General features: G+C 67.1%; 51 protein-coding genes, 1 tRNA gene, 1 other RNA gene and 1 pseudogene (2 of these 54 running past the window's edge). 16 read left to right on the top strand and 38 right to left on the bottom strand.

Annotated elements, in window-relative coordinates; translation table 11 throughout:
* The 6 genes from napA to ffs form a co-directional block, all read right to left on the bottom strand.
* Positions 1-71, bottom strand: partial view of a nitrate reductase catalytic subunit NapA gene (gene napA / locus ACZIYR_RS06170; RefSeq protein ID WP_483528579.1) — the beginning only. 2,434 nt of this gene lie to the left of the window's left edge; 71 of the gene's 2,505 nt are visible here — the first part of the coding sequence; the start codon lies at positions 69-71; the stop codon falls past the left edge of the window.
* Positions 68-349, bottom strand: coding sequence for a chaperone NapD (locus ACZIYR_RS06165; protein WP_483528578.1), 282 nt, complete (start codon positions 347-349; stop codon positions 68-70). The genes napA and ACZIYR_RS06165 overlap by 4 nt, the downstream gene beginning before the upstream one ends.
* Complete coding sequence (gene napF / locus ACZIYR_RS06160; protein ID WP_483528577.1) at positions 339-836, bottom strand: ferredoxin-type protein NapF; 498 nt, start codon at positions 834-836, stop codon at positions 339-341. The genes ACZIYR_RS06165 and napF overlap by 11 nt, the downstream gene beginning before the upstream one ends.
* Positions 837-862: 26 nt before the next feature.
* Entirely contained in the window at positions 863-1,036 is a 174-nt protein-coding gene (gene napE, locus ACZIYR_RS06155) for a periplasmic nitrate reductase, NapE protein (protein WP_346299630.1), read from the bottom strand.
* Positions 1,037-1,194: 158 nt separating this feature from the next.
* Positions 1,195-1,644 carry a type II 3-dehydroquinate dehydratase gene (gene aroQ / locus ACZIYR_RS06150; RefSeq protein ID WP_473032880.1) on the bottom strand — a complete coding sequence of 150 codons (450 nt, stop codon included), beginning with the start codon at positions 1,642-1,644 and terminating at the stop codon, positions 1,195-1,197.
* A gap of 104 nt (positions 1,645-1,748) precedes the next feature.
* Positions 1,749-1,845, bottom strand: an RNA gene (gene ffs / locus ACZIYR_RS06145) — signal recognition particle sRNA small type.
* Positions 1,846-2,114: 269 nt separating this feature from the next.
* On the opposite strand from ffs, the gene ACZIYR_RS06140 reads away from it, so the two are divergent.
* Entirely contained in the window at positions 2,115-3,338 is a 1,224-nt protein-coding gene (locus tag ACZIYR_RS06140; protein WP_473032879.1) for an ATP-grasp domain-containing protein, read from the top strand.
* A gap of 52 nt (positions 3,339-3,390) precedes the next feature.
* Positions 3,391-5,418, top strand: a complete 2,028-nt coding sequence (locus ACZIYR_RS06135) for a hypothetical protein (RefSeq protein ID WP_483529051.1) — start codon at positions 3,391-3,393, stop codon at positions 5,416-5,418.
* A 29-nt stretch (positions 5,419-5,447) separates the two neighbouring features.
* Here the strand turns inward: ACZIYR_RS06135 and ACZIYR_RS06130 are convergent.
* Positions 5,448-6,468, bottom strand: a pseudogene (locus ACZIYR_RS06130) (AbrB family transcriptional regulator).
* Between the two features lie 128 nt (positions 6,469-6,596).
* On the opposite strand from ACZIYR_RS06130, the gene ACZIYR_RS06125 reads away from it, so the two are divergent.
* Positions 6,597-7,373, top strand: a complete 777-nt coding sequence (locus tag ACZIYR_RS06125) for a TlyA family RNA methyltransferase (RefSeq protein ID WP_483528576.1) — start codon at positions 6,597-6,599, stop codon at positions 7,371-7,373.
* Positions 7,374-7,387: 14 nt separating this feature from the next.
* Here ACZIYR_RS06125 and mscK read toward each other — a convergent pair whose 3' ends face one another.
* Entirely contained in the window at positions 7,388-10,801 is a 3,414-nt protein-coding gene (mscK, locus tag ACZIYR_RS06120; protein ID WP_483528575.1) for a mechanosensitive channel MscK, read from the bottom strand.
* A 155-nt stretch (positions 10,802-10,956) separates the two neighbouring features.
* Here mscK and ACZIYR_RS06115 point away from each other — a divergent pair, with 155 nt between their 5' ends.
* The 4 genes from ACZIYR_RS06115 (at position 10,957) to ACZIYR_RS06100 (ending at position 13,227) form a co-directional block, all read left to right on the top strand.
* A complete protein-coding gene (locus tag ACZIYR_RS06115) occupies positions 10,957-11,985 on the top strand; it encodes a phospholipase A (RefSeq protein ID WP_483528574.1) in 1,029 nt (342 codons plus the stop codon).
* Positions 11,986-12,171: 186 nt separating this feature from the next.
* A complete protein-coding gene (locus tag ACZIYR_RS06110) occupies positions 12,172-12,504 on the top strand; it encodes an ElaB/YgaM/YqjD family protein (RefSeq protein WP_473032874.1) in 333 nt (110 codons plus the stop codon).
* Complete coding sequence (locus ACZIYR_RS06105; RefSeq protein WP_483528573.1) at positions 12,504-12,923, top strand: phage holin family protein; 420 nt, start codon at positions 12,504-12,506, stop codon at positions 12,921-12,923. The genes ACZIYR_RS06110 and ACZIYR_RS06105 overlap by 1 nt, the downstream gene beginning before the upstream one ends.
* On the top strand, positions 12,904-13,227 hold the full coding sequence (locus ACZIYR_RS06100) for a YqjK-like family protein (RefSeq protein ID WP_483528572.1): 324 nt from the start codon (positions 12,904-12,906) through the stop codon (positions 13,225-13,227). Before ACZIYR_RS06105 ends, ACZIYR_RS06100 begins: the two co-directional genes overlap by 20 nt.
* Before the next feature lie 46 nt (positions 13,228-13,273).
* Here ACZIYR_RS06100 and ACZIYR_RS06095 read toward each other — a convergent pair whose 3' ends face one another.
* Both ACZIYR_RS06095 and ACZIYR_RS06090 read right to left on the bottom strand, forming a co-directional pair.
* Complete coding sequence (locus ACZIYR_RS06095; RefSeq protein WP_483528571.1) at positions 13,274-13,927, bottom strand: hypothetical protein; 654 nt, start codon at positions 13,925-13,927, stop codon at positions 13,274-13,276.
* Positions 13,928-14,163: 236 nt separating this feature from the next.
* Positions 14,164-15,354: a BaiN/RdsA family NAD(P)/FAD-dependent oxidoreductase gene (locus tag ACZIYR_RS06090; RefSeq protein ID WP_483528570.1), complete on the bottom strand. Its 1,191-nt coding sequence runs from the start codon at positions 15,352-15,354 to the stop codon at positions 14,164-14,166.
* A 453-nt stretch (positions 15,355-15,807) separates the two neighbouring features.
* On the opposite strand from ACZIYR_RS06090, the gene ACZIYR_RS06085 reads away from it, so the two are divergent.
* A complete protein-coding gene (locus ACZIYR_RS06085; RefSeq protein ID WP_483528569.1) occupies positions 15,808-16,734 on the top strand; it encodes a helix-turn-helix transcriptional regulator in 927 nt (308 codons plus the stop codon).
* Positions 16,735-16,849: 115 nt separating this feature from the next.
* Here ACZIYR_RS06085 and ACZIYR_RS06080 read toward each other — a convergent pair whose 3' ends face one another.
* From ACZIYR_RS06080 to ACZIYR_RS06020, 13 genes are all read right to left on the bottom strand, one after another.
* Complete coding sequence (locus ACZIYR_RS06080; RefSeq protein ID WP_483528568.1) at positions 16,850-18,127, bottom strand: TadG family pilus assembly protein; 1,278 nt, start codon at positions 18,125-18,127, stop codon at positions 16,850-16,852.
* Positions 18,128-18,129: 2 nt separating this feature from the next.
* On the bottom strand, positions 18,130-18,573 hold the full coding sequence (locus ACZIYR_RS06075; RefSeq protein ID WP_483528567.1) for a TadE/TadG family type IV pilus assembly protein: 444 nt from the start codon (positions 18,571-18,573) through the stop codon (positions 18,130-18,132).
* Positions 18,574-18,596: 23 nt separating this feature from the next.
* Complete coding sequence (locus tag ACZIYR_RS06070) at positions 18,597-19,550, bottom strand: tetratricopeptide repeat protein (RefSeq protein ID WP_483528566.1); 954 nt, start codon at positions 19,548-19,550, stop codon at positions 18,597-18,599.
* 51 nt (positions 19,551-19,601) lie between these two features.
* On the bottom strand, positions 19,602-20,576 hold the full coding sequence (locus ACZIYR_RS06065; protein ID WP_483528565.1) for a type II secretion system F family protein: 975 nt from the start codon (positions 20,574-20,576) through the stop codon (positions 19,602-19,604).
* Positions 20,577-20,588: 12 nt separating this feature from the next.
* Positions 20,589-21,584, bottom strand: a complete 996-nt coding sequence (locus ACZIYR_RS06060) for a type II secretion system F family protein (protein WP_483528564.1) — start codon at positions 21,582-21,584, stop codon at positions 20,589-20,591.
* Positions 21,575-22,939 carry a TadA family conjugal transfer-associated ATPase gene (locus ACZIYR_RS06055; protein ID WP_483528563.1) on the bottom strand — a complete coding sequence of 455 codons (1,365 nt, stop codon included), beginning with the start codon at positions 22,937-22,939 and terminating at the stop codon, positions 21,575-21,577. The genes ACZIYR_RS06060 and ACZIYR_RS06055 overlap by 10 nt, the downstream gene beginning before the upstream one ends.
* A 176-nt stretch (positions 22,940-23,115) precedes the next feature.
* A complete protein-coding gene (locus ACZIYR_RS06050) occupies positions 23,116-24,303 on the bottom strand; it encodes a CpaE/TadZ family protein (protein ID WP_483528562.1) in 1,188 nt (395 codons plus the stop codon).
* Positions 24,304-24,372: 69 nt separating this feature from the next.
* Positions 24,373-24,663 carry a hypothetical protein gene (locus ACZIYR_RS06045; protein ID WP_483528561.1) on the bottom strand — a complete coding sequence of 97 codons (291 nt, stop codon included), beginning with the start codon at positions 24,661-24,663 and terminating at the stop codon, positions 24,373-24,375.
* A 41-nt stretch (positions 24,664-24,704) separates the two neighbouring features.
* Entirely contained in the window at positions 24,705-26,297 is a 1,593-nt protein-coding gene (locus tag ACZIYR_RS06040) for a type II and III secretion system protein family protein (protein WP_483528560.1), read from the bottom strand.
* Between the two features lie 213 nt (positions 26,298-26,510).
* Complete coding sequence (cpaB, locus tag ACZIYR_RS06035; RefSeq protein WP_483528559.1) at positions 26,511-27,335, bottom strand: Flp pilus assembly protein CpaB; 825 nt, start codon at positions 27,333-27,335, stop codon at positions 26,511-26,513.
* Positions 27,332-28,699, bottom strand: coding sequence for an AAA family ATPase (locus ACZIYR_RS06030; RefSeq protein ID WP_483528558.1), 1,368 nt, complete (start codon positions 28,697-28,699; stop codon positions 27,332-27,334). Before ACZIYR_RS06030 ends, cpaB begins: the two co-directional genes overlap by 4 nt.
* A gap of 342 nt (positions 28,700-29,041) precedes the next feature.
* Positions 29,042-29,578 (bottom strand): A24 family peptidase, encoded by a 537-nt coding sequence (locus ACZIYR_RS06025; protein WP_483528557.1) that lies wholly within the window; start codon positions 29,576-29,578, stop codon positions 29,042-29,044.
* 77 nt (positions 29,579-29,655) lie between these two features.
* Positions 29,656-29,853 (bottom strand): Flp family type IVb pilin, encoded by a 198-nt coding sequence (locus tag ACZIYR_RS06020; RefSeq protein ID WP_483528556.1) that lies wholly within the window; start codon positions 29,851-29,853, stop codon positions 29,656-29,658.
* A 640-nt stretch (positions 29,854-30,493) separates the two neighbouring features.
* On the opposite strand from ACZIYR_RS06020, the gene ACZIYR_RS06015 reads away from it, so the two are divergent.
* The 3 genes from ACZIYR_RS06015 (at position 30,494) to ACZIYR_RS06005 (ending at position 35,329) form a co-directional block, all read left to right on the top strand.
* Positions 30,494-31,576 carry an efflux RND transporter periplasmic adaptor subunit gene (locus ACZIYR_RS06015; protein ID WP_483528555.1) on the top strand — a complete coding sequence of 361 codons (1,083 nt, stop codon included), beginning with the start codon at positions 30,494-30,496 and terminating at the stop codon, positions 31,574-31,576.
* Positions 31,576-34,689 (top strand): efflux RND transporter permease subunit, encoded by a 3,114-nt coding sequence (locus tag ACZIYR_RS06010; protein ID WP_483528554.1) that lies wholly within the window; start codon positions 31,576-31,578, stop codon positions 34,687-34,689. Before ACZIYR_RS06015 ends, ACZIYR_RS06010 begins: the two co-directional genes overlap by 1 nt.
* Positions 34,690-34,849: 160 nt before the next feature.
* The gene (locus ACZIYR_RS06005; RefSeq protein WP_483528553.1) at positions 34,850-35,329 is read left to right on the top strand and encodes a group I truncated hemoglobin; all 480 of its coding nucleotides are present in this window, start codon (positions 34,850-34,852) and stop codon (positions 35,327-35,329) included.
* A 339-nt stretch (positions 35,330-35,668) separates the two neighbouring features.
* Here the strand turns inward: ACZIYR_RS06005 and ACZIYR_RS06000 are convergent, their stop codons facing one another.
* The 7 genes from ACZIYR_RS06000 to ACZIYR_RS05970 all read right to left on the bottom strand — a co-directional run bounded on the left by ACZIYR_RS06000 (position 35,669) and on the right by ACZIYR_RS05970 (position 44,947).
* Complete coding sequence (locus ACZIYR_RS06000) at positions 35,669-36,094, bottom strand: DUF3617 domain-containing protein (protein ID WP_483528552.1); 426 nt, start codon at positions 36,092-36,094, stop codon at positions 35,669-35,671.
* A 101-nt stretch (positions 36,095-36,195) separates the two neighbouring features.
* Positions 36,196-38,775: an EAL domain-containing protein gene (locus ACZIYR_RS05995; protein ID WP_483528551.1), complete on the bottom strand. Its 2,580-nt coding sequence runs from the start codon at positions 38,773-38,775 to the stop codon at positions 36,196-36,198.
* 99 nt (positions 38,776-38,874) lie between these two features.
* Positions 38,875-39,267, bottom strand: a complete 393-nt coding sequence (locus tag ACZIYR_RS05990) for a hypothetical protein (RefSeq protein WP_483528550.1) — start codon at positions 39,265-39,267, stop codon at positions 38,875-38,877.
* Positions 39,268-39,290: 23 nt separating this feature from the next.
* On the bottom strand, positions 39,291-40,841 hold the full coding sequence (locus tag ACZIYR_RS05985; protein ID WP_483528549.1) for a c-type cytochrome: 1,551 nt from the start codon (positions 40,839-40,841) through the stop codon (positions 39,291-39,293).
* A 7-nt stretch (positions 40,842-40,848) separates the two neighbouring features.
* Entirely contained in the window at positions 40,849-42,204 is a 1,356-nt protein-coding gene (locus ACZIYR_RS05980) for an NADH:flavin oxidoreductase (protein WP_483528548.1), read from the bottom strand.
* Positions 42,201-43,109: a hypothetical protein gene (locus ACZIYR_RS05975; RefSeq protein WP_483528547.1), complete on the bottom strand. Its 909-nt coding sequence runs from the start codon at positions 43,107-43,109 to the stop codon at positions 42,201-42,203. The genes ACZIYR_RS05980 and ACZIYR_RS05975 overlap by 4 nt, the downstream gene beginning before the upstream one ends.
* 29 nt (positions 43,110-43,138) lie before the next feature.
* Positions 43,139-44,947 (bottom strand): peroxidase family protein, encoded by a 1,809-nt coding sequence (locus ACZIYR_RS05970; RefSeq protein ID WP_473032851.1) that lies wholly within the window; start codon positions 44,945-44,947, stop codon positions 43,139-43,141.
* 144 nt (positions 44,948-45,091) lie between these two features.
* Here ACZIYR_RS05970 and ACZIYR_RS05965 point away from each other — a divergent pair, with 144 nt between their 5' ends.
* From ACZIYR_RS05965 to ACZIYR_RS05950, 4 genes are read left to right on the top strand one after another with little or no spacing between them, the layout of a single operon-like run.
* Positions 45,092-45,502 carry a hypothetical protein gene (locus ACZIYR_RS05965; RefSeq protein ID WP_483528546.1) on the top strand — a complete coding sequence of 137 codons (411 nt, stop codon included), beginning with the start codon at positions 45,092-45,094 and terminating at the stop codon, positions 45,500-45,502.
* A gap of 21 nt (positions 45,503-45,523) precedes the next feature.
* The gene (locus ACZIYR_RS05960) at positions 45,524-46,993 is read left to right on the top strand and encodes a c-type cytochrome (RefSeq protein WP_483528545.1); all 1,470 of its coding nucleotides are present in this window, start codon (positions 45,524-45,526) and stop codon (positions 46,991-46,993) included.
* Positions 46,994-47,015: 22 nt separating this feature from the next.
* Positions 47,016-47,243, top strand: a complete 228-nt coding sequence (locus tag ACZIYR_RS05955; RefSeq protein WP_483528544.1) for a hypothetical protein — start codon at positions 47,016-47,018, stop codon at positions 47,241-47,243.
* Complete coding sequence (locus ACZIYR_RS05950; protein WP_483528543.1) at positions 47,240-48,649, top strand: patatin-like phospholipase family protein; 1,410 nt, start codon at positions 47,240-47,242, stop codon at positions 48,647-48,649. Before ACZIYR_RS05955 ends, ACZIYR_RS05950 begins: the two co-directional genes overlap by 4 nt.
* 15 nt (positions 48,650-48,664) lie before the next feature.
* Here the strand turns inward: ACZIYR_RS05950 and ACZIYR_RS05945 are convergent, their stop codons facing one another.
* Both ACZIYR_RS05945 and ACZIYR_RS05940 read right to left on the bottom strand, forming a co-directional pair.
* A complete protein-coding gene (locus ACZIYR_RS05945; protein ID WP_483528542.1) occupies positions 48,665-50,071 on the bottom strand; it encodes an esterase/lipase family protein in 1,407 nt (468 codons plus the stop codon).
* 25 nt (positions 50,072-50,096) lie between these two features.
* A complete protein-coding gene (locus tag ACZIYR_RS05940; protein ID WP_473032840.1) occupies positions 50,097-50,930 on the bottom strand; it encodes a hypothetical protein in 834 nt (277 codons plus the stop codon).
* Positions 50,931-51,155: 225 nt separating this feature from the next.
* Between ACZIYR_RS05940 and ACZIYR_RS05935 the strand changes: the two genes are divergently transcribed.
* Positions 51,156-51,812 (top strand): L,D-transpeptidase family protein, encoded by a 657-nt coding sequence (locus ACZIYR_RS05935; protein ID WP_473032839.1) that lies wholly within the window; start codon positions 51,156-51,158, stop codon positions 51,810-51,812.
* Positions 51,813-52,054: 242 nt separating this feature from the next.
* On the opposite strand, the gene ACZIYR_RS05930 is transcribed toward ACZIYR_RS05935, so the two are convergent.
* From ACZIYR_RS05930 to ACZIYR_RS05905, 6 genes are all read right to left on the bottom strand, one after another.
* Positions 52,055-52,142: transfer RNA gene (locus tag ACZIYR_RS05930), tRNA-Ser, on the bottom strand.
* Between the two features lie 102 nt (positions 52,143-52,244).
* The gene (locus ACZIYR_RS05925) at positions 52,245-52,748 is read right to left on the bottom strand and encodes a YiiD C-terminal domain-containing protein (RefSeq protein ID WP_473032838.1); all 504 of its coding nucleotides are present in this window, start codon (positions 52,746-52,748) and stop codon (positions 52,245-52,247) included.
* Positions 52,749-52,761: 13 nt separating this feature from the next.
* Positions 52,762-53,322 (bottom strand): nitroreductase family protein, encoded by a 561-nt coding sequence (locus ACZIYR_RS05920; protein ID WP_483528541.1) that lies wholly within the window; start codon positions 53,320-53,322, stop codon positions 52,762-52,764.
* Between the two features lie 85 nt (positions 53,323-53,407).
* Positions 53,408-54,244, bottom strand: a complete 837-nt coding sequence (queF, locus tag ACZIYR_RS05915) for an NADPH-dependent 7-cyano-7-deazaguanine reductase QueF (RefSeq protein WP_483528540.1) — start codon at positions 54,242-54,244, stop codon at positions 53,408-53,410.
* 3 nt (positions 54,245-54,247) lie between these two features.
* Positions 54,248-55,021, bottom strand: coding sequence for an ABC transporter permease (locus tag ACZIYR_RS05910; RefSeq protein ID WP_473032837.1), 774 nt, complete (start codon positions 55,019-55,021; stop codon positions 54,248-54,250).
* A protein-coding gene (locus tag ACZIYR_RS05905; protein ID WP_483528539.1) for an ABC transporter ATP-binding protein crosses the window boundary here: on the bottom strand, positions 55,018-55,759 show its 3' portion. It continues 221 nt past the right edge of the window; only the last 742 of its 963 coding nucleotides appear in the window; its start codon lies beyond the right edge, outside the window; its stop codon occupies positions 55,018-55,020. Before ACZIYR_RS05905 ends, ACZIYR_RS05910 begins: the two co-directional genes overlap by 4 nt.

Genomic DNA, 55,759 nt, shown 5'->3' with positions numbered 1-55,759 from the left:
GCCATGCCGGCGGTGGCAGCCGCCACGGCCGCCGCGTTGGCCTTGGCGAATTCACGACGGGTCATCTTCATGACAGGGCCCCCTCTGGCTCATCGGCGGTGACGGGATCGAGTATCTGGTGGTAGACCAGCGCCGCCCCCAGCACCCCCGGCAGCACCTGGAGCGCATCGACCAGCGCGAAGATGCGCCTCTCGTGCTGGCTCTCCACCACCACTACCAGCTTGCCGGCAGCATCCTCGGCGCCTATCTCGGTGTCGGCCTGGCCTTCCACCCAGCGGGCAACCGAGCGGGCTTGGCCCGGCTGCACGTGGACCAGGAGGCTGGCGATATGCAGGGCATCAGTCGACATGGGCCCTCTCCTCGCTTGTCATTGTGATGGCGTGATTGGGGCACTGGGCCTGGCAGGCGCCGCAGCCGGTACAGGCAGCGGTGTCCAGCCGCGGGGTCGGGGCATGGCCCAGCTGTGGAACGAAGCGGATGGCGCGCCACTCGCAGGCGTCCTGGCAGCTCTGGCAGTGCACGTTGGCCAGGGCCAGGCAGTTCGACTCGATGCGGGCTCGCCAGGGAAAGGCTGGCCGACCGGTATCGAAGACCGGCGCGTCACAGACGTCCACGCAGGCACGGCACAGCGTGCAGCCGCCGTCGGTGAAGCGCAGCTCCGGATAGCCACCTCCGCCGATAAACAGCACGCCCTCCGGGCAGGCATCCACGCATGCCCGGCAGCGCACACAGCGGTCGGTAAAGTCGTCAGCGGTCCAGGGAGGTCGTCTTATCGGGCCTTGGCCGCCCAGCGAGCGGAAGAATTGACGACGCTTGTTATTATCGGGCTGTGGCATGGTACCTCGTTGTCCAGCACCTCGTGTCAGGAAGGTGGGCCCGGGGGCCCAGCAAACATCTGGTAGATCCAGACGGCGAAGCCGAAGCCCCCGACCACGGCGATGGCCAGGATCGGGAACAGCAGCACGGCAATGAACAGGAACAGCTTGAGCTCCTGCTTCTTGCGCGTTTCCGGGGCCATGGTCTCCGGTTTCTCCATTGGGATATCCCCTCATCCAGATAAAGCACGACTATTGATGACGCTGCCTACCAAGGTAGCCAATATGCCGATCCTGTCAGCCCGGGTGACAAAGGCGCACAGCGCAGCGGGCCCGCCATTGCTGGCGGGCCCGCAGGGAAAGGCGTTGAAAAAACGTATCAGCCGGACGCAGCGGCCTTGATTACGGCGTCCAGGGCGGCATGGTAGCCCTGGCTCCCCAGCCCGGCGATAACGCCGTCGGCACGCAGCGAGACGTAGGAGTGATGGCGGAAGCTTTCGCGCTTGTGCACGTTGGAGAGATGCACCTCAATCACCTGGCCATCGAAGGCGTTGAGGGCGTCGAGGATCGCCACCGAGGTGTGGGTGAAGGCGGCAGGATTGATGATGATCGCCTGAGTCCCGTCCAGGCGGGCGGCCTGAATGGCGTCGATCAGCTCGCCTTCATGATTGCTCTGCCGACAGCGGATATCCCAGCCGGCCAGGATCGCCGTCTCGCGCAGGGCGTTGTCGATATCATCGAGGGTCTCGTGCCCGTAAATCTCCGGCTGGCGAGTCCCCAGCAGATTGAGATTGGGGCCATGCAGGACCAGCACCTTGCCTTGGCTCATGGCAACGTCTCCAGCAGGGGCGCACTCGAGGGGGCGGGCGACAGCTTGCACCGTACTTTCGGCGAACACGCGCCTTGCGCTTCGCAGTGCACAAATGGAGGCGGCCCCGACAGCCACATCCCGGCACACGCGACCACCGCTACCGTTGCTCCCTTCCGGGCCTGGCGGGGTTTGCGGTTTAGCGTTGCGGGAGGACCGACGAGGCCACCACAGCGCGATGACGGCTTGGAAACAGCAGGAGCCGGCACCGAACCCGGCGCGCTATCAATGACTTGCCGAGTGATTGGCACTATACCAGTGGCTCGACGGCGCCACAAGAGCCGGGCCGCCTTCGCGCAGAATGCTGCGACGCAACAATGTCAGATGCGGCTCCCTCGTGTAAGGTGAAACCACTACGCCGGCCTTCTCGGTGGCTGCCCGACAGCCGCCCGGAAGGTCATGGCACTTCTTACGCACCAGGAGGCAACCGCATGAAAAAGGATCCCAACAAGGGCTATATCGCCCTGCTCGGCTGGAGCCTGAATGCCATCGAAGCCGCCGAGGATTTCGATCGACGCTACGTGGTGGTGGCGCCGGACTGGGCGGAGGAGTACTGCCAGAAGCACGACATCCCCTATGTGTCGTGGAACTTCGAACGCTTGAACGACCGCTCCATGGAGATCGCCGAGACCCTGCGAGACATGGGCGTCGACGTCGCCATCCCGCTGTTCGAGGAGACCGTGGAGTGGGCCGGGGCCATCAACTCGGTGCTGCTCGACAGCCCGCGGCTCTACGGCCAGTCGCTGCTGCTGCGCGACAAGGCGCTGATGAAGCGCCGCGCCCAGCTCGGCGGCATCCGCGTGGGCATCTTCGAAGAAGCCCATGACAAGGCCGACGTCATCCGCTTCCTCAAGCGGGTCAACCAGACCCTGCTCAAGCTCGACGGCGACCCCAACGACCCCATCCACCTGAAGGCCTTCGACAAGGCCGGCTGCCTGGGTCACCGGGTAATTCGCACCCCGGATGAGGTCGATACCATCCCCGACGAGGAGTTTCCGGTGCTGATGGAGTCGCACCTGGACGGCTGGGAGTTCGCCGTTGAGGCCTGGGTCCACAAGGGCAAGATCGTGTTTCTCAATATTTCCGAGTACGTGACCCTGGGCTACTCGGTGTTCGTGCCCGCCTCGCCGGAACTCGAGCAGTACCGGCCGCAGATCACCGCCCAGATCGAGAAGCTGATCAAGGCGTTCGACATCGAGTTCGGCCTGATCCACCCGGAATACTTCGTTACCAGCGACGGTGAGATGTACTTCGGTGAGGTGGCCTATCGCCCCCCGGGCTTCAAGGTCTTCGAGCTGCTCGAGCGGGTCTACGGCTTCAACGCCTACCAGGCCAGCATGCTGGTCTTCGACCCCAAGAGCACCCCGGAGGAGGTCAAGGCGTTCTTCCCCAAGGAGGTCGAGGACGCCAAGTGCTACGCCGGCTGCTTCGGCGTCTACCCGCGTCGCCGGGTGGTCAGCCGCCTGGAGATCCCGGAGGAGGTCGAGGATCACCCCTACTTCGAGTCCCACGAGCTCACCCCGCCCGTGGAGGAGACGGTCACCAAACGCACCGCTTTCGGCACCCACTGGGGGCTGATCTACTTCAAGGGCGAAGACCCGCACACCCTGCGGGATCTGCTCAAGCACCAGGAAGAGCTTGATTTCTATGTCTGATCAGGGCGTCATGGTGGCCACGCCAACCTGACGACGAGGAGTCGACGTGACGATGCAAGATGGGGCGTCCCCCGCGGGGGACGACAGACTGGGCGGCCTGGTGGAGAAACTCGACGAGGCTGTGTCCCTGTTGGCCGGCGCCCGCGCCTTTGCCAAACCGGCCAAACTTCCCCGAGTGCTCGATACCGCGCGGCGCGTCCTGCTTCAGGAGGGCGGCTGCGCGGCCATCGAGGCCCGGGTCCAGCAGCTCGAGGAGGCGGGGGTGTTCCTCGGCTCCGACTGGGAGACTCCCCAGTACCTGGTCCCGTCGCTCACCACCCAGGCGCTCAAGAGCCCGGACCCCAACACCGTGGTGATCGAGGCGCTCAGCGAGCTGCGCCTGCTGGCAGTCGCCAAGGGCGACTACCTGCACCCCGTGGTGTCCGCCGAACAGTCGCACCACTATCTCACCCAGGTCATGGCGATCAACCTGTGGCTGTTGTTCGGCGCTCCCAGCGAGGCCGAGCGCGAAACCCAGGGTCGCCTGGCCCAGATTCCCCGCCAGCTGTTTCAGCACCTGGCGCGGCGAATCGGCTACGAACACATCATCGACAAGCTGATCGAGGAGATCTGGCGCATCCTGCAGCAGCGCCCGATCCAGGTGGAGCCGGTCAAGCAGATGATCACCCAGATCGCCATCTGCCAGGCCAACCCGGAGATCGATCTCGGCATCAGCGGCCAGGGCGCGGACCGCCTGGTCAGCTCGCTGTTCGGTCCCACCCAGGCCTGTCGCGAAGACCCGGGGCTGGAGGTCTACCGCCAGCGGCTGGGCAGCATGGACCAATCCGCCCTGCAGTACGAGGCTACCGGGTTTGCCCGAGCCATGCATGACACCGGCCTGGTCTCGCCCTACCATCCGGTGCTGCTTCGCCACCTGCTCGATCACAGCGACCACCTGCTCGCCGAGGCGCTGGGGCTCTCCTCCACCGGGCGCGACTGCCTGCTCTGCTACCGGCAGCTGGTCCATGCCCTGATCCGCGGCGCCGTCTACCCTGCCACGCCCCAGGCAGCCTACGGCCTGGCGCTGATGCTCGAACGCGGCATCCTCTACCAGCCGCCGGTGGCACCGGCCATGTGGCGCCAACTGGGGCTGGCGCTGTCGGAGTGGTCGGAGGCACGTCTGACCATCGCCTATGGCGACGCCGTCTCGCCCCGTGCCCGGCTGCTGGAAGGCGTGCTCTGTATGCTCGGGCTGCCACTGGGCGTCGGCCAGGGCAATAATCCCACCTGCCAGTCGGCCCGGGCGCTCTCCATGTGGGCCTACAACGACCCGGACTATCTGCTGCAGATGGTGGCCTGGGCGGCCCGCGACGACGAGATCATCATGCACTTCGAGGGCCAGCCGATCTCGTCGATGGCCAGCCTCTCCGGCGTTGCCAAGACCCTCCCCATCGACCTCGATCCCGTTTCGCTGATCGTGGTGCCGCACCTGGATCGCATCTATGCCGAGATGGGCCGCCGCTGCGTCGGCCGCGAGGGCGATCCGCACCGCTGGGTGAACCCGGAGTTCCACGGCTGGTGGTCGGGACGGGGCTTTCGGATCAACGTCGACGTGGCCAGCGGCCAGCTACACGAGCTGGACGACTTCCTGCGCCACTTTTATGCCAGCTACCACCCCTACTACAACGGCAACCAGCCACTGATCCATCCCCAGCCCGCGGGCATCGCCGTCACCGACAGTGCGGCGCGCTTCATCGGCTGGCACGCCATCACCGTGCTGCGGGTCGCCCTGGATCCCACCGAGGTGATGCGGGTCTACTTCTACAACCCGAACAATGACAGCGGCCAGAACTGGGGCGACGACGTCAAGGTCAGCACCGCCGGCAACGGCGAACGCTTCGGCGAAGCCTCGCTGCCCTTCGAGCAGTTCGCCTCGAGGCTCTATATCTTCCACTACGATCCGCTGGAGCGCGGTGAGCTGGCCAAGATCACCCAGGAGGAGCTGGACCGGGTAGTCGGCTACATTCACCGCAGCTGGGGCGCCGACCGAGTACCGCCGACCGACCTGCAGGCCGACCAGGGCCCGGCCGGCGCGCCTTGAGATCGATCGGGGCTTTCCTGGGAGCCGGTTCACCGTCGACGCAGCAGCCAGCGTGCCCAGAAGGGGGCGAAGAGCATCAGCGCGATCATCCGCAGCAGATGGTGAAAGGCGACGAAGACCGGGTCGATCTCCAGCGCCACCGCGAGGATCGCCATCTCGCCGATGCCGCCCGGCGCCAGCGCCAGCAGCGCCACGTCCCGCGGCACGCCCAGCAGGCGGTGGAGCAGCTCGGCAAAGAGCGCCAGCACCGCCAGGGCCAGCAGGGTCGCCACGGCAGCCTGGCCCAGATAGCGGCCGAAGCGGGCCCGGGAGAGCCCCCGGAAGCGCGACCCGATGGCGCTGCCGAGCCCCCAGAGCATCAGGTTCATGCCCCAGGCGGTGAGCTCCATGCTGGCGATATCGAAGCCGGACAGCAGGGCCGCGAACAGCAGCGGCGTCAGCAGCGAGGCCGAGGGCAGCCTCAGCCTGCGCCCCAGGGGCAGCAGTAGCGGCAGGGCCAGCAGCATCCACAGGTGGGCCGCCGGGGCGGCGGTCTCCATGGCGGTGGCCGGCGCCCCCTCCCACAGCCAGAACAGCGGCGGCAGCCACAGCACCACCAGCAGAATCCTCAACGACTGGGCGATGGCGATACGCTGAGGATCGCCGCCGCACTTCTCGCCCATCAGGATCATCGCCGTCATGGCGCCGGGGGCCGAGGCGAACCAGGCACTTACCGAGTCGAAGCCGCATCGCCGATACCAGGCCGCCGCCACCGCGGTGGACACCGCCACTCCGGTCAGCAGCAGCGCCATGGAGAGCGGCCAGTCCATGACCCGGGCGGCCAGCTCCGGGGTGACCTGGCTGCCAAGCACCAGGCCCAGCCCCCCCCAGCAGCGCCTCCCGCAGCCCCTCCGGCACGCGAACGTCCATCCCCCGGGCCGCGACCACCAGGTTGGCCACCAAGGGGCCCAGCATCCAGGCCAGCGGTAGCCCCAGCAGCTGGAAGACCCCGCCCCCCAGGGCCCCGATCGCCAGCGAGCGCACCAGCGCCTGTCCGGCACTCCAATCCACCGCGGCTCCTTGTATCTATTATCCGGCTAATGAATAGGCCATTATCCCAGCCTGATTCCCGAACGCCAGCGCTGCCGCCACGCTCCCCGGCGGCTATAATGGCCTCCCCTCTCCCGGATGGAGCCGATATGCCCCGCCTCGACCAGCTGCTCGTGACCCAGGGCCTGGCCCGCTCTCGCACCCGCGCCCAGCGGCTGATCCGCAACGGCCGGGTGCGACTGGCAGAGGGCGGCCGATTGCTCGCCAAGCCCGGCGAGAAGCTCCCCGATGATGCCCAGCTGGCGGTCGAGGACGACCCCGAGGAACGCTATGTCTCCCGCGCCGGCCTCAAGCTGGAGGCGCTGATCGAAACACTCGTCCTCGACCTAAACGGTAAGCTGGTACTGGACGTGGGGCAGTCCACCGGCGGCTTCACCGACTGTGCGCTGCGCTTCGGCGCTCGCCATGTGATTGGCGTGGAGGTGGGCCACGACCAGCTCGACCCGGCGCTGCGGGACGACCCGCGGGTGAGCTGCCTGGAAGGCGTAAACGCCCGGGAGATGGCCGCCGAGCCTAGGCTGCAGGCGGCCTTTATCGCCCAGGGCGCCAGAGGACCGGACATCGTCACGATGGATGTCGCCTTCATTTCCCAGCGACTGATCCTGCCCGAGATCTCCGCCCTGCTCGCCCCCGGCGGCGAGCTGCTGTCGCTGGTCAAGCCGCAGTTCGAAGTGGGCCCGAGCGGCCTCAACGCCCGGGGCATCGTCAGCGACCCGGCCCGCTACGCCGAGGTGGAGGCGACCCTGCGCACCTGCTGCCAGGCCCAGGGGCTGGCGGTGCTGCACTGGCAGGAGAGCCCGCTGCGCGGCGGCGGCGGCAACCGTGAATTTCTGCTGCATGCCGTTCGCGAACCGGACGGTGCCTGACACGCCAGTCGGGCTCAGCGCCCGCCGGCGTCAGCTTCGCCTCCTTCACCGCTGCCACTCTCAAAGTCGCCGGGGTCCCCCGCGGCGCCGGGCGGCGGATGCCCGGGAGCCTGGCCCCCCCGGGGCCGCTCAACGCTCTCCAGCACCTTGCGGGACTCCCCCGGACGCTTGAGCCAGACCTCCAGCTGATTGAAAGCGATATCCACCTCATGTTCGGCGAACAGTTCGCCTACCCGGCAGTTGATCTCGTCGGTGGCGTAGAGCCGGTCGCCCAGGGCGTTGACGAACACCCGCAGCTCGAAGTTGAGGGTGCTCTCGCCATAGGCCATGAAGAACACCTGCGGCTCCGGGTCGGCCAGCACCCGGGGATTCTCGTCGGCGGCCCGGCGCAGCAGGCGATGCACCAGCGCCTGATCGGAGCCATAAGAGACACGATAGCTAAGCACCACCCGGGTCACGGTATCGGAGAGCGACCAGTTGATCAGCTGGTCGGTGACGAAGGTCTTGTTGGGGATGATGATCTCCTTGCGGTCGAAATCGATCACCGTGGTGGCGCGGATGCGGATGCGACTCACCGTGCCGGTGAGGTTGCCCAGGGTGATGGTGTCGCCGATCCGCGCCGGGCGCTCGAAGAGGATGATCAGCCCCGAGACGAAGTTGGCGAAGATCTCCTGCAGGCCGAAGCCCAGGCCCACGCCCAGCGCCGCCACCAGCCACTGCAGCTGGCTCCAGGCCACCCCCAGGGTAGCCAGCGCCAGCACCAGGCCGGTGCCGACGATCACATAGGAGAGCAGCGAGCTGATGGCGTAGGCGCTGCCCTGCTTGAGCTCCAGGCGGGACAGCACCATCACCTCCAGCAGCCCCGGCAGGTTGCGCGCCAGCATCCCGGTGAAGGCGAGAATCAGCAGGGCGGTGAAGACATCGGAGACCGCCAGCGCGCCGGTTACCAGCTCCACCCCCTCCTGGCGCTCGTCCACTTCCCAGACCGTCACCTGCTCCAGGTAGCCGAGCACCGCCAGCAGGTCGGCCCAGACCAGATAAAGCAACAGCGCGAAGCCCACCAGCAGGATCAGCTTGGAAAGACGCAGCGACTGCTGGTTGATCTGCTCCATGTCCAGAGGCGGTTCCTCGACCACCTCCAGGCCGCCCTCGCCGCCCTCCTGCACCTGGGCGCGTCGCCGTGCCAGGGCCCGCTTGAAGGCCAGTCGCCGAGCCGCCACCGCCAGACCGCGCACCACCGTGGCCTCCACCAGAATCCACATGCCCAGTACATAGAGGGTGACCGCAAAGCGCCCCACCAGGCTCAGGGCGGTGTACTCGTAGCCGGCCACGATCAGCCCCGCAAGTACCAGGGGCACCAGCGCCAGCAACAGCCCCAGCACCAGACGGAACAGCTTGACACCGAAAAAGGGCGTATGAGCCAGGATCAGCCGCGCCAGGATCACACTCATGGCCAGCAGCCCCACCAGCAGTAGCCCCAGCGCCAGCGGACGCGACGCCAGCGGCAGCTCGGCCCCCCGCGCCAGCGCGGCAATGCCCAGCACCGGCACCAGCGACAGCCCCAGCCAGCGCAGCAGGGCGCGCAGCCGTGCCACGTAGCCCGCCGGCCAGTAGAAGTGCTGGGTGGCCACGCCATCGCGAACCAGCAGGCGCCGCGCCCAGGCGATCACTCCCCAGGCCAGCGCCAGCTGCCACAGCGCCTGCCCCAGGTTGACCGCTACTGCATCGCCCCCCACCGCCAGGACGGTGCCCGCCGCCGCCAGCGCCAGCGGCCCCGGTATCGCCAGCAGGGCGTTGAGCGCCACCGCCTGGGGGGTATGCCCCTGGCTGTCGCTCTTGAGCCGGCCGATCTGCTCGTGCAGCTCGCTCAGGCGGGCCTTGATGCGCCGTCGCAATCCTACCAGCAGCAGCGCCGCCAGCAGCGGGGGCAGCCCCGCCAGCCCGCGGGCATCGGGGGCCTCCCAGTGGGGCGGCAGGACATGACGCCACTCCCCTTCCTGCCACTCCAGCAGCAGGTTGGCCGGCAGATGCTGCAGCCAGGCCAGCCCCAGCGGGCGGCTGTTGGCCACCCAGAACAGCTGCTCGTCGATGGTGTGGCGCAGCTCGCGGGACGTCGCCATCAGCTGCTGCTGGTTAAGCTGCAGGTCGATGGCCGCGGTCAGCAGGCTGCCGTACGCCTGCTCCAGCTGATCGACCAGCTCGCGGCGGGACTGGTAGAGCCGCAGCAGCGAATCCACCAGCGCCGGGGTTACCTCGACGTCGGCCTCCTCCAGGCGCTGGGTGGCCAACCGCTCGCTCTGGCGCAGCTGGTCGCGCTGGCGACCCAGGTCGAACTGGCGCAGCCGCAGGTCGGCGATCTCCTCCTGCAGGTCGCGCCGTGGCGCCACCTGGGGCAGCGCCTGGCGCTGCTCGCGCAGGATGCGCGACAGCAGCATGCTGCCGCGTACCGCCTCGATCTGCTCGGTCAGACTACGCTCCAGCTGGCGCACATGGTCCAGCTGACGTCGCACCTCGATGCCCTCGCGCACCAGGCTATTGGTCCGGTCGGTGGAGCGCAGCAGCTCGAGACTGAGATCGCGGTTGATCTGCTGGGCACGCAGCACCACCGGATGCCCGGCGGCAATCAGCGGGTCGTCCACCGCAGCGTCGGCGATCGCCTGCTCGGAAGCCAGGCGGCGCTGGCGATCGATAACGCTCTGCAGCGTCGCCAGCTCGGCCTCCTGGGTGGCCACCTGGCGGTTGAGCAGCTCCTGACGCTGCTGGGCCAGCTCCCGCAGCCGGGTATTGGTGCTCAACTCCAGCTGATGAAAGCGCAGCTCCGCCTCGGCCAGGCGGTGCTCCGCACGACGACGAATCAGCCGAGGGTCATCGGCGGCCAGCGCCTGCGCCTCCACTTCCTCCTGAGCGCGACGCGCCTGCTCGACGCGCTGCATGGCCTCGGCAATGGCCTGCTGAGCGCGCTCCGGCAGGGTCTGCGCCCCCAGCAGCTGGGCGTTGACCTCGGCGAGCTGATCCTGCAGCTGCTGCAGTTCGAGAATCGCCTGCTGCTGACGCGCCTCCAGCTCGGCGATAGGCAGGTCGTTCAGATCGGTGGCGCTCAGCGCCAGCGCCTGCGCCTCCTCCTCGGCCAGCGCTCGCTCGAGGCGCAGCAGCTCATCCGGCGCATCGGCGACGCGCTGCTCAAGCACTGCCAGGCGCTCCTCGATACGCACCAGCTCACCCAGCGCCTCCTCGGCGGCCTGAAGTGCCTCCAGCTCTCGCTGCACGGCATCGCTGGCGCTCTCCTCGTCGCCGGGCTGCAGCGCCTGGATTCGCTGGGTCACGGCCTCGCGATCGAGCAGCGGAGGTGTGTCCGCCTGGACCAGGGGGGCCAGCAATAGCCAGCTCATCAGCAGGCCCAGGATGAAAGAAACCTTGGTGTGATTCACGCCATTCCTCGATCAAGGGAGCCGGTGCACGCGGCCTGATTTTCTGCCGCCGCAAGGCCTTTGGCAAACGGCGCCTGCAGCGGTTGACTTGCCGAGGCGTCGTGGTAGAAGTCAGGGTAGAATGCTCTTCTCACCGCTTCGCTTCGAGTCACGCCATGAATATCCGTTCCTTCCTGCTTGCCGGCGTCATCCTGGCGGGCGTGCCTGCCACTGGCGCCCTGGCCCAGAGCGATGATCAGCGGATGGATCAGCGCCAGGCCATCGAGTCCCGGATCGAGTCGCTGACCGGCGAAATCGAGCGGCTTCAGCACGAGCTGGAGTCGCTACCCGGGGATGAGCTCCCCCCCCTGGACCCAGAGGCCGAGCTGGTACGCGAGGAGATCGCCCAGCGTCGCCAGCTGGAGCGCGAGTCGACACGCAACCCGCTCGCCATTACCACCCATCGGCGTAACTACATCTTCCCAATCAGCTACAACGCCAAACCCAACAAGCCCGCCTTCGCCAACATCAGCAGCGAAAACGGCCCGCGCGACGTGGAGGTCAAGTTCCAGTTCAGCGCCAAGGTCAATCTGATCGAAGACCTGTTCGGCGACACCGGCGACCTTTACTTTGCCTTCACCCAGCGCAGCTGGTGGCAGGCCTATAACACCGATGCCTCGTCGCCGTTTCGCGAAACCAACTACGAGCCGGAAGTCTTCATCAATTTCGACAACGCCTGGCGCGCCTTCGGCTGGACCAACGTGCGCAACCGCGTGGCCCTCAACCACCTCTCCAACGGCCGCTCCGAGCCGCTCTCCCGTAGCTGGAACCGGGTCTATCTGGAAAGCATGTTCCAGCGCGGCGACTGGGGGGTCAGCATCGCGCCGCACTGGCGAATCCCCGAATCGAAGAACGAGGACGACAACCCCGATATCCACCGCTTCATGGGCTATGGGGACATCACCGTCGCGCGACGCATCAACGGTGACCAGGAAGCCAGCTGGATGGTGCGCGGCAACCCCAGTGCCGGCCATATGGGCACCCAGCTCGACTACTCCTGGGAGCTGTTCGGCAATATCCGCGCCCATGTCCAGTACTACTACGGCTACGGCGAGAGCATGATCGACTACGATCATCGCAGCAACCGCCTGAGCCTGGGCTTCAGCCTCAACCCGCTGTTCACCGGTGGCGTCCTCACCCGCTGAGCGAAGGTTCTTCGCAGACTGGCATGAACTGGCTCTGTGGGAGGGACGGTTCGACGCTTCGACTTCAGCTCCCGCTAAAGTACGAAGCACCTGAAAGCCGAAGCGGAGGCCCTACACCAAGCGGATTGAACTCACTTGCGCGGCTGCTATGCTGAGCCTGTCACTCAACGTCAGAGGAAGACAGCCATGGCATCGCGCACTCCCCACACCGATGAAACCACCCGGCAGCTGAAGGAAGACCTGCACCACCTCACCCAGACCATCGAAGAGCTGGTCAGCGCCACCGCCGACGACTCGCGCAGCAATATCAAGGAGCTGCGCGAGCGCGCCGAGCAGCGCCTCAGGGACACCCGCGACCGGCTCGAATCCCGCGGCGAACGCCTCTACGGCGAGGCCCGCGACTCCCTGACCCACCAGGCGGACGCCTGCGACCGCTATGTGCATGAGAACCCCTGGACCAGCGTCGGCCTCGGCGCAGCAGCGGGGATCGTGATCGGCATGCTGATCGGGCGTCGCTGATGACGTCCAGCCAGGGACCGGCACAGCGGGTATTCGGCGCCGGCAAGCGCCTGCTGGGCAGCCTGCTCGATGCCGGCGAGACGCGCCTGCGTCTCGCCGTGCTGGAACTGGAGGAGGAGCGGGCCCGGGTGGCCACCCTGCTGCTGGTCATCGGCCTGAGCCTGGTCATGATCCTGCTCGGCCTGGCGGTGCTGGCACTGCTGGTGGCCGTGCTGTTCTGGGACACCCACCGGGTGGCGGCCATTGCCATCAGTGCCGGGGTGCTGCTCAGCGGCGGCGTGCTGCTGGCCCTGCTGGCCCGTCGCATGGCCCACCGTCCTACCCTGCTCAAGAGCACCCTGACCCAGCTGGCCATCGACCGTGAACTGGTCGCTAAGCAGGAGGCAAGGGAGAGAGCCCGTGACGAATCGCACTCCTGAGCGACGGCACCGCGTCTCGCGGCGTCAGCGACGCGCCGAGCGCAAGGCCCTGCTGCTGACCGCCATCGAGCAGCAGCGCATCGACATCTACGTGGAGGCCAGCCGCTGGCGCGACGCCACCCGGCCGATCGACGAGGGCTGGCACACCCTGATGCGCTTCAAGGCGGTATTTCTCGGCGTGGGCGGCGTGCTGCTGCTCAAGAGCGCCCGTCACCCCGGCTCCCTGCTGCGAATCGCCAAACGCCTGACTGCCGGCGCCCTGATGCTCAAGCGCGCCAAGCGGCTGCTGGACGCCACGCGCTAGGTCTAGCTACCGAAACAAACCGCCGCCAACGCCCCTGTGGCAGCCCCTACAGCTGAGCCGTCGACCGGCGCTGCCTGGCCCGCGACTCGCCGGGCGCCCATTTCATCCAGGCTTCGCCGCGCTCCAGGCGCCGATGCAGAAACTGCCGGGTCTTGTGCTGGCCCTCGCTGCTGTCCCTGGCCCAGACCGCCAGGGTCGCCAGGAACAGACCGGTCAAGGCGATCTCCTCGAGCTGAGCGCGACGCGTTCCGTAGGGGGCCTCCAATTCGGCCGCCTCCCGCAGCCACTGCACGGTGCGCGACAGATCGAAAGCCATCGGCACCCAGGTGTGCAGGTGCGGCAGGTGCGCTTTGGTGCGCAGCATTTGCACGGTGACGCGGCGATGGGCGGCGAAGGCATCGAGCCACGCCAGCAGGCAGTGCTCGATTCGCGACCGGGGCGACCAGTCGTGGAAGGTCTCGGGCTTCTGGGCCAGCATGGCCCGCCAGCCGCGCTGGAACCAGGCATTGGCCACGGCGTCGAGGTCGCGAAACTCGGTCAGTACCGCCGACATTGGCAGCTCGAGCGCGCGCGCCACCTCGGTGAGACGCACCGCCTCCCAGCCCTGGGTCTCGGCCTGGCGAACCGCCTCCTCGACCACCCGCTCGGTAAAGGCGGTGGACTCGCTGGCGGACGCATCGTGCACGGCAATCATGCTCATGTCGCGACTCTCCCTTCGGGACGTGAATACCTATCAGCAGGATAGACCAAGGGAAAAGACGCGAGACGATGTCCGAAAAGGCGGCAAGCGACGGCCAGATCAGGCAAAAATCGGCGATAAGGCGGACCGGGCTCGCGCGCGAGTTTACGGGGTGTAAATGAGTACTTTGATCGGACTCGCGCACGAGCCGATTTTTAACGCCATATGGGCGAGCGCAGCCAGTTTTCGGGCATCGTCTAAAGGGCGTTGCCGCACGCCACCCCACTGGCCCACGCCCACTGGAAATTGTGCCCACCCAGCTCACCCGTCACATCCAGCACCTCGCCAATGAAGCGCAGCTGAGGCAGCGCCTCCACGGCGAAGGTCTTCGACGACACCGCCCGGGTATCCACCCCGCCCAGGGTCACCTCGGCGGTGCGCCAGCCCTCGGTGCCGGCTGGCTTGAGCCGCCAGGCCCCCAGCCGCTCGGCCCAGGCCTGCAGCCGGGCGTTGCCACACTCGGCCAGCACGGGGTCGTCGTCGTACCACTCCACCAGCGCCTGGGCGAGCCGCCTGGGCAGCGGCTCGCCCAGCCAGGTGGAGAGCCGGCGCTTGGGGGTGTCACGGCGCGCCTGGGAAAGCGCCGCGAAGGCGTCCACGCCCGGCAGCAGGTCGATCTCCAGCTCGTCGCCGGGCTGCCAGTAGCTGGAGATCTGCAGCATGGCAGGCCCGGAGAGGCCGCGATGGGTAAACAGCAGCGGCTCCCGGTAGTGGCCCAGGGCTTCGCCGTCACGGCGCACGCGCACCGCCACCTCGCAGGACACCCCGGCCAGGGCCTCGGCCCGCGCCTTCCAGCCGGAGGTCAGGGTAAAGGGCACCAGCGCCGGCCGCGTCGGGGTCACGGACAGGCCGAACTGGCGGGCGATGTCGTAACCCAGGCCCGTAGCGCCCATGGTGGGAATGGAGAGCCCGCCGGTGGCCACCACTACCGCCCCGGCCTCGATGCGCCCCCGAGAGGTGGCAAGGCACATCCCCTCCCCCAGCCGCTCGACGCGCTCCACCGAGGTCTTCAGGGAGAGCGCCACGCCGGCCCACTCGCACTCGGTGAGCAGCAGCCCGACGATCTGCTTCGCGGAATCGGCGCAGAACAGCTGCCCCGGCGTCTTCTCCACGTAGTCGACCCCGTGGCGCTCCACCAGCTCGACGAAGTGCTCGGGGCGGTAGCGCTTGAGCGCCGAGATGCAGAAGTGCGGGTTGTCGGAGAAGAAGTTGGCCGGCGTGGAGGCCAGGTGGGTGAAGTTGCAGCGCCCGCCGCCGGACATCAGGATCTTCCTGCCGGCCCGGTTGGCGTGATCCACCACCAGCACCCGCCGACCGGCGTAGCCGGCGGTCAGCGCACACATCAGCCCCGCCGCCCCGGCGCCGATCACCACTACGTCATAGGTCATGCCTCGTTCTTCCCGCCGCGCCCAGAGTCAGGGCGCGCATTCTAGCAGACTCCCGCTGGGCATCGGCAGGGCCCTTGCCAACAGTCTCGTTGAGCTCCCGCGCTTGCAAGATCCGCTTAACTGGTTAACACTGCTTCATGAGTACAAAAAATTACATTCCAGCCTTTCTCATGGCCTTGTACCCATAACCGGAGCGACTATAAATACTTATAAAAACCATCCAAAAAATGAAAAAGCCAACCGATACTAGGAGCCAATATCTCATTCTAAAGGCTTAATCGCCTTACAGCCCTTTCTTTAGCAGTCACACAGACCCGCCATGACGCAACGCGCTCGACAATCGATAAGCAACTGATAAACCAAAAAAACACAGCAATACCCAATAAAAAATAACCACTAATTAAGAAAACAAAGATAGACAACAAGCTGGCAATGGGAACAAGGGAGGGCATCATGAAGGCCCACGACTACGTACTGATTGTGGTAAGAAACCTTCAGGAACCGCTGGATGATGATTACCATCATGCCTTGAGACAGCAGGGATACCGCCTCGAAACGGTTCTGCCCGGCCAGGACCCCCTTCCCATCCTGAAAACCAGGCCACCGATCGCCGCCTGCTTCCAATTCGACTACCCCGACTTCGAGGGCCTCGCCAGCCTGCGCGAGGCCAAGCAGGCCACACCCTCCGTGCCGCTGCTGATGATCACCCAGGCCCACTCGGAACACCTGGCGGTATGGGCCTTTCGCGCCCGGGTGTGGGACTACTTCGTACAACCCTTCGATATTGCACGCTTTCTCGAGGTCATGGCCAAGCTCTACAGCGTGCGCCTGCCGGAAAAGGCCAGCCGAGCCAGTCCGGCATTGCCAACGACCAAGGCGCCGCTGGCAAGAGAGCTGGTGGAAATTCAGAACAGCATTCCCCACGAGGCCCGGCTGCACTGCTCGACGGCCGGCGACGACCAGAGCCGCCTGCAGCGCGCCCTCTCCTTTATCGATCAGAACCTGCACCGCAAGATCGCCCAGGCGGAGATCGCCTCGCTCTGCGAGCTCAGCGCCTTCCAGTTCAGCCGCTTCTTCAAGCGACTGACCGGCGTCACCTTCCAGGAGTACCTGCTGCATCGGCGCATCGGCGAGGCGATGCGGCTGCTGGCCAACCCCAAGGTCTCCATCACCGATGTCTGCTTCACGGTAGGCTTTCGCGACCTCTCCTACTTTACCCGCACCTTCCAGCGCTACGTTGGCAAGCCGCCTTCGCGCTACCGGCTGGAGATGACCCAGTCGACCTCGCCATCACCGCAGCCGCTGCCCAACGCAACGCTGACCGACGCAGGCCATATCGCCCTCTTGCCCGCCCTCCATAAGCAGGAAACTCCATACTGACCTGGAAGAAGACGTCTGCCACCGCATAACCCGCAACCGAAAGCGCCGGCGGGGGATAAACTCCCCGCCGGCGCTTTTCCTACGGTTTTTCGTTATGTCCCGCCATCAAGACTCACTAATCCACCAGCACCGGTATTCGCGCCAGGATGCCGAAGTTCTCGCCGCCGGTCTGGCCCTTGGGTTCGTGGTAGCTGCAGCTCGGAAGGAAGTAAATGGTCTTCTGCCGCCAGCCGTTATCCTGTGGGCTGGAACTCCAATAGGCCATGTCACCATTGGGTTTTTGCAGGTTGAAGGTATCAACAAAGCTGTCCCAGCGCACCGATCCACTGGCGCTATCATTGGTCCAGGTTCCGGGCGATAACCCTTCGCTATCCTCCGGGGGCAGTGCCATCTGCTGCGGCGCCCGCATGTCGATCTGGTTGGCCTGATCGATGATCCAGACAATGTTGACGGTCACCGCACCGACTACCCGGTTGCTGGGAGCCACACCGTCCAAGCAATCAATCACTGGAAGGGTCAGCGTCCAGATGGTTTCCTTGTTGGTTTCCTCTACCCAGCAGTCGTAGAGATCGCTGAAAGCCGACTGCACCTGACCGTTGTTGGTGGCAATATCCTCACCGAAGCGAATCTCGTTGGGATTGCCATCGCCACAGACCAGATTGCGGATTTCATTGGCATTGGTTGCACCGCTCTGGTCATGTTCGAAGTTTGTCCAGCCGCCGGTCTGGTCACCTTCCGGGATAAAGCGACCAACGCTGCAGGAGTACTCGCCGTCTGACAGCAGGGCCTCCTGACACAGCGCAATCGGCTGATCCACATCCTCGGGACGAAGCGTGCCGGCAAAGCCGATATAGGCCACCGAGCGGGCGCTGACATCATAGCCGTTGAAGCCGAATATCCGCCCGAAGAAGGCCTCCACCTGGGTCTGCTGGCGGGCCGTGACCACCTCCACCGCGTTGATGAAGGGATTCAAGGGATCGTACTGGTCCAGCTCCTCGGTGGACCGCTCGAAAAGGTCGACCGGGGCTAGGGAGTCGTTGGGCATAAAGGTGCGGGTGGCGAAGCTCCAGTGGCCGCGCAGGGCGCTGATCACCTCCGACGGGGTGTTCTGGCTGTTGTTGGCCTGGGCTGCGTCGGTGGCGATCTGGTTGGCGCCGGGATTGACCGAGCTGCCGTCCTGGGTATAGAGCATCCTGGCCCCCGCCAGGGAACCGGCATCGGCGGCATTATGCAGCTCGTTGCGAGCCACGAAGAGGTTGCCGACGTCAATTGACAGGGCGGTAAAGCCCACCAGGACAAAAAGAGATACTGTCACCAGTACAACCGACACGCCACGCTGCCGATGCGCTGCACCGACGCGAGGGTGGGTTGGGTTATCACGATGCATGTTCATGGCTATTCCGCCCTCATGGTGGTTACCGCGGAAATCTCGATAAGACCTCCCAGCGTGCCGACAAAGCCCGGCAGCAGCAGGAACCGGTAGGGGTAGTCCACGGTGACCACCAGGCTGTCACCCGCCTGAATGGGGTTGCCGTTGGGCCGCTCTATGCTGATTGTCATATCGGCCGGGCCACCCAGCGAGATCAGATACTGCTCGGCATAGCCGCGAACCGCCTCCTCGATGGCAGCATCCTCGGCAGCGGTATCCCTGGGATCAGGCCGAAAAAGAATGCCAGTTCTCGCCCCCTCCCGGCTGGCGTTGGTCAACACCGCCTTGTCATAGAGGGCGACGCTGAACTCGATGATGCCGAAGAGGATGGTAAAGAGCAGTACCGCCGAGATGGCAAATTCCACCACCTCTGCCCCTTTCTGCTTGTGTAGCGAGCGTCCCGTTTTCATGGCCACTCTCCCCGTGATGAACACTAGTTGGCGGCCTGCCTGCCATTGCGCCGCAGCAGGCTGTCGAGATTGCGGGCATTCTCGCTGGCGGTGACGTAATAGGCCGGCGAGAGCCGCATGGCCTCTTCGAAGAAGCCCATGGCGTCCTGATAGCGGCCCTCGAGCATCGAGATATAGCCGATATCGTTGTAGGCCTTGGCGCGGTCGCCGTTGCGGGACACCGCCTCGATGGCGGTCTCATGGTCGCCCTCCCGGGCGTAGACCAGCCCCAGGTTGCGCCAGGCCAGCTCGTAGTTGGGGTTGGCGCTCACTGCACGGCGCAGCGACTGTCGGGCCCCGGGCCAGTCACCGGCCAGGTAGCGGGAGTAGCCCAGGTTGTTGAGCACCAGCGGGGTGTTGGGGCCGGCCTCCAGGGCCTTGGCATAGTGGCTTTCGGCCATGCCGTGCTCGCCACGCATGTCGGCGATCACCCCCAGGGCGTTGTGGGCCTGCCAGGGAGCGCCACGGCGGCTGGCGATGGGGCTCAGGTAGCGCTCGGCGGCGTCGAAGTCGCGCTGCTGCAGCAGCACGATGCCCAGCGCCGTACCGGCACCCACATGGTTGGCGTCGATCTCCAGCGCCCAGCGGTAGGCCTTCTGGGCCAGCTCGTGGTTGCCGCGGCCGTGGTGGATGATGCCGACCCGATAGAGCGGCTCGGCCTGGGGGCGGCTCTCCATGCGCAGGCCACGCAGGTACTCGAACAGCGCCCGGTCGGTATCGCGGGCGCGCAGCGCCGCCTCGCCGTTGCGATAGGCCTCCTCCGGCGAGGCCACCGGAAAGGCGGTGCCGTAGGCCACCGAGGAGCCGCCGTCCCCCAGCGGGCCGTAGAGGTCCGAGTTCATTCCTCCTGACGATGGTTGATTGGTGGATGCACACCCGCTGAGCCCCAGGGTCAGCAGCAGCGCCACACAGCCCAATGTGTTCTTTCCAGTCATCATGACGACAGCTCCTTCGCTTCGTGGTCAGTCAAGCCAGTGGCCGACCCTTGATCACAGCCCCTGACGGGAAAACGCAGCAATCACGCCCAGAATCGGCGGCCCCAGTGTTACCAGCAGAAAGCTCGGCAAGATGCAGAAAATCAGCGGAAACAGCATCTTGGTGCTGACCTTGGCGGCCTTCTCCTCGGCCTGCTGTACACGCTTGTCACGCAGCTCCACGGCAAAGAGCCGAAGCGTCATGGCGATGCTGGTACCGAACCGCATGCTCTGCAGCAGGGTGGTGACCAGCCCGCGGATATCGTCCACCCCGGTGCGCTCCTCCAGGTCGCGCAGCGCCGTCTTGTTGTCCATGCCGGCCCGGGTCTGCAAGCTGTAGAGATGCAGTTCATCGGCCAGCTCCGGATGGCTGATCTCAAGATCACGAGACACCCGCTGGATCGCCGCCCCCAGCCCCAGGCCCGCCTCGCTGCACACCACCAGCAGGTCCAGGGCATCGGGCAGCCCGCGGCTCAGCGCCTGGGTGCGCCGCTTGATGGCCCGCTCAAGCCAGAATCTCGGCAGCAGGTAGCCAATCACCGCCAGCATGGCAATCAGCAAGGCCCCGATATTCAGCGGAATCCGCAGGAAGGGCAGCACCATCAGCATCAGCAGGGGCGGAACGGCCGTGAGCAGCAGGCGCACCCCGAAGAAGAGATTCACCGCCCCCGGCGAGCGCTTGCCGGCGCGGCGCATCTCCCGGGCGATACGGCTTCTGGCCTCCTCTTCGCTTGGCACCAGCCGCTCGCCCATGGGTCCCAGCCACTCCCTGAATCCCGATTCGGAACCCGCGGTGCCGTCAACACCGCTCGCTTCAAGGCGGCGCAGGCGGCGGCGCAGCGGATCGGAGGCGCCCATCACGATCATTGACAGGGCGAGCAGGAGGGTAAAGATCGCCAGTCCCAGCAGGGCGGCAAAGCCCAGCTGCGCCGCCGCTGGGTCATTGACCAGCTCGTTCAGGGGCTGCAACCAGGCCAGAATAGTGTCCATCTCACGCTCTCCTTACACTTCGATGCGCACGATCCTGCGCAGCCACAGGATCCCGATAACGATCATCACGAAGGCCACCACCACCAGCTGTCGGCCAATGGGGTCCTCGGTCAGCATCGGGATGAAATCCGGGTTGATCAGCATCAGTATGCCCCCCAAGGCAAAGGGCAGCAGCGAGAGGATCCAGGCGGCCATGCGCCCCTCCGCCGAGAGGGTGCGCACCCTGCGCTGGAAGCGGAAGCGGTCGCGCACCACCGCCGCCAGATTGTCGAGCAGCTCGGCCAGGTTGCCGCCGGTCTCCTTCTGGATCAGCACCGAGGTGACGAAGATCATCACCGTGACGCTCTGCACTCGGCGCAGCAGGCCCAGCAAGGCGCCGCGCACGTCGCCGCCGTAGTTGATCTCCATGAAGGCGATGCGAAACTCGCCGGCGATGGGCTCGGCCATCTCCTCGGCCACCAGGTGCATGGCATCGCTGAAGGGATGGCCAGCCCGAAGGGCCCGCGCCATGATGATCAGCGCATCCGGGAGCTGCTCCTCGAAGCGGGCCAGGCGCCGCTTGCGAGCCCGCATCAGGCGCACGAACGGGAACGCCGCCACGCCAGCGCCGAGCAACAGGCCCAGCGTGGGCTGGGGCAGCAGCAGGTAGCCCGCCACCCCGCTGATTCCTCCCAGGCAGACTGAGTAGAGCACCACCCGATAGGCGGGCGTTTCCTGACCGGCTTGCTCGATGAGCTGATGCACACGCGCCATGCCCGGCAGCTTTTCCAACGCCCGCTCCAGCGGTGAAAGCTTGCGCAGGTACCTGCTCTGAATCAGCGATCCACTGCCCTGTTGCCCCTCGTTTGAGATCGCCCGAAGCCGCTTCTTGAGCCGTTTCTGGGCCTTTCGATTCTCGCCGAAGGCGGGCACCAGGAAGCTCTGCATCAGCAGGAAAACGGCAATGGCGATCATGCCAACGACGATTACCTCGTCGGAGAGCTGGATGTTCAGGCTGCTCAGTTCCATGGCCGCTGCGCCCCCACGCCCTGGAAGATCTCCAGGCCCGGGTCGAGCCCGCGGCGCTTGAGATAGTCGTGGAAGCCGGGCACCACCCCGGTGGCCACGTAGCGACCCAGCACCCGCCCGTCGCTGTCCATGCCCTCCCGCTCGAAGCGGAAGATCTCCGACATGGTGATGATCTCGCCCTCCTGGCCGTTGACCTCCTGCACGCTGACCAGGCGGCGCACGCCGTCCTCCTGGCGTTCGATCTGCACCACCAGGTCGATGGCGGAGGCGATCTGCGAGCGCAACGCCTGGGGCGGCAGCTGGTAGCCGCTCATGGCCACCATGTTCTCGATGCGGGTCAGGGCGTCGCGGGGGGTATTCGCGTGGATGGTGGTCAGCGAGCCGTCGTGGCCGGTGTTCATGGCCTGCAGCATGTCGAAGGCCTCGCCGCCGCGCACCTCGCCCACCACGATACGGTCGGGGCGCATCCGCAGGCTGTTGCGCACCAGATCGCGCTGGCTCACCTCCCCCTTGCCCTCGATATTGGGCGGGCGGGTCTCCAGGCGCCCCACGTGGGGCTGCTGGAGCTGCAGCTCCGCCGAGTCCTCGATGGTGACGATGCGCTCATTGTGGGGGATGAACCCCGAGAGCACGTTGAGCAGGGTGGTCTTGCCGGCGCCGGTGCCGCCGGAGACCAGCACGTTGAGCCGGCCCTTCACCACCTTTTCCAGCAGCCGGGCGATCTCCGGCGAGATGCTGCCGTACTCCACCAGGCTGTCGACGCCGAGCCGCTCCACCGCGAAGCGGCGGATCGACAGCATGGGGCCGTCGATGGCCAGCGGCGGAATCACCGCGTTGACCCGCGAGCCATCCTTGAGGCGCGCGTCCACCATGGGCGAGGACTCGTCGATGCGCCGCCCCACGCTGGAGACGATGCGGTCGATGATGGTCATCAGGTGGGCGTCGCTGTCGAAGCGCAGCAGGGTCTGCTCCAGCTTGCCGCGGCGCTCCACGTAGATAGGATTGGTGGCGTTGACCAGGATGTCCGACACCGTCTTGTCGGCCAGCAGGGTCTCCAGGGGGCCGAGCCCCAGCACCTCGTCCTGGAGCTCGGTGACGATGCGCTGGCGCATGGCGGCGTTGAAGGGCAGGGTCTCCTTGCTCATCAGCGCCTCGCACACCTGCTGCACCTGCAGCCGCGCCTCGCGCTCGTCCAGGGTGCTGAGCAGGGTCAGGTCCATCACCTTCACCAGCTGGCGGAACAGCCGCTGCTTGTACTCCTGCTCCGCCTGGGAGAGCTGGCCGGCCCCGCGTGCCGCCCAGGCCGAGCGCGCCTCTCCCTCTGCTCCGAGTGCCATCCGATCGCGTAGGCTCATGGTCGTCTCCTGATGAATAATCCATAGTGGCGCCAGCTTTGCAGCAATCTTATTGTGGGAGGCCGACTCTGCCGGCGGTTCGACGCTTCGACGAAGGCGCCGCAGGCACCCCATGTGTAGCGCTACGCGCTACTTCGCGAGCTAAAGCTCCCACCCACCCACCGTTTACCCCTTGCTCAGTGCCTGCCGGGCAGGGCCCAGCCCAGCAGCGAGCGTTTCCTGGCCCGGCCCGGCCCGGCGGCAGGCGCCTCCAGCGCTTCGCCCAGCGCCTCGATCTGGCGGGTCAGCGGCGCCTTGGGGGCGATCTCGTGCAGCGGGCTGCCCACGTTGATGCTGTGGCAGGCGCGCTTGAAGTCGTTGGGCAGGGTATGGAGCGCCAGGCCCGGCAGGGCATCGCCGATGGCCTCCAGGTCCACATCGCTGCGCCTGTCATGGCGGTTGACCACCACCGCGATGCGCGAGGCCAGCATGCCCAGCTCGTGCACCAGGATGTCGCGCAGGCGCTGGGCGTCGTGGAGGTGGGCCACGCTCTGCTGCATCACCACCAGCACCTTGTCGGCACGCTCCAGCACGGTGGCGGTGGCGCCGTTGATCCATCGCGGCAGGTCCACCACCACCTCCTCGTGGCTCTGGCAGAGCACCGCGAGCAGCTGCTCCACCCGGGTCTCCGGCACGTCGCCGAGGCCCAGCCGGTCCTCCGGCGACGAGGCCAGCAGCGCCAGCCCGCTGGCGTGGCGCTGCAGGTAGGCCTCCAGCGCCAGGGCATCCAGGCTGTCGGCGGACTCCAGCGCCCGCACCAGGCCGTGGTCGGGGGTCACGTTGAAGTAGAGCGGCAGGGAACCGAACTGCACGTCCAGGTCCACCAGCACGGTGTCGCGGCCCTGGCGCGCCAGGCCGTCGGCCAGGTTGGCGGCCACCAGGCTGGCGCCGGAGCCGCCCTTGGCGTTGATCACCGCGGTCAGCCGGGCCGCTCGGGCCGGGTCCTGGCGCCGGTCCCGGGCCAGCTCGCGCAGGAAGTGGAAGATCTCGGCGTCGTCGATTGGCGGCGAGAAGAAGTCCCGGGCCCCGGCGCGCATGGCCAGGCGGATCAGCTCCACGTTGCCCCGGGGGCCCACCACCAGCAGCGGCGGGCGCTCGGCGGCGGGCTTCTCGCACAGCGCCATCAGCTCCGCCTCCCAGTGCTCGCCCACCAGCAGCACCAGGGCATCGGGCAGCGGCACGGCGCCCTGGAGCGGGTCGACGTTGCCGTTGACCATCAGCCGGGTGCTGACCTGGATATCGCCCTGGCTCAGCAGCAGCGACTCCAGGGCCTCCAGTTCGCCCCGCTCGCGCCCCGCCAGCAGTATCTCGAGCCCTTTACGCATTGCGTCACCTGCTTGTCATCGTGTTCCTGTCGAAATGGCTCCGTCGCTGGGCGCCTGCCCAACCCGGTTTCAGGGCAGCGAGCTGGGCGCCTGGCCGCCGCCCGGGGCCAGCCGATAGTGGCGCATGGCCTCCGCCGCCTTGGCACCGTGCAGCGGCGGCACCTCGTCGCCAGGCTCCCAGGTCTGCAGCGCCTTGGTATGGCGCACGCTGTCGCCGTAGGGGGGCAGGTCGGCCCCCGGCCGGGGGGCCATGCAGCCGGCCAGCGCCAGGCTGGCGACCAGGGCCACGAGCCGGGTCCAGGCGAGCCGCCCAGGCCAGCAGCGGGCAGTGGAAGATCGATGTTGGCGTGAAGGAAACATGGGGCGCTCTCCCTGATGAGTGGAATCCACCTGGCCGGCCGTCACAGGTCATGCCCGAAGCGGCCTTCGGTACCGCCGTCGGGGCGGCTGGACATCAGCTCCAGGTCGAAGCTGCTGGGGCGCGGGTTGCGCGACCGCGGATTGCCGCCGCTGCCCTCCACCGGCTGGAAGCTGCCCAGCAGGTAGAACTCCAGGTCGCTGGGCGGCACGAAGGAGCCGGTGGGCAGGCGCACCTGCTCCTGGGCGAAGGAGCGGGCCAGCCGCGGCGTGACGAAGATCACCAGCTCCGTCTGCTCCTTGACGAACTCCTGGCTGCGGAACAGCGCCCCCAGCACCGGCAGCTCGCCCAGCCCCGGCATCTTGGCCACGTTCTCGCGCAGGTTCTCGTTGAGCATGCCGGCGATGGCGATGGTCTGGCCGTTGGCCAGCTCCACCGTGGAGCTGGCGCTGCGCTTGGCCAGCGCCGGGATGAAGAACTGGGCGCTCACCCCGCTGCCCACTCCCACCTGCAGGCTGTTGACCGGCACCAGGTCGGAGACCGAGACGTCCACCTTGAGATTGATGGTGCCGGAGTCGAGCACCGTGGGGATGAAGCCCAGCCCCACGCCGAACTCCTTGTGCTCGATGGCCACCTGGCCGTTGCCCTGGGGCACGGGAATGGGGAACTCGCCGCCGGCCAGGAACTGGGCCGGCTGGCCGGTGAGGGTGGTGAGGTTGGGCTCGGCGAGAATCTTGGCCACCCCCTCGCGGCTGGCGGCGTCCAGCACCAGGTTGAGCAGGTAGTCGCCGCGCTGGTAGCTGGCGAAGATGCCGGTGTCGGCGATGGTGGCGGTGGCCGGGGCGAACTCGGTCACCACCGGGCCGATGGGGGTGCCGCCGCCGAAGACGGGCAGCCGGCCTCCCAGGCCATCCACCCCCTCGAAGACGGCGTCGGGGAAGCTGGCCCCGCCGCTGACCGCCCCCACCCGCAGCGCCGAGGAGCCCACGTTGAAGACGTTGAAGTTGGCCTCCAGGCGCTTGACCAGCGAGCGGGAGACCTCGGCCACCTTGACGTCCAGCATCACCTGCTGGGCGCCCCCCACCTGCATCAGGTTGAGCACCGCGCCCTCGCCGCCGGCGAAGCGGTTGGCCAGGCGCAGGGCGGTCTCCAGCCGCTCGGCGCTGGAGACCTCGCCGCTGAGCACGATGCCGTCCTGGGCCGAACGCACCTGGACGTTCTCGCCGGGCAGCAGCTGGTGCAGGCTGCTCTTGAGGGTTTCCAGGTCGTGGGTGACGGTGACGTTGAGCGCCCCCTCCACCTGCTCGTTGCGGTCCCACAGCACCACGTTGGTGGTGCCGGTGGACCTGCCCAGCACATAGAGCTGGCGCGAGCCCATCACCACGATATCGGCGATCTCGGGGTTGCCCACCGAGACCACCCGCACCGGGCGGGGGAACTCCAGCACCTGGCCCTTGTTGATGGCCACCGCCACCGAGACCGCACGCCCCTCCATGGGCATGGAGACGTTGCGCACGCTGCCCCGCTCCTGGGCGGCCAGCTGGGCCGCCCAGAAGAGGGCCAGCAGCGTCACCAGCGCCAGGGCCAGCCACTTGATGGCGTCGCGCGGTCCCCTGGAGTTGTCCTGGATATACATGACGTTTCTCCCCTGCCTTTATGAATGGAGCTTTATCGTTGCGGGAGGCCGGTTCCGCAGACGCTTCGACGAAGGCGCCTGGTTTGGTAGCGCTGCGCGCTACTTCGCGAGCTGAAGCTCCCTCCCACCTATCTCCAGGAGGTGGCCGCCTTGGTAGCGCTGCGCGCTACTTCGCGCGATAAATCGCCCTCCCACCAATCGCTCTTCATCGCTTCAGTTGCGCACGTTGACGGTGCTGACCTGGGTGCCGCGAATGACGTTGACCTGGTGCTGAACCGGGGCGGCGCGCCGGGGAGCCGGCGCGGGCTCCGCGCGGGGCTGAAGCTCCGGCAGGTTGAGCACCGAGCGCTGGGCGGTCATCAGGTCGTTGTCCTCGTCCTTTTCCAGGGGGTTGCGCAGGGTGAGCTGCACCCTGCCCTCCTGGGTGGCCTTGACCAGGGTCTCGGCCTCCTGGGTCGTCACCTCCAGGGTGACGGCGCGCACGATCACCGGGCTGTCGCGCTCCTGGCCGGCGATCTGGTCCACCGCCAGCACCTTGAGGTTGCGCAGCACGGTGCGGGACTCCACATCATCACGACTGCTGTTGCTGCGCCGGGAGGAGATCACGTCGACCCGGTTGCCCGGCAGCAGGAAGCCCGCCACGCCCACCACGTCGTCGACCCGCACGCTCATGGCGCGCTTGCCGGGGTCGAGCAGCGCGGCCAGGGCGCTGCCGCCCAGGTGCTCGGAGACTCGCCCTTCCAGCACCACCTCGCCGGGGTAGATCACCTGGTTGCTGACCCGCCCCACCACGCTCTCCACGTCGTTGAAGCTGTTGGGTGGCACCACCTCCCGGGGCATGTTCACCACCTTGAGGTCCGAAGCCTGGACGGTGGTGCCGAAGGGCACCTGCAGCGCCGCCACCACCACCTGGCTGGCATCGGCCAGGGCGTCTTTCTCGCCGCCCTGCTCCTGCATCCAGTTCATGGCCACCAGGGCGGCGCCCAGGGCCATCATCAGCGAGATCGCGAACATCGCGACTATGCCTTTGCGTTTCATGATGCGTTCCTCCCGTTCACGGCTTGCCCCTCCCGCCCGCTGGCGGAGAAGTCGCCGAAGTAGGTGTGCCAGGCCCAGCTCAGGGTCTCGCGGTCAGGGGCGCGCTGGCCCCGGTAGCAGAGCTGGTCCTGGGCCAGGCTGAGCAGGTCCCGGGGGTGACAGGCCAGCAGCGGCACCTGGAAGCGGGCGTGCAACTCGTCGATGACGAAGTCGACCAGCGCCTCGTCGAAGGGCAGGTTGAGCATCTGGCACTGCTGGTTCCAGATGGCCCGGTAGGCCACAGGCGAAAGCGGGGCGAAGCGAATCTTGTAGCCGATGCGGCGCAGGAAGGCGGCATCGGCCAGGGTGAGCGGGTCCAGGTTGGTGGAGAACACCAGGGCCACGTCGAAGGGCACGCTGAAGTGATAGCCGTTGGCCAGCGCCAGGAAGTCACGGCGCTCCTCCAGGGGCACGATCCAGCGGTTGAACAGCTCCGTGGGAGTCATGCGCTGGCGGCCCAGGTCGTCGATCACCAGCATGCCGTTGTTGGCCAGCAGCTGGATAGGCGCCTGGTGGATATGGGTGGCGGGGTCGTACTGGATCTCCAGGCGCTCCATGGTGAGCTCGCCGCCGGTGACCACGCAGGGTCGCCGGCAGCGCACGTAGCGCGGGTCGTGGCCCTGGCCCAGGAAGAGCCGGGAGGAGGCACCGGCCTCGACCGGAGCCTCCAGGGAGTGGTGCACGGCGGGGTCGAAGCAGCGCACCGCCTTGCCCCCCACCAGGATGGCGTGGGGGATCAGCACCTCGCCCTCCAGCAGCCGCACCAGGCGCCGGGCGATATAGCTCTTGCCGGTGCCCGCCTCGCCGTGGATAAACATGGCCCGGCCGGAGTGCAGCCCGGGGCCCAGCTGGTCGAGCAGGCCCGGGTCGATCACCGTATCGGCGAAGGCCGCCACGACACGCTCGCGGCGCACCGCCACATCACTGAGCGCCTGGGCGCGAACGCGCTCGCAGTAGTCCTCCAGGCTGACCGGGGCGATGCCGCTGTAGCCGTCGCGGCCCAGCGCCTCCAGCGCCGAGGCGCGGCCGCGGTCGGTGAGCCCGAAGCGCAGCGCCCCGCTGCCCCCCTGGCCGCGCACCTCCACCCGGCCCTCCTCCCGCAGGAAGCGGCACACCTCCTCCACCACGCTGCCGGCCAGCCCACTCTCGCGGCTGAGCTGGTGCAGGTCCAGCACCCCCTGCTCGAAGAGCTGCTTGACCAGCAGGTCCCCCAGGTAGAGCGCCGAGAGCCCGGTCTCCGCCACCGTGCCGGGGCGCGGAGCGGCCAGGGCCGCCTCCCGGGGACCGGGGCTATCCGGCTGTAACTCGGCGACATCGACGCTCATGGCCCACCTCTTTTTCAAGAAATACTTGGTTACAAAACTCAGTCAAACACCCGAAAAACCTGGCAATATCCGCTGGCAACTTCCCAGCCTCTCTTCCCTCGCACCTCGCACCTCGCCCCTCTCACCTCGTCCCTCTCACCTCATCCCTCTCACCTCATCCCTCTCACCTCATCCCTCGAACCTCTCACCTCTTCCCTCGCCCCTCGCACCTCGCACCTCGCACCTCGTCCCTCACACACCTCGCCCCTCTCACCTCTTCCCTCGCCCCTCGCACCTCGTCCCTCACACACCTCGCCCCTCTCACCTCTTTTCTCGTCCCTCGTCCCTCAAACCTCGCCCCTGTCACAGCCACTGCCAAACCATCCACCCCGTCGTACCAATCGCAATCGACACCGCAAAGGGAAATTTCCTCCCCATCACCTCGCCCTTTTCCGGTTTGATATAGATCGGTCTACCGGTCACCGCCAGGGTCTTTGCCATCAACCCATAGCGCGTCATTGGCGACGCTGACTGGCGAAAGAGCACCGCAAAACCGATATAGCCGACGGCGATCACTGCCCCCGCCAGGATGCTGGCCAATGCGGCCTGAAAAGCCCCAAGCGGACCCAGAAAGGTACCGATAGCTGCCATCAGCTTGGCATCCCCCGCGCCGGTAAAGCCCATCAGATAGCCCGGCATAAAGACCACCATCCCGACCAGCAACCCGGTGATGGCGGCCAGGACACCGCTTGAGCCTGCCAGCACTCCCTGCAGCAGCAGCCCGATAACGGCCCCGGCCAGAACAAGAGGGTTGGGAATGCGTCGCCTGTGGAGATCCACAATGGAAGCAACTAACATCAGCGCCACCAGCAAAACCCCGACAATCAGAAACGACCCCATCAAGTCTTATCCTCATATAAATAAATCGATGGAAGAATAAGGCGCTACACAAAAGCACCCTATTCTTCCACAATAGGCTACGGAGTTATTTCAGTTGCTGCAGCACCAAGCTGAGCTGCAATCTGAGTGAAGACATCTGAAATCTCATCGCCAAGCATTGCATATCCCGCAACGAATGCAGCCACCATCAGTGCTGCAACCAGTACCCACTCCACCGTCTCAGCACCCTCCTCATCCTTCCAGAATTTTTCGACCCCTTGCATCAGCTTGTTCATGACCGTTCTCCCATGGATAGCGTCATCAAAACTGCGTTGCGTTGTTTCGGAGCGCCGGCCTTTCCGGTCGCTCACGGGTCTGATCATCGCCGTTACAAAGCGGTTACGCTTGGAGAATCTTGCAGGGGAGTAGGAGTATCTTGCAGCTCGGCTGGGGCGAGCTGGCGGGCGGGGCACCCTGAAGGAAAAGCGGCGGCGGGCAGGGTCAAGGGGCGTATAGCCCGAGAGCGAGCCAGTTTCCGGGATGGCGGGCGGCACCTTTTGCCTGGTACAGTGTCTGTACAAGAATTATCGGCCTGCAAGCCGCCTGACGTTTTTTGGACCATCGCAGACTGGCGTTGGCGTGAACTGGGTGGGAGGGAGCTTCAGCTCGCGAAGTAGCGCGCAGCGCTACCCATGGGGCGCCTGCGGCGCCTTCGTTGAAGCGTCGAACCGCCGGCAGAGCCGGCCTCCCACCATAAAACTTGCCAAACTTGTTCACGCCAAAGTGCGGAGAACCCGTTTTTGTGGGGGCCGTCCACTGGATTCTGGTTGCCGTCCGGCCGCTTAACGAATTTTGTCGCATTGTTCGGCGTCCAAGAGGTCATCTGCTGTGTGACAATGATCTTGCCCAGTGCCAACCACCCGATCGAGCCGTCCCATGTATCGATTCTCGCTACCCTTTTCCCTGCTGCTGGCCCTGCTGCTGCTCACGGCGACTGCCGCCGCGGCGGAGCCGCGCACCCCGGTGATCGCCTCCCGGGTGGCCGTCGAGCCCTGGTCCGACCCGCTGGAGGCGCTGGGCACCCTGCGCGCCGACGAGAGCGTGACGCTCTCCGCCACGGTGACCGAGACCGTGGCGGAGCTGAACTTCCGCGACGGCGACGTGGTGGAGGCCGGCGAGCTGCTGGTACGCCTGGCCGACGACGAGCAGCAGGCCAACCTGCGCGCCGCCCAGGCGCTGCGCGACGAGCGACGCAACGCGGTCAACCGCCTCAGCCAGCTGCAGGAGCGCAACATGGCGCCGCGGGCCGACGTGGAGGACAGCCAGGCACGGCTGCGCCAGGTGGAGGCGGAGATCCAGGGCCTGGAGGCGCGGCTGGCCCACTACCGCCTGCGCGCCCCCTTCGCAGGCCGGGTGGGCTTTCGCAATATCAGCGTGGGCAGCCTGGTCACCCCCGGCACGGCGCTGGTCACCCTGGACAAGCTCGACGTGATGAAGCTCGACTTCAGCGTGCCGGAGCTGTTCCTGGCGATCCTCGAGCCGGGCCTGCCGCTGACCGCGCGCAGCGCCGCCTTCCCGGAGGAGACCTTCGAGGGCGAGGTGGCCAGCATCGGCTCCCGGGTCGACCCGGTGAGCCGCAGCGTGACGGTGCGCGCCGAGCTGGCCAATCCCGAGCTGCGGCTGCGCCCGGGCATGCTGATGGAGGTGGTGGTGCAGCGCCGCCCCCGGGACGCCGTGGTGGTGCCGGAGAGCGTGCTGATTCCCAGCGGCCAGCGCCAGTACGTGATGGTGATCGACGAGGCCAACGACAACCGCCTGGAGCGGCGCCGGGTGACGGTGGGCGAGCGGCGCACCGGCCAGGCGGAGATTGTCGAGGGCCTGGCGGCCGGCGAGCTGGTGGTGAGCCACGGCCTGCAGCGCACCCACGAGGGCGAGAACGTGCGGCTGCTGGGCATCGCCGATGACGCCACCTCGATCCGGGAGATCCTCGAGGCGACCCGCGGCGAGGACAGCGCCTGATGCGCCTCTCCGATCTCTCCGTGCAGCGCCCGGTGCTGGCCACCGTGCTGGCGCTGCTGATCGTGGCCTTCGGCCTGCTGGCCATGGACCGCCTGCCGCTGCAGGAGTATCCCTCCATCGACCCGCCGGTGGTCTCCATCGACACCCGCTATCCCGGGGCCTCGGCAAGCGTAGTGGAAACCCGCATCACCCAGCTGCTGGAGGATCGCATCGCCGGGGTCGAGGGGATCGAGCTGATCACCTCCTCCAGCGAGGACGGCCGCTCGCGGATCAATATCGAGTTTCGCCTGGACATGGATATCGACGCCGCGGCCAACGATGTCCGCGACCGGATCTCCGGGGCGCTGCGCAACCTGCCCGACGACGCCGACCCGCCCGAGGTCCAGAAGGCCGACTCCAGCGAGGAGGTGGTGCTGTGGCTGTCGCTCTCCGGCGAGGATTACAGCGTGCCCGAGCTGACCGACTACGCCGACCGCTACCTGGTGGACGGCTTCTCGGTGCAGCCCGGGGTGGCCCGGGTGCGGGTGGGCGGCGGGCGCGAGTACGCCATGCGGGTGTGGCTCGACCGCAACGCCCTGGCGGCCCGCAACCTGACGGTGAGCGACGTGGAGAGCGCGCTGCGCGCCGAGAACGTGGAGCTGCCGGCGGGCGCCATCGAGTCCCGGGACCGCCAGTTCCGGGTGCGCCTGCCGCGCAGCTTCAACCAGCCGGAGGACTTCTCGCGCCTGGCGCTGACCCAGGGCGAGGACGGCTACCTGGTGCGCCTGGGCGACGTGGCCCGGGTGGAGGTCGGCTCGGTGGAGGACCGCTCGGTGTTCCGCGCCAACGGCGTGCCCATGGTGGGGCTGGGGATCATGAAGCAGTCCACCGCCAACGTGCTGGAGGTCTCCCAGGGCGTGCAGGAGGAGCTGGCGCGGATCCAGGAGAGCCTGCCGGAGGGCATGTCGCTCTCCCTCAACTACGACGCCTCGGTGTTCGTCTCCGGCGCCATCCAGCAGGTGGTGATCACCCTGTTCATCGCCCTGGGGCTGGTGGTGGTGGTGATCTTCCTGTTCCTGGGCAACGTGCGCACCACCCTGATCCCCGCGGTGACGGTACCGGTGGCGATGATCGGCGCCTTCATGGCGCTGGCGCTGATGGGCTTCTCGATCAACCTGCTGACCCTGCTGGCCCTGGTGCTGGCCATCGGCCTGATCGTCGACGACGCCATCGTGGTGCTGGAGAACATCCACCGGCGCATGCACGACTACGGCGAGACGCCGCTGGTGGCGGCCTTTCGCGGCACCCGCCAGATCGCCTTCGCGGTGATCGCCACCACCCTGGTGCTGATCGCGGTGTTCGTGCCGCTGGGCTTCCTGCAGGGCAACATCGGCCGGCTGTTCACCGAGTTCGCCCTGACCATGGCCGCCGCGGTGGCCATCTCCAGCGTGCTGGCGCTGTCGCTGACGCCGATGATGGCCTCCAAGATCCTCAAGCCCTCCATGCACGAGGGGCGCATCGCCCTGGCGGTGCAGTGGTTGCTGGAGCTCTCCCAGCGGGTCTACCGCTTCCTGCTGGTGTGGGTGCTCAAGGCCCGGCTGGCGGTGCTGGCGGTGTTCGTGGCGCTGATCGCCGCCACGGTGTGGCTGGCCGACCTGCTGCCCAGCGAGTATACCCCCCAGGAGGACCGCGGCAGCTTCATCATCCTGGTCAACGGGCCCGAGGGCGCCACCTTCGACTATGTGATGGACTACATGGACGAGATCGAGACGCGCCTGGAACCGCTGCGCGAGGCCGGCGAGCTGGAGCGGGTGCTGGTGCGCGCCCCGCGCGGCTTCGGCAATATCGAGAACTTCAACGGCGGCTTCGTGATTATCGGCATGGCCCCCTGGGGAGAGCGCCGCGACGCCTGGACCATCATGGAGGAGGTGCGCGGCAAGCTGGCGGGCCTGCCCGGGGTGCAGGCCTTCCCGGTGATGCGCCAGGGCTTCGGCCAGCGCATCAGCAAGCCGGTGGAGTTCGTGCTGGGCGGCGGCACCTACGAGGAGCTGGCCGAGTGGCGCGACACCCTGATGGACCATATCCGCGAGGACAACCCCCGGCTGATCGGGCTGGACAGCGACTACCGCGAGACCCAGCCGCAGCTGCGGGTGGACATCGACTATGCCCGGGCCGCCGACCTGGGGGTCACCGTCACCGAGATCGGCCGCACCCTGGAGGTGCTGCTGGGCGGGCGCACCATGACCCGCTACCTGGACAACGGCCAGGAGTACGACGTCATCGTGGAGGGGGAACGCGCCAGCCAGGCGAGCCCCCGCGCCCTGGACAACATCCAGGTGCGCTCGTCGCGCTCGGGGGAGCTGATCCCCCTGGCCAGCCTGGTGAGCTTCTCCGACTTCGCCGGCGCCAGCACCCTGAACCGCTTCAACCGGCTGCGCGCCATCACCATCGAGGCCAACCTGGCCGACGGCTACTCCCTGGGCGAGGCGCTGGACTACCTGGAGAACGCCGCCGCCGAGGTGCTGCCCGGCCAGGCGCAGACCGACGTGGCCGGCGCCTCCCGCGACTTCCGCCAGGCCAGCGGTGCCACCACCTTCCTGCTGATCCTCGGCGCGCTGGTGGTGTTCCTGGTGCTGGCCGCCCAGTTCGAGAGCTTCATCCACCCCTTCGTGATCATGCTCACCGTGCCGCTGGCGATGAGCGGCGCCATGCTGGGGCTGTTCGTCACCGGCCAATCGTTGAACATCTACAGCCAGGTGGGGCTGGTCATGCTGATCGGCCTGGCGGCCAAGAACGGCATCCTGATCGTGGAGTTCGCCAACCAGCTGCGCGACCAGGGCCGCGCCTTCCGCGACGCCCTGCTCGACGCCTCGGTGACCCGCCTGCGGCCGATCCTGATGACCGCGGTGACCACCATGGCCGGCTCGATTCCGCTGATCGTCTCCAGCGGCGCCGGCAGCGAGTCGCGCATGGTGATCGGCACCGTGATCCTCTGCGGCGTGGCCGCCGCCACCCTGTTCACGCTGTTCGTGGTGCCGGTGGCCTACGACCTGCTGGCCCGCCACACCGGCTCCCCCGGCGACGTGAAGCGCCAACTGGAAGAGGAGATGGCCGAGGCGCCGACCGGGCGCTAAGGCCCGCCAAGCGCCCCGTGAAAGCGCGGGTGAAGCGGGAGGCGGGGGCACCCCCGCATGGCGGTTAGAGGCCGCCTGCCGCGCCTGATTTTCGGTGCGCGCCCTGCATCCGAGGACTATCCTGAGAGGTGGGATCATAACCTGTTCAAGGAGGTCCCCAATGACAACATCAACCCCCTGTCGAACCCTGCTTGGCGGTACCCTCGCCCTACTGTTGACCACCCTTGGCGCCTTCGCCAGTGGCCCCGCTCACGCCGATGAAGCGCCGCTCTATGATCGTCTCGGCGGCCTGCCGGCCATCTCCCTGGCCGTCAGCGAGTTCGTCGATGACTTCATTCAGGACCCGCTGATCATGGCCAACCCGGAGGTGGCCGAACAGAAGACCGCCGAAGCCGCTCCCTATATCAAGTTCCAGGTGACGGCTCTGGTCTGCGAGCTCAGCGGCGGCCCCTGCCAGTACACCGGCAAGGACATGCGGGAGGCCCACGACGGGCTCGGTGTCACGGCGGAAGAGTGGGATCGCATGGTGGAAATCTTCGTCGCGACCCTGGATACCCTGGAGGTGCCCGAAGCGGAGCAGCAGGAACTGCTTGGCCTGCTCGGCCCCACCCGTGACGACATCGTGGTGGCGGGCGGCTGACGTTCAGCCCCCGGCGATCGCCATGCCGGCACGCGAGCCAGCGCCCATCGGGTATACCGATGGGCGCTTTTCTTTGGTTCTTCGCAGACTGGCGTGAGCTGGCTTTGTGGGAGGGACGGTTCGACGCTTCGACTTCAGCTCGCGAAGTAGCGCGCAGCGCTACCCATGGGGCGCCTGCGGCGCCTTCGTCGAAGCGTCGAACCGCCGGCAGAGCCGGCCTCCCACCATAAAGCTTGCCAAACATGTTCACGCAAAAATGCGATGAATCTTTTCTTTTGCTTTCGCGCTTACCGCGGCCTGCCCCGCCCGCCTCAGGCTGGCAAGCAGGGCGGCAGGCACTCAGCAGTCGCCGAGGCGCTCGCCGTCCACGGTGGTGCGCATGGTCATCTCGCCCATGGGGGAGTCGGCCACCACGTTGATGTTGCCTTCGACGGTCTCGCCCAGGAAGTCCATGCGACCGTCGATGTCGGCCTGGCCACCCTCGGCATAGCAGACCATCTGGTAGTCGATGCCGTCGGCGGAAACGTTGTGCTCGATCAGTTCGCAGTCGTCTTCCACTTCCAGGAACTGGAAGTCGGCGTCGTCGAGATCGCCCTGGACGATGCACTCCTGATGGGTCTCGGTCTGGTCGGGGATCGGAATGTCGCCTTCCACCGTGGTGGTGCTGGTGAACTGCCACTGCCCCGGCACGATATTGGGACTGCCCGCCACGGCGGTCAGCGGCAGGGCCAAAGCGGCAGCGGCTAGCAGGGAACGAAACGGCATGGAGTCTCTCCGGTCGATTATTGCGTGTGGTCGAGTACCGTCCTTGGCCGGCACGCCCCACAGCTTACCGCAGTCGGCCGACGATGGGGAAAGTGACGGGGTCATGAGGGAAATGAAAAGGCATCGGTCGCCAGCGACAGCTCAGACAGCGGCTCAGGGCGGCCAAACAGGTAGCCCTGGTAGGCCAGACAGCCGTGGGCCAGCAGCCACTCGCGCTGAGCATGGGTTTCCACGCCCTCCGCCGTGACCTCGAGCCCCAGGCTCTCGGCCAGGGTAATGGTGGTCTTGACGATGGCGGCGTCCACCGAGTCCTCCAGCAGATCACGGATGAACGACTGGTCGATCTTCAGCTGATCCAGCGGCAGCCGCTTGAGGTAGTTCAGCGATGAGTAGCCGGTGCCGAAGTCGTCCAGCGCGAAGCGAATCCCCCGCGCGTGCAGGTTCAGCATGGTCTCGCGCACCTGCTCGGGGTCGTCCATCAGCAGGCTCTCGGTGACTTCCAGTACCAGCCGGTGCGGATTGGCGTCGGTGGCCGCCAACACCTCCGCGACGCGCGCCACGAAATCGGGCTGGCGAAACTGCAGGGAGCTGACGTTGACCGAGATGCTCAGCGCCTCCCTGCCGGGGCACTGCGCCCAGTCGGCCAGCTGGCGGCAGGCGGTCTCCAGCACCCAGTGGCCGATGGGCAGGATGAGGCGGTTCTGCTCGGCCAGCGGGATGAAATCGCCGGGGGATACCATGCCGCGTTCTGGATGCTCCCAGCGCAGCAGGGCCTCAACGCCCGTGACCTGTCCCTGCTCATCCACCTGGATCTGGTAGTGGAGCCTGAGCTCGTTACGCGCCAAGGCCTGGTGAAGGTCGGCCTCCAGACGCACCCGCGCCATCACCGCCGCCTGCATCTCGGGGTTGAAGAAGCGCAGGGTGTTGCCGCCGGCGGCCTTGGCCTGCTGTAGCGCCATCTCCGCCTGCTGCATGGCGGCGTCGACGCTTATCTGCCCGTTGGCAAACAGGGTGATGCCGACGCTACCGGTCACCGGCATGGCCTGGCTGTCGACGTCGCGGGCGTCGAGAATGCCGGCCATCAGCTTCTCGCCCAGGCGCTCGGCGATATGGGCGGCGCGGTCGACGTTCGGCCCGAGGTCTTGGACGAGAAGCACGAACTCGTCGGCCCCGAGGCGCGCCAGGGTGTCAGTGTCGCGCACCATGCCGGACAGCCGTTCGGCCACCCGATGGAGCAGCCGATCCCCTTCGATCAGGCCCTGGAGGTCGTTGACCACCTTGAAGTTGTCCAGGTCGATGCAGAGCAGTGCGGCGTAGCGGTCGGTGCGACGGTGCCCCATGACCACCCGGCCCAATCGGTCGAGCAGCATCCGGCGGTTGGGCAGGCCGGTGAGCGAGTCGTAGAAGGTCAGTCGATGATTGCGCTGCTGGATCTCACGGTGCTCGGTGATATCGGTGGAGATACCGCACAGCGAGTGCCCTCCCGCACCGGAACCGCGCAGCGGCAACTTCACCGACAGGAAGGTGTGTTCGCTGCCATCGTGGACCAGTACCTTGGTTTCTTCAGCGACAACCTTTTCGCCACCCTCGATGACCCGCTGGTCGTTGAGCCGCAGCTCCGCTACCGTCGCCGGGTCGAAGAAGTCGGCGTCGCGCTTGCCGACGATCTCGCTCTCGGTGACCCCGAGCAGCTGGCAGGCCTTGCGGTTGGCATACTGGTAGCGAAGATCGGGTGACTTGATGTAGATGAAGGCCTCGACGCTGTCGAGGATCGCCGACAGCTTCTCCTTGCTGGCCTGAAGCTCGGCGGTGCGCCGGACCACGGTGCGCCTGAGCAGCGCCCCCACGATCAGGGCGACCCCAAGCAGCCCCGCAAGTGCCGCCATGGCCCACCAGACCCTTGCCGGCACCAGAGCAGACGGCTCGCCAGCCCCCCAGCGCTGCAAGGCCGTGGAATAGGGAGAAGAACGCGCCTCCCGCCAGCGCTCCAGGTGGTCGTCGATACGCGCCAGCACCTGGGGATGGCGGCCGCCGGCGCTGGCGTAGAACAGCCGCGCGGGCTGGAAGAGGATCGGGGTCTCCCGCAGGCCATACTCCGGCGCCTGCCAGCCGCCGAAAAGATGATTGGCCACGGCGCCATCGGCCCGGCCCTCCGCCACCGCGGCAAAACCAGCGGGGTACTCATCCACCGGCAGCCAGGCAAGCGTGACCCCGAAGCTCTCGCCCAGCCGTTCCAGGTAGACCTGCTGCATGGAGCCCTGCAGCACCGCCACCCGCTTGCCCTCCAGGTCGAGCACGGAGTCCAGCGGCGCCCCCTCCCCCTGGTACACCTGGGACCAGCTACGCAGCACCGGCACACGGTGGAAGTCCAGGGTCTCGGCCCGGGCTGCACTCCAGCCCACATCAGGCAGCAGGTCGAGCTCGCCCGCCTCCAGGTGCTCGAGGCACGCCTGCCACTGGCAGGGAACCGGCTCCAGCTGCCAGCCCTCCTCCTCGGCCATGGCCACCAGCAGGTCGCCGAGAATGCCAGAGGGGGCTCCCTGCGCGCCCAACATCAGCTTGGGCGGGTTGTGGTAGACGCCCACCCGTAAGGCATCCGCCGCCGCGAGGGCGGGCCAACCGACCAGCAGCGCCAGGCAAGCGCCCATCCAGGGCGCCGACCGCAAGGGAGGAAAGGACATCCTGTCACCCGTTTTGGTTCATTAGCTATGTATAGCAGAAAACACCCGCCATCACCGAGCGATGGAGGAGTCACGCTAAACATTCTTTTCGCTGCGGGGTCAGGGCTTGGCCATCAGGTCGCGGCGCCAGGCCCGCCAGAAGGTCACGCCCTGCAGCACAGCGAACACTGCCTCGAACAGCGCCGGCAGCCACAGCGGTCCCGTGGCGAACAGGAAGAACAGCGCGAAGAGGCCGCGAAACAGGATCGACAGCAGCGCCACCAGGCGATTGTGCAGCGGCGCCAGGGCAGCCGGCAAGTAGAGCAGCCCGACCGCGATCATCGCCAGGCCAGCATAGCGCACCCAGGTCAGCGGATAGGGCAGGTCGGCCCCCATGATGCCCAGCAGGCTGGCGGGCCAGAGCCAGAGCCAGAGGCCCAGCAGCACATTGAGGGCGATCCCCACCTGCATCACCCGCCGATAGGTCGCGAACATATCCTGTGAGGTTGGCATAGCAGTGCTCCTGGGCCAGTAGCCTAGAACGTCAGCAGGTAGTCGAGCAGCGCCGAGCGCTCCTGCGCGGTCAACTCGGTACCGTATTCATGCCCCTGGCGGCCGTTGCCGGGCAGGCGGGTGTCGAAGCAGAAGCCGGCCTCCAGAGGCTCGCCGGGCGTGCACGAAGGCGCCACGAAGCCGCCCTTCTCCTCGTCCAGCACGTCGAGCCCGCGCACGAAGGCCTCTGGGCGCTCTTCCGGGGGGAGCAGCAGGTGGTAGAGGGTCGGCACGGCCCCGTTGTGCAGGTAGGGCGCGCGCAGCCAGAGGCCGTCGAGGGGCAGGTTGGCGTAGCCGTCGGTGGTGCGGAAGTGCCGGAAGCGATAGCGCTCGTCGTCTTCGAACAGGGTCAGCTGGTAGCGGCGCAGGGTCTCGGTGTAGCTGTCGAGCCGGGCCGGGTCGACGCCGAGCCGCGCGTTGGGCTCGACCCGGCCGAGGCGCTCCCCCTCGAAGACGTAGCGGTCACCGTCCTGGTAGCCGTGGCAGTCGGCGCAGTGGCGCATGAAGAGCGACTGGCCGGCGGCCACCCCCTCGGGGTCGGGGCGATAGGGGCTGGGCGGCGGCTCGAGGTCCAGCAGCCAGTCGGCCACCCGCTCGATGGACCGGTGGTCGACGCTCTCCTCGGTTACCCCGGCGCCGATGGCGGCGCTCAGGTTGCGCTCCTGCAGCGAGGCGTTGTTGCCATCCCAGTGCAGCTCCATGCCCTGGCGGGGGCGCTGCAGGAAGATCGCCGGGAAGTCGCTGACACCGATGCGCTCCTGCTCCTCCAGCTCCGCCGCGTCCATGCCGAACTGGATCACCTTGTAGGGATTGAAGGTATCCACCCGCCCCGGCCCCCAGGGCGGCTGCACGGCCAGCAGAGGCGCCAGGGCGGCCCGGGTCTCCAGCAGTCCCTCGCGCACCCGGGGCAGGACCGCATACCGCCACACCCGCCGCTCGATCCAGCCCAGCGACTGGCCCTGCTCGTCCATGGCGGCGAGCACGCTGTCCGGCGCCAGCCTCGGGTCGTCGGCGATCTCCAGCAGAAAGCCGATAAAGCCGTAGAGATCCAGGTTGTTGGAGGGCATGCCGGCGATCTGCCGCGCCGGCTCGTCGGACGACTCGCGAACCGTGCCCACGTGGCAGAGCGCACAGTTGAACCAGGCGATCTCCACGCCCCGCACCTCCCGGGTCCCGAGGCCGACGGGCAGATCCCCGCGGCTCGCCTCGTCGCCCGGCGCGTAGAGAAAGCCGAATACCTCATAGTGCCCATCGTCGAAGACCTCCGGGAAGAGGCTCGGCAGGACCCGCCACAGCCGCACCGGCAGCCCGCTCACCTCGCTGCCGATGGAGCCGTGACGGAAGTGGGTCTCCGGGTCGGCGTAGTGACGCACCGACTCGCCGCTGTAGCGCCACAGGGTCGGCACGCCGATCGCCAGGGCCAGCAGGCCGGCCACCCCCACGGCCAGGGCGAGCAGGGTCAGCGGCAGGCGCCGCCGGCGCCGGCGGCGGGCCTCCTGTTGCACGGCGGTGACGGGCGGCTCCTGTCGTCTCATGGCGGTCTCACGGGTTCTGCACCGGCGGCACCGGGGGCAGGCGCAGCTCGGGACGGGTGTCGTAGATGGCCATCAGGGCCGCGATCATGCGCTCGTGGTCGCCGTCGAAGCGGGAGAGCTCGTAGCAGCCCAGGGGATTCTTCGGCGCATTGAGCAGGCACTTGTTGCAGAAGGTGCAGGGACGCGCCGGCAGGTCCTGCCCGGCTCGCCACTGTGCCGGCAGGTCGGGGTTGGCGATCAACGCCCGGGCGCTGGAGACCGCGTCGCAGGCCCCGCTGCCGATGGCCTCGCGCACCAGGGAGGCGCGCTGATAGCCGCCGGTGCTGATCACCGGAATCCCCACCGCCTGGCGCACGGCGCGGGCCTCGTCCAGGCTCACCCCCTCTACCGCATGGCCACGCTGGTGACGAAACCACAGCCAGCGGAAGATCCAGCGCAGCGACGCGTAGCGAAACAGCAGGTAGTTGCGGAAGGTGTCGACTCCGGCGGAGAGCATGGCGTCATAGGTGCTGGCGATGGTCTCGAAGGAGAAATCCCCCGGCGGGTTCAGGGGGTGGGGAAAGAGGCTGCCGACCGACACGTGCAGGGCGTCGGCCCCCGCCGTCTCGACCCAGCGGCACACCTGCAGGCTCTCCGCCAGGGTGTTGCCCTTGCCCTCCCAGGGCAGGATGTCGTTATGGTCCACGACACTGATCTTGACCTGCAGGTGGAAGTCCGGCCCCACACGCTGGCGGATGGCGCGAATCACCTCCAGCAGGAAGCGCGCCCGGTTGGCCAGCGAGCCGCCGTAGCGGTCGCGCCGGTCGTTGATGGCAGAGCTCAGGAACTGGGTGAACAGGTAGCCGTTGGCGGCGTGCAGCTCCACCCCGTCGAGCCCGGCCTCCCGGGCCCGCCAGGCGCCGCGGGCGAAGGCCTCCACGGTGTCCGCGATCTCAAGCTCGCTCATGGCCCGGCACAGGAAGCCGTGCAGGGCTTCCTTGTGGTGGGTCGAACTGAGCGCCCGGCGATGCTGGTTGTGCACCCCGGGGAGATCCATCTGCCGCCCGGAGTGGCTGAGCTGCAGGATGTACTTGCAGTCGAAGCGATGCACCGCCTCGCCAAGCCGCTGCCACAGCGGAATGAAGTCATCGCGGTGGATGGTGGCGTAGCCCGCCACGATGCGCCCCTCCATCTGCACCGGCACGAAGGAGGAGATGATGGCCCCCACCCCGCCCCGGGCGAAGAGACACTCCCAGTTGAGGCGCGTCTGGGTCAGGCTGCCGTCCTCGTTGTCGAAGCGCCCGGAGATGTTCGAGCGGAACAGGCGGTTCTTGACCGCCAGGTTGCGCCACTCGAGCGGCGTGAAGATGACATCCTCGCTCATCGTGCGCCCTCCCCTGACCGGGATCCCACGGCCCGGTCCCAGATATCCGCCAGCAGCGCCAGGATGAAGCGCTGGGCCGGACAGCGCGCCCAGCTCCCTCCCATGAAGGCCAGCTCCCGGTCGCCGCTGGCCCGAACGGCCTCGGCGAGGCGCAGCAGCACCAGGTCGCCGGGCATCAGGCGCCGCGGGGCGCAGGGCGTCGACAGCGGCGCCAGCACCTGGCGCAGCAGCGTCTCCGGCACGCTAAGGCAGCGCCCCAGCACCGCCGCCGTGGAGAGGCCCGCGGCCCCCGGCGTAGCGGCCAGGGCACGCATCGCCTCCAGCGCCCCCACCAGGTTGTGCACGGCCACGCCCGTGGCATGCAGGGTCATGGCATCCCCCCGGGCCCGGTCGTGCAGCAGCCGGCGGTCCCGGCGAAGCTGCCCGCCCAGGCGCTGGCCCAGCGCCTTGAGCGCATTGATCCGCGGATAGTCGTTGAGCCGCCGAGCGGCCGCGAAGCTTGCCGCATCGGCACGGTAATCGTCGCGAAACAGCCGCCCCAGCACCCCCTGGGCGGCGGGGCCCAGTGCCACGCCCTGGTCCTGGCCGGCAACCCCAGCCACCAGGGCCCCGAAGGCCGGGTCCCGGCGCCAGGAGGACGCCTCGGCGCACTCATCCAGGCGGCGACCCAGCTCGGCATGACGCGCCTTGCGCCCCTCCGCATTACGCCCCAGCAGGGCGGGCAGCGGCTCGCCGTCGAAAACGAAGGCGCGGCGCAGGCGGGCCAGGCGCAGCCGATTGATCGCGCCGCCGCCGGCTTCCAGGGAGCGGTCGAGACGCGATTCGCCGTCGAGCAGGCGAATCTCCCGGGGGTCGGTGACCTCCAGCAGGCTGATCAGGCCGGGAAAATTGACTCGTCTGGCCACACCACCTCCCAATCCTTTCAGCCCACGATCTAGCCGCGGTTCCACGGGAAGAAGGCGTTGCGTACGCCCGCCAGCCGCGGCGCCAGGGCGGGGAAGTGGCGGCCGATGACCGATGCCATGCCGTTGTTGTCGATCCACTCCATGCCCGCCCGGGTGTAGACCTCGGGGGTGTAGTCATCGGTGAAGAAGCGGTCGCTCTTGAGGCGTCGGGAGGCCATCAGGATGAAGATCCGAAAGGCGGTATCGCTGAAGGCGAAGCCGGGCGGCGGGGTCTCCGCCAGGCAGCCGATCAGCAGGTCGACCTCTTCCACGTCGCCATAGATGGCCTCCAGCTCGCGCTGCCACTGGGGATTGTCGGTCAGCTCGGCGAAACTTGCCGGGGCCGGCATGTCGATCAGCCGACGAAAACGGCAGTAGCGCGGCACCCCGCGCTCGCGGTCGCGCAGCACGTCCACCGTGGCCAGATCGATGGTGCGATGATGCGGCGCCTGCTTCTCGTGCTGCTGCAGGTGGCGAGGAAAGTTGTGCAGCACCAGAGCGCCGGGGTGGCTGGTGCCCAGGGAGTAGAGCGCATCCTCGAGCGACACCTCCGAGTAGAGGGCCTGGGCCAGGGAGCCGGCCACCTCGGTCAGGCCGCACTCCTTGATCAGGCTGTCGTCGGCCAGGCGCCGGAAGCTGAAGTCGTCGGGGATCAGCGGATGCATGCGGTAGACGGCGCTGAACTCCTCGGTGATGGCGTAGGGCGCGGCATGGTGATCCGCCGGTGAGCCGACGATGCCGCTGAACAGCTCGCTGTCGCTGACACGCCCCCGGCTGCGGTAGAAGTGCTCGTCGAGCACGCCCCACCAGTTGGCGCGCATGCCGAGCCTAAGCTCCGGGGTGTCGAGCAGTGCCGGGGTCCACTCGACGGTATGGATCTTGGCGATCAGGGCGGCATTCACCAGCCTGGCCTTCTGGAACAGCCACTCGCCGTCGCGGTCGGGGTGCTCGATGCGCAGCCGGTCGACGATGGCGTTGTGCTCCCTGGCGAACAGGGTGTGCATCAGCGACAGCCCCACCCACCAGTTGCCATTGGTACCGGCCAATTCGATGCCGTGCTCGTCCAGCGGCAGGTGGCCATCGGGCCTGAGGTAGAGTTTGCCGTCGGCCAGCAGCTCGCCGCTCTCGGGGTCGGTGCGCACCAGGCGCTGACGGCGCAGGCTGCTGCCGTAGATCTGGGAGGCGTCCCACCACTGGGTCTCGGTATTGAGGAAGGTCGCGGGGTGCCCCTCGTCGGCGGCCGAGCGGGTGCTGTCGCGGCGGCTACGCAGCACCGTCATCTTTTCCCAGGGCCAGTCGTCGTCCTCGTCCAGGGGCACCTCGTAGCGCTCGGCCTCGGTGTCATTGCTGCCATGGCTGAACCAGTCGTGCACCATGAACTGCAGCCAGGCGGGGACCAGCACATTGAGGGTGGTCGCCGGCACGAAGGTGTCGCGGGTCATCAAGCGCCGGCTGATCACCCTGGGGCTCGGGGTCATCAGCCGCTCGCCGGTCTCGCCGAAGGTCTCGGCAGGCGGCACGTTGCGGCCGAAGCGCGTATAGGCCTTGCCCATGGCCGGTGCCGCCAGGTCATTGTAGCTGCCATCGGCGGTGCGGAATTCATGAACGTCGATCGCCTCTCTGTCGGGCGCCGGGGGTGGCTCACGCTCGGTGGAAAAGAGGTTGTGCCAGCGCAGGTTACGGCGCAGGGCCACGAGATTGAGGACGGCAATGGGGAAGGGAAATCGATACCACTGGCGGCGCCGGTTGAGGCGTCGAAACATGCGTCCAAGCAGGCCGCTACCCCGTTGATCGAACATGGGACTCCTCCCTGATCAAAACCACCGCTGCCAACCCAGGCGCCGCGAGGTTTAGAGGTCTTGATCCCGTAGGTTGAACGTGACCCTACTGAACTTGACTACTAACCTCTAGCACAGGGTTTCAGTTACCACCAGCAGGGTTCCGTGGACGCACGAGGCCAGGGAGGACAGCGGGTGATGGGCGGCTATGCGGTGGGATTTCGTACCATGGTGCTGCTGGGAGTGGCGGCCAATCTCCTCTTCGCCCTGCCGGCGGTCTTTTTTCCCAATGCGGTGATCGGCCTGGTGGGGGGCGACCCCGTTACCGAAACGGTGTGGCCCGCCTTCGCCGCCTGGCTGCTGATCCTGCTCAGCCTGTTCTATCTCCCGGCGGCATTCGATCCCTTCCACTACCGGGTGATCGCCCTGCTGACGGTCCTGGCACGCTTCGCCGGGGTGGTCTTCTTCACCCTGCTGCATCCGCAGTTTGCGCTGTTCGCCCTGATGGACCTGTTCTTCGGCGTGACCCAGGGCGTCCTGCTGCTGCTGCTTCGACGCGCCGAAAAAACGACATAATGCACTCGAGGAGAGACGGCCATGGCCTCCAGACACCGAGTTGTTGGCAAGATCTCACGACGCTGGCTGGGGTGGCTGCTCCTGCTGCTGTTGGCCGGGGGAGGCATCGCGGCCCTTGGCTGGTACCAGCTATTTCGCGAGGAGCCGCAGCACTTCGACAGCGTCGAGGCCTACTACCTCTACGGCTCCATCGGTGCCGAACAGGAGGAGGGCATTCCCTACTGGATCTGGCGGGTGCTGCCGGAAGTGTTTCCTCAGCACCTGCCCGGGGAAGGCGGCTACGCTGCCCTGGGCATGCTCTGGGAAGAGGGCGAGGCGACCCCGGTCGGCTTCTCGAAGAAGACCATCGGCTTCCCGCGGATCGCCATCAACTGCGCGGCCTGCCACACCGCCAGCTATCGTACCGCCGAGGACGCCGAACGCCGGATCGTGCCCACCGGCCCCCACCGGACCTTCGATCCCCAGGCCTACCTGACCTTCCTGGGAGACGCTGCCAACGATCCGGATTTCACCGCCGCCACCCTGCTGGCGGCCATCGAGAACGAGACCGAGCTCTCCTGGCTCGACCGCCTGCTCTACCGCTTCCTGATCATTCCGCGGACCCGGGATGGGCTCCAGGAGCAGGCCGCCCGCTTCGCCTGGACCGAGGAGCGCCCGCGCTGGGGGCCGGGGCGGATCGACCCCTTCAACCCGGTCAAGTTCCACCCCGACCTGCTGGCCCTCGACCCCGCCGAGGACGACACCATCGGCAACGCCGACATCATGCCGCTGTGGGCGATGGACGAGCAGGAGGGCTTCGCCCTGCACTGGGACGGGCTCAACGACTCCCTGACCGAGGTGGTGCTGAGCGGGGCCATCGGCGACGGCGCACGCCCCGACACCCTGCCCGTGGACGCCCTCGCCGAGCTGGAAGCCTACCTGCTCACCAAGCGCCCCCCGCCCTACCCCTTCCTCGATACCCTCGACGCCGACCTGGCCGCCGAGGGCGAGGCGGTGTTCCAGCGCACCTGCGCCGGCTGCCACGGCCTGGAGGGGGCGCGCACCGGCACGGTGATTCCCCAGCCGGAGGTGGGCACCGACCCCCACCGCCTGGCGATGTGGACCGCCGAGGCCGCCGAGCGCTACAACGCCTACGCCGAGGACTACCCCTGGGACTTCAATGCCTTCGTCAAGACCGATGGCTACGTGGCCAAGCCCCTGACCGGCATCTGGCTGCGCGCCCCCTACCTGCACAACGGCTCGGTCCCCACCCTGGAGGACCTGCTCGAGCCCGCCGACGCGCGTCCCGAGCGCTTCTACCGCGGCTACGACGTCTACCATCCCGAGCGCCTGGGCTTCATCCACGAGGGCGAGGCCGCCGAGCGCGAGGGCTTTCTCTATGACACCGCGGAGCCGGGGAACAGCCACCAGGGGCATGAGGGAGAGGCCTTCGGCACCCAGCTCGACGACGAGGACAAGGCGGCGCTGATCGAATATCTGAAGACCCTCTAGGAACCATTTTAGGAGCCATGCCATGGCCGAGTACCTGAAGGTTCTCTTCCCCCGGCGGCGCGAGGTCTGGATCGACGGCGAGCCCGCCGCCTGGACCCAGACGGTCTGCCAGGTCGACGCCGGCTGGTACACGGTGACCCTGGGCCCGCCGGCCGACTTCACGCCCGAGTCCCAGCGTGTCGAGGTCGTCGGCACCCTGCCCACGGCGCCGCTGATCGTCGAGTTCACCCCCAAGGCGTCGGCCCCGTGAGCCCTGTCGCCAGGCTGTCGATCACCCTGCTGCTGCTCGCGGCGCTGGCCGGCTGCGCCTCCTTTCCCGAGGCCCGGCCGCTGGAGCGCGTCGATCCCACCAGCGGCTACCGCTACGCCAATCTCGAGGGCGCGGAGAACAGCGAGGAGCTGTTCGTGATTCTCAGCTTCTCCGGCGGGGGCACCCGGGCCGCCGCCCTGGCCTACGGCGTGCTGGAGACGCTGCGCGACAGCCAGGTCGAGATGAATGGGGCGTCGCGCAACCTGCTGGATCAGGTGGACGTGATCTCATCGGTATCCGGTGGCAGCTTCACCGCGGCCTACTACGGGCTGCACGGTGACGCCATCTTCGAGGAGGGGGGAAGGTTCGAGCGCGATTTCCTCTACCGGGACGTGGAGGCGGACCTGAGGCGCCGGCTGCTCAACCCCATCAACTGGGCGAGGCTGGCCTCACCCACCTTCGGGCGCATCGAGCTCGCCGAGGAGGTCTACCAGCAGCTGCTCTTCGACGAGGCCAGCTTCGCCGACCTGACGGACCGGGGCCGCAAGCCGTTCCTGCTGATCAACGCCACCGACATGGACAAGGGGGCCCAGTTCACCTTCATGCAGTCGCAGCTGGACCCGATGTGCGTCGACCTGGACAGCATCCCCCTGTCGCGCGCCGTGGCGGCCTCCTCGAACTTTCCCATCGCCTTCACGCCGCTCACGCTCAACAGCTACCCCGGGCGCTGCGGCTACGAGGCGCCGCCCTGGGTGGCCAACGCACTGCAGGGCCTGGAGGCCAATCCCCGCCGCTACTACCGGGCGCGCAACTGGGAGCGCTACCAGGAGCCGGAGCGCGACTATGTGCATCTGCTCGACGGCGGCGTCTCCGACAATATCGGCCTGCGCCCCGCCCTCGACGCCCTGCGCGCCCCCACCCTACAGGAGGTGGAGTGGAGCGTGCTGAACAAGATCAACCGGGAGCTGGTAGACACGCTGGTGGTGATCGTGGTGGACGCCAAGCCGGCAAGCCCGGCGGCCGACTTCGATACCTCCCCTCGCTCCCCCGGCCCCAAGCAGGTGATCAATACCATCGCCACGACGCCGCTGGTCAACTACTCCTTCGATACGGTCGAGCTGCTCCGGGAGACCCTGCGCGACCGCGCGGATGCCCAGCGGCTCTCCCGGGAGGCCGGCAACGGACTGCACCAGGTCGATCTCTACTATCTCTACGTGGGCTTCGACCGGCTCACGGACCCCGATGAACGGGAGCGGTTCCAGGGCATCCCCACCCGCTTCCACCTGCCCGCCGAGGAGGTGGATGCGCTGCGCCGCATCGGCGCCCGGCTACTGGAGCAGTCGCCCTGCTTCCAACAGCTGGTGGGCCAGCGAGAAGGCTCGCCTGGGCACCTGTGCCGACACTGAAGTCCGGGGCGCCGATCAGCCTGGCGCCTCGTTCAAGCGAAAGACGTTGTCGGCCTGGGCGCGGTGCAAGCAAACATCCACGAGCAGGGTGCGATGGGGCTGGAACAGCGCCCGCAGCTGGTCGGACTCCAGGCAGAGATCCTCGATGTCCTCATCGGCCAGAGTGCGAAACCCCACCGGGGTATAGCGTGCATTGCGCTCGTCCTCATCCAGCATCGGCTCGGCGGTGATCGACATGCCGAGCCGGGTGCCGGCACGCTCGACGGCCTCGCAGAGACGAGCGGTGTCGATATAGAGGCTGCGCAGCGAGGTGTCGGCCTGGTAGTTGTGCACCTTGCGAATCGCCGACTCGTGGATGGTACGCGCCAGCCCACCGCCGTCGGGACGACCCGGGTCGTAGAACTCGATCAGGTAGTCCTCGACCGGCACCTCGAACTGGTCACGCACCCACACCACGGTGTTCTGAAAGCCCGGCTTGCCGCGCCTCTCCCCCGGCTCGCGCGTCAGCGCCTGGTTGGCCGCCTCGCACTCGTCGCAGAAGGCGTGGAAAGCGTCGTCCTCGATGGTCAGGGCTCGCTCGATCAGCGCCAGGGTGTCTCGCTGGGCACGGCTGAGACGGCTTTCGGCGGCGTTGAGCTTGATCGCCGAGTGGTCGAGGCCATCGAGAATCCGAAAGGCGCAGCGACCGGTGGCCTGGCGGACCTCGACCACCTCCGGCACGGTGACCCGGCCGCCGTCGCGCTCCTTCTCGCGGAAGGCGATCTGCACCTTGGCGCAGTTGAGGTTGGCGGTAGCAAGCCGCACGGTGCCGTCGCCGCCCTCCTCGTTGGCGATCGCGCGGATACCCCCATAGCCGGTGTTACCGCAGAGCACGCTGCACAGGATCCGCCCTGGGCCATACCTGCCCTCGCCGTCGACGAAACGGTCCTGGAGGGCCAGCGCCCAGCTGAAGGGGCTGGCCAGCTCCAGGCCGCGCAGCAGGTTGGCCCCTGTCTCCATGACCGCCTGCCCCGCCTGACGACTGAAGAACCCGTTGGTGATTCGTCCCAGCATCGAACGGCCCAGGTGGGCCAGCGGCGATCCGAAGTTGGCGGGTGCAAGCATCACCAGATGCTTGACCGGGGCCTGCTCGGGCGCGAAGTGGCGCACCAGCCAATCGCGGATCACCAGCCCCCCCGTGGAGTGAACGACAAGATCGACGCTGGCCACGTCTCGCGGCAGCCCATGCGCAGTCCAGGCGCGATCCAGGGCCGCCTGCAGGTCATCGAAGCGCAGCGCATCGTCCTTGGAGAGGTAATCGCCGATGGCGATGCGCTGAATGCGCTCGGAACCCAGCCGCTTGCGCAGATGCCCGGCCAGTTTCTCGAAGGAGCTGCCCTCGTCGTTCCAGCCATGCAGCAGTACCAGGGGTCGATGGTTCATGAAATGACCTCAGCGTGAACGGGGTTTACTCACGTCGGGGGTCGCCGGGCAGGTAGTGGCCGGTGACCAGGCGATAGGCGTCCGAGGTACGATCCCCGGGGATCCCGTCGGGCTTCAGGTAGATGCCCGGAAAGCTGGTGAGCCAGCGCTGCAGCCGCTGGGCCTTCTCGGTCTCCTCATCGCCGCTGCGCCTCATGCGATGGCGCGACACCATTGGGCTACGGCGCTTCTTGGACTTGCCGGCCACCTCCGCGTAGAGCGTGGCGGCCGGCTGGTCGCTCAGGTCCACCTCGCCGCGCTCGACCAGCCGCCGCAGCACCACCGCCGCACCGCACTGGCGCGAGACAGCGGTGTCGGACCAGCGGCCATCGGCCACGTAGCGGCCGCTGCTGTAGTGCGTCGAAAAGCTCCACAGGTAGGGCGAAAGCACGTGGGGGTGGTACAGCCGATAGCCCCAGCCGTTGTAGCGCTCCAGCTGGTAGAGGGTACCGGCCAGGCTCCAGTCGGTGTCGCCATCCAGGCGCTTGAGCGCCATGGCGTCAGCGGCGCTCTCCTCCCAGGTAAAGGGGGGCGAGCCTCGCTTCGGACGACCCGCGGGCACCTGGACGGTGCGCGCCGTGAGCGGGTCGCCGTTGTGCAGGTGGCTGCTGAAGCTGCTGCCGGACTCCATGCTGTGCACCAGCGCCACGAAGTGCCAGGGCACCCCGCGGCGCTCGGTCACTGACGCGTAGCGTTCGCGATGGGTGAGCAGCCGATCGACGCTGCGCTCCACCTCGGCGTGGCGCTGAGGCAGGATCTCGCAACTCTCGAACAGTCGCTCGTACTCGCCGCGCAGGGGATCGGTCAGGCGGATGGCCATGGAAACCTCCCGTCAAAAGGTTCCAGGCATCACACTCCCCTGCCGAGAACCCCGATGGCTTCCCTGATCAGCGTAGACCAGGGCCAGGAGTTGGCGCTCGCCGCTCGTGCTGAACGCTTTGGAAATCGCGAAGGTCGCTGGGAGCCCCTGCCCGCTGGCGCCGGGACGTGGTAGATTGCCTCACTATCGCTCACAGCCCACCCTCATCACACGAAACCACCGTCCATGCTGATCCGCCCGCTTACGTTTCTTGCCCTCTCCCTGCTGCTTGCCACTGGCCCCGCCGGCGCGTCGCTGAGCGAACCGGCCGAACCGCCGTCGAGCTACCGATCCGGATCAGCTGGGCTTCACTTTCTGGATGACCTCGACACGGGGATCAGCCTGCTGCCTGTCGAGGATGGCGTGGTCTGGCTCCACCTCAGCGTGAAGCAGCGCACCCTGTCCGTGGTGCGCGGCCGCCACGTCATCCATGAGATTCCCCACTTTGCCATCGGAATCAACGGCGCCGACACCCTGCGCATGCGCGGCAGCGCCATGACGCCGAAGGGCGAGTTCCGGGTCGAGCGGATCAACCCCAACAGCCCGTACATCACCTTCATCGGCATCAACTACCCGAATCCCCGGGTGGCCGACCAGGCGCTGGCGGAGGGGCTGATCACCCAGGAGGAGGCGGAGCGGATTCGCCGCCACTACCAGCAGAACCGCCTCTCCTACCCCAATACCGCGCTGGGCGGCAATATCGGGATTCATGGACTGGGCGACCGCGACCCCTTCCTCAACCGGCGGATCGACTGGACCGAGGGGTGCCTGGCTATCGAGAACGAGCAGGTACGCCAGATCTCCTCACTGGTTGGGATCGATACCCCGGTGCTGATCCAGTAGGCCTGGGTCCCACGACTATCGCTACCTTTTCCCGGCGCTCGGTGGGCGAGGCTGGCGTTATATCGTTTATCAGGGCGGGCCGTGTGGCGTGCCAGTTCCCGTGACATGGTGTTGGACACAGGACCCAGTAGAGGATGCGGTGGCGCGATCCCCGTGCAAAATCAAGTAGGGAACCGGCTGGGGGACTACCATTTCCCAGGCAAAGAAAAAGCCGCTGAAATCAGCGGCTTTTTCGATATTTGTGGCGGAGGGGGAGGGATTCGAACCCTCGAAGCCTTTCGACTTACACACTTTCCAGGCGTGCTCCTTCGACCACTCGGACACCCCTCCGCATTGTGGTTCTTCGGCTTGGGCGTTGCGCCTAACGCGTCAGAACGGCGCACATAGTATCGACTTAAGTGCCGGATGGCAAGCCGTTTTTTTCCATCTGCGTCATCCGGCCGGCAGCACCGCGTAATCGCCGCGGGCTTCCAGGCAAAGGGTGTCGCCGCACCAGAGCCGCTGGGTCAGCGCGATCCGGCCGCGGCCTCGGCGTTGCAGGCGTTCGGCAAGCGCTTCGGGGCCCTGCGGGCTTTCCGGGGCGCAGATCAGCCGATAGTCTGCGCCCACCGGCGCGAGAAAGCGCTGGCTGGCCTCGGCCACGACGACATCGCGGGCGTAGCCGCGCTGGCGCAGCCACAGGGTGGTCCAGCACCAGCCCAGCAGGGTGGTCTGGGCGGTCAGGGCGCCGCCGAAGCCGGTGCCCTTGTCGTTGAGGCTCGGGACCAGCGCCAGCTCCCAGGTCAGGCGTTCGCCGTCCCGGTGCATGGCCACAATGCCCAGGTGCTCCACCAGGGGAATGGCCTCGCCCAGCCAGCGAAGAAACGTGGCCGGGTCGTCGGACTGGCCTTCCCTCGGCAGGGGAAGCCGCGGGTGTGGCACGCCGATCTCACGCATCGGAAGCTCCCGCTCAGTTCCAGCGCTGGACGAAGTCGTCGATACGGTGCTCGGGTAGGGGCTTGTGGCGTCCCCCCAGCTGGCCGATGTAGAGGAAGGCGACGATCTCGTCGTCCTCCTCCAAGCCGAGCCCCTTGTGAACGGCAGGGTCGAAGGCGTACTTGCCGCTGCGCCACATGGCCCCCAGCCCCAGCGCCTGGGCGGCCAGCAGAATGGCATGGGCCGCGCAGCCGGCGGAGATCACCTGCTCGACCTTGGGCACCTTGGGCACGTCGGGAGTGACCTTGGCGATCACCGCGATGATCATTGGCGCCCGCCGCGGCTTCTTGCGCGCCGCGTCCAGCACGGTATCGCTGGCGTGCGGGTCCTCGCGGAATTCCGCCTCGGCGAACAGCTCCCCCAGTCGGCTTAGTCCCTCGCCGGAAAATTCGATGAAGCGCCAGGGGCGCAGCTCCTTGTGGTCCGGGGCACGCAGCGCGGCCCGATAGATGGCCTCGAGCTGGTCGGGGCTCGGCGGCGGCCCGATCAGCTTACCCATGGAGCTGCGCTCGTGCAGCAGGGTCATTGCATCCATACCCTCTACTCCCTTGCCAGGACTTCAACGAGAAGAATTCTCGCCACTCTACCAGCTGCGGCCTCGCCGCTCACCCCAGGGTTGGCTACTGGCGGGCTAGGCGCAGCGGCTCGGGCGGGCGCTCCCCCGGCGTGGCGCGCCAGGGGCTGATATCGAGGCCGCCGCGGCGCACGTAGCGGGCCAGTACCAGCAAGCGCTCGGGCCGGGCGCGCGCCATCAGATCGGTGAAGATATGCTCGACGCAGTGCTCGTGAAAATCCTGGTGCTGGCGATAGCCGATCAGGTAGCGCAGCAGCCCCTCGCGGTCGAGCCGGGGGCCACGATAGCGAATCAGCACGCTGCCCCAGTCCGGCTGACCGGTCACCGGACAGTTGGACTTGAGCAGATGGGAATAGAGCGTCTCCTCCACGATCTCATCACCCACCGCCAGGTGGGAGGCACTCGGCGTGTAGCCGCTAACCTCGATATCCAGGTCATCCAGGCACTCGCCAGGCAGACGGCGCGGGGCCAGCCGCTCATCGTCCACGTCAAACAGCTCGACGGCCACCGTGGCGCCGGCCGCCCGTGACAGATCGCTCACCAGTGTTTCGATGACCGCTTCGCGACTGGAGAAGCGGGTCTGGTTGAAGCCGTTGAGGTAGAGCTTCCACGACTTGGATTCGATCAGGTTCGGCGAGTCTGCCGGCAGGCGGAAGCGCGCCACGGCGACCACCGGCTTGCCTCGATCATTGAGCCAGCTGACCTCGAAGGCGTGCCACTCGTCCTCGCCGACGAAGGGCAAGGCACCCTCCTCGATGCCCAGCGGCGCCCGGTTGGCACCGCGCGCAATGGGATAGAGCAGCCCGGCATCGTAGCGGTCGGGATAGGGGGATTCGCGGCCGAGAGGGGCATGCGCGAGCGTGTCGGGGCGATCGTGAGTCATGAGTTAGCTTCTGATACCTTTGCCGCGCTCGAGCATCCCCAGGGCGATGGCGAAGAGCACGATGATGAACGCGAAGATGGCCGTCAGCGCCCAGCCCACCGGGATATCGGAGACTCCGAGAAACCCGTGGCGGAAGACATTGACCATGTAAAGAATCGGGTTGAGCAGCGAGACATTCTGCCAGAATGTCGGCAGCAGCGAGATCGAGTAGAAGACCCCACCCAGGTAGGTCAGCGGCGTGAGCACGAAGGTCGGCACGATGGACACATCGTCGAACTTGTTGGCCAGCAGTGCGTTGATGAAACCGCCAATGGAAAAAAGCGCCGCGGTCAGCACCACCACGCCGAGCGTCAGCAGCGGGTGAGCCACGCTGATGCGGGTGAAGAACAGCGATACCAGGGTGACGATCAGGCCCACCCCCAGGCCGCGGGCCATGCCGCCCAGCACGAAGCCGGTCAGAATCACCCAGTTGGGCATGGGTGAGACCATCATCTCCTCCACGCTGCGCTGAAACTTGTTGGAGAAGAAGCTCGAGGCCACATTGGAGTAGCTGTTGGTGATCACCGCCATCATGATCAGCCCCGGGACGATGAAGTCCATGTAGGTGAACCCATCCATCTCGCCGATGCGCGACCCAATCAGGTTGCCGAAGATGATGAAGTACATGGTCATGGTGATGGATGGGGGCAGCAGGGTCTGCGGCCAGATCCGCGTGAAGCGCTTGATCTCCTTGTGCACCAGGGTCCAGAGGGCGATGACGATCTGCATCGGCGTCATGCTCGGGCCTCCGTGGCAGCGTCCGCGGCCTGCGTCTCGTTGCCCTGCTCCACCATGGAGACGAACATCTCCTCGAGCCGGTTGGCCCGGTTGCGCATCGAGACCACCTGGATACCCTGACGACTGAGGGCATCGAACACATCGTTGAGCCGCTGCCCTCGGTGCACCACCACCGAGAGCTGAGCACTGTCGACCTGGCGCACCTCGAAGCCGTCGACGCTGGGCGGCTCATCCACTGCCTGGGACAGGTCGAGAAGGAAGGTCTCGGTATCGAGCTCGGCGAGCAGCTCGCGCACCCCGGTGTTGCGGATGATCTCGCCGTGGTTGATGATCGCCACGTTGCGGCACAGGCTCTCGGCCTCTTCCAGGTAGTGGGTGGTCAGGATGATGGTGGTGCCCTCCTGCCGGTTGATACGGCGCATGTACTCCCACATGCTGCGGCGAAGCTCGATGTCGACGCCGGCGGTGGGCTCGTCGAGGATCAACAGCCGGGGCCGATGCATCAGCGCCCGGGCGATCATCAGCCGGCGCTTCATCCCGCCGGAGAGCATCCGCGCGCTGCCCTGGCGCTTGTCCCATAGCCCCAGGTCCTTGAGCAGCCGCTCGGCCCGCGGCAGCGCCTCGCGACGCGGCATGCCGTAGTAGCCCGCCTGGGCGAGCACGATATCGATGACCTTCTCGAACTGGTTAAAGTTGAACTCCTGGGGCACCACGCCCAGGTGGTACTTGGCGCGGGCG

The organism is Billgrantia sp. NRB1 (assembly GCF_056921725.1).
Note: the sequence above shows the minus strand (reverse complement) of the source record. Positions and strands in the feature narration are given on the sequence as shown.

Bases quoted from the DNA above. Each gene is read 5' to 3' on its own strand.
- ACZIYR_RS06165 (WP_483528578.1), bottom strand. From the start codon at position 349: ATGTCGACTGATGCCCTGCATATCGCCAGCCTCCTGGTCCACGTGCAG.
- napF (WP_483528577.1), bottom strand. From the start codon at position 836: ATGCCACAGCCCGATAATAACAAGCGTCGTCAATTCTTCCGCTCGCTG.
- napE (WP_346299630.1), bottom strand. From the start codon at position 1,036: ATGGAGAAACCGGAGACCATGGCCCCGGAAACGCGCAAGAAGCAGGAG.
- aroQ (WP_473032880.1), bottom strand. From the start codon at position 1,644: ATGAGCCAAGGCAAGGTGCTGGTCCTGCATGGCCCCAATCTCAATCTG.
- ACZIYR_RS06140 (WP_473032879.1), top strand. From the start codon at position 2,115: ATGAAAAAGGATCCCAACAAGGGCTATATCGCCCTGCTCGGCTGGAGC.
- ACZIYR_RS06135 (WP_483529051.1), top strand. From the start codon at position 3,391: ATGCAAGATGGGGCGTCCCCCGCGGGGGACGACAGACTGGGCGGCCTG.
- ACZIYR_RS06125 (WP_483528576.1), top strand. From the start codon at position 6,597: ATGCCCCGCCTCGACCAGCTGCTCGTGACCCAGGGCCTGGCCCGCTCT.
- ACZIYR_RS06115 (WP_483528574.1), top strand. From the start codon at position 10,957: ATGAATATCCGTTCCTTCCTGCTTGCCGGCGTCATCCTGGCGGGCGTG.
- ACZIYR_RS06110 (WP_473032874.1), top strand. From the start codon at position 12,172: ATGGCATCGCGCACTCCCCACACCGATGAAACCACCCGGCAGCTGAAG.
- ACZIYR_RS06105 (WP_483528573.1), top strand. From the start codon at position 12,504: ATGACGTCCAGCCAGGGACCGGCACAGCGGGTATTCGGCGCCGGCAAG.
- ACZIYR_RS06095 (WP_483528571.1), bottom strand. From the start codon at position 13,927: ATGAGCATGATTGCCGTGCACGATGCGTCCGCCAGCGAGTCCACCGCC.
- ACZIYR_RS06090 (WP_483528570.1), bottom strand. From the start codon at position 15,354: ATGACCTATGACGTAGTGGTGATCGGCGCCGGGGCGGCGGGGCTGATG.
- ACZIYR_RS06085 (WP_483528569.1), top strand. From the start codon at position 15,808: ATGAAGGCCCACGACTACGTACTGATTGTGGTAAGAAACCTTCAGGAA.
- ACZIYR_RS06080 (WP_483528568.1), bottom strand. From the start codon at position 18,127: ATGAACATGCATCGTGATAACCCAACCCACCCTCGCGTCGGTGCAGCG.
- ACZIYR_RS06075 (WP_483528567.1), bottom strand. From the start codon at position 18,573: ATGAAAACGGGACGCTCGCTACACAAGCAGAAAGGGGCAGAGGTGGTG.
- ACZIYR_RS06070 (WP_483528566.1), bottom strand. From the start codon at position 19,550: ATGATGACTGGAAAGAACACATTGGGCTGTGTGGCGCTGCTGCTGACC.
- ACZIYR_RS06065 (WP_483528565.1), bottom strand. From the start codon at position 20,576: ATGGACACTATTCTGGCCTGGTTGCAGCCCCTGAACGAGCTGGTCAAT.
- ACZIYR_RS06060 (WP_483528564.1), bottom strand. From the start codon at position 21,584: ATGGAACTGAGCAGCCTGAACATCCAGCTCTCCGACGAGGTAATCGTC.
- ACZIYR_RS06055 (WP_483528563.1), bottom strand. From the start codon at position 22,939: ATGAGCCTACGCGATCGGATGGCACTCGGAGCAGAGGGAGAGGCGCGC.
- ACZIYR_RS06050 (WP_483528562.1), bottom strand. From the start codon at position 24,303: ATGCGTAAAGGGCTCGAGATACTGCTGGCGGGGCGCGAGCGGGGCGAA.
- ACZIYR_RS06045 (WP_483528561.1), bottom strand. From the start codon at position 24,663: ATGTTTCCTTCACGCCAACATCGATCTTCCACTGCCCGCTGCTGGCCT.
- ACZIYR_RS06040 (WP_483528560.1), bottom strand. From the start codon at position 26,297: ATGTATATCCAGGACAACTCCAGGGGACCGCGCGACGCCATCAAGTGG.
- cpaB (WP_483528559.1), bottom strand. From the start codon at position 27,335: ATGAAACGCAAAGGCATAGTCGCGATGTTCGCGATCTCGCTGATGATG.
- ACZIYR_RS06030 (WP_483528558.1), bottom strand. From the start codon at position 28,699: ATGAGCGTCGATGTCGCCGAGTTACAGCCGGATAGCCCCGGTCCCCGG.
- ACZIYR_RS06025 (WP_483528557.1), bottom strand. From the start codon at position 29,578: ATGGGGTCGTTTCTGATTGTCGGGGTTTTGCTGGTGGCGCTGATGTTA.
- ACZIYR_RS06020 (WP_483528556.1), bottom strand. From the start codon at position 29,853: ATGAACAAGCTGATGCAAGGGGTCGAAAAATTCTGGAAGGATGAGGAG.
- ACZIYR_RS06015 (WP_483528555.1), top strand. From the start codon at position 30,494: ATGTATCGATTCTCGCTACCCTTTTCCCTGCTGCTGGCCCTGCTGCTG.
- ACZIYR_RS06010 (WP_483528554.1), top strand. From the start codon at position 31,576: ATGCGCCTCTCCGATCTCTCCGTGCAGCGCCCGGTGCTGGCCACCGTG.
- ACZIYR_RS06005 (WP_483528553.1), top strand. From the start codon at position 34,850: ATGACAACATCAACCCCCTGTCGAACCCTGCTTGGCGGTACCCTCGCC.
- ACZIYR_RS06000 (WP_483528552.1), bottom strand. From the start codon at position 36,094: ATGCCGTTTCGTTCCCTGCTAGCCGCTGCCGCTTTGGCCCTGCCGCTG.
- ACZIYR_RS05995 (WP_483528551.1), bottom strand. From the start codon at position 38,775: ATGTCCTTTCCTCCCTTGCGGTCGGCGCCCTGGATGGGCGCTTGCCTG.
- ACZIYR_RS05990 (WP_483528550.1), bottom strand. From the start codon at position 39,267: ATGCCAACCTCACAGGATATGTTCGCGACCTATCGGCGGGTGATGCAG.
- ACZIYR_RS05985 (WP_483528549.1), bottom strand. From the start codon at position 40,841: ATGAGACGACAGGAGCCGCCCGTCACCGCCGTGCAACAGGAGGCCCGC.
- ACZIYR_RS05980 (WP_483528548.1), bottom strand. From the start codon at position 42,204: ATGAGCGAGGATGTCATCTTCACGCCGCTCGAGTGGCGCAACCTGGCG.
- ACZIYR_RS05970 (WP_473032851.1), bottom strand. From the start codon at position 44,947: ATGTTCGATCAACGGGGTAGCGGCCTGCTTGGACGCATGTTTCGACGC.
- ACZIYR_RS05960 (WP_483528545.1), top strand. From the start codon at position 45,524: ATGGCCTCCAGACACCGAGTTGTTGGCAAGATCTCACGACGCTGGCTG.
- ACZIYR_RS05955 (WP_483528544.1), top strand. From the start codon at position 47,016: ATGGCCGAGTACCTGAAGGTTCTCTTCCCCCGGCGGCGCGAGGTCTGG.
- ACZIYR_RS05945 (WP_483528542.1), bottom strand. From the start codon at position 50,071: ATGAACCATCGACCCCTGGTACTGCTGCATGGCTGGAACGACGAGGGC.
- ACZIYR_RS05940 (WP_473032840.1), bottom strand. From the start codon at position 50,930: ATGGCCATCCGCCTGACCGATCCCCTGCGCGGCGAGTACGAGCGACTG.
- ACZIYR_RS05935 (WP_473032839.1), top strand. From the start codon at position 51,156: ATGCTGATCCGCCCGCTTACGTTTCTTGCCCTCTCCCTGCTGCTTGCC.
- ACZIYR_RS05925 (WP_473032838.1), bottom strand. From the start codon at position 52,748: ATGCGTGAGATCGGCGTGCCACACCCGCGGCTTCCCCTGCCGAGGGAA.
- ACZIYR_RS05920 (WP_483528541.1), bottom strand. From the start codon at position 53,322: ATGGATGCAATGACCCTGCTGCACGAGCGCAGCTCCATGGGTAAGCTG.
- queF (WP_483528540.1), bottom strand. From the start codon at position 54,244: ATGACTCACGATCGCCCCGACACGCTCGCGCATGCCCCTCTCGGCCGC.
- ACZIYR_RS05910 (WP_473032837.1), bottom strand. From the start codon at position 55,021: ATGACGCCGATGCAGATCGTCATCGCCCTCTGGACCCTGGTGCACAAG.